Raw genomic sequence first — 53,761 nt, forward strand, 5'->3', positions numbered from 1 at the left:
CCGCATCGCGCGGCAGCAGGCCTTCCACGATATGCGATCCATCGAAGGGCGGAATCGGCAGCAGGTTGAACAGGGCCAGGAAGATATTGATCAGGATGAAATATTGCGCGCCCATCATCGCCAGCGCGTACAGCCCCTCCGGCGGGGCCTGAAGGCCTCTGGACATCAGGCCGAGTGCAATGGCGCCCACACCCGCCAGCACCAGATTGCTGACCGGACCGGCCGCCGCGACCACCATCATGCCATAGCGCGGATTGCGCAGACGCCTTGCGTTTACCGGCACCGGCTTGGCCCAGCCGAAGACGGGCGCCCCCGTCAGCGCCAGCACGCCAGGCAGGATTACCGTGCCCAGCGGATCGACATGGCGCAGCGGGTTGAGGCTCAGCCGCCGCATGTCCCGTGCGGTGGTGTCGCCCAGCGCCAGTGCAGTCCAGCCATGCGAGACTTCGTGAAAGACAATGGCGATGACCATCGCCGGGATCAGCACCAGCGCGGACATGAGCGTTTCGTTCATGCCCGTCAGATAGGTGCGGCCATGCGAAAGGCCAAGCTACCCGTCGGTTCTTTCAGCCCATTCGTCGGACAGGATCGAGAATACCGCCGTGTCGCGCACATGGGCATTCCAGGTGATCCGTTCCGCCCGCAGCACGCCTTCCTTCTGCGCGCCCAGCTTCAGCACGGCCGCCTGCGAGCGGGCATTGCGCACATCCACGCGGAATTCCACGCGCCTGATCCCGCTGGCAAAGGCATGGCGCAGCATCAGGCGCTTGATCCGGCCATTGAGGCCCGTCCCGCGCAATTCGGGCATGATGAAGCTGTTGCCGATCTCCACTGCCCATCCCGGCGCGCCGCGTTCGATCCAGGCGGTCATCCCCGCAACCTTGCCATTGACGACAATCGCATAGACCCGACGCTGCGGCGGGGCAGCCAGCAGGCTGTCGAACTGGGGATCGAACGCCTCCCCCGCGTAATTGGTGGGATAGATCGCCCAGATTTCGGAATCGGCGGCAGTTGCCGCGCGCAAACCTTCACGGTGCCGCTCTTCCAGAGGCTCCAGCCGCAGCTCGGCATCTTCCAGCGTCACATATAGCCCGTCATTCATGGGGCGACCGCCTCCGAAAAATGCCTGCGGCACAGGGCGACATAGCGTTCGTTCCCGCCGATCTCGGTCTGGGCGCCATCGCGCACCGCCACGCCGCTTTCATCCACCCGCAGGTTCATCGTCGCCTTGCGCCCGCAATGGCACACTGCCTTCAACTCGATCAGCGCATCGGCTATGCCCAGCAAGGCCGCCGATCCGGGGAACAATTCCCCCTGAAAATCGGTGCGCAGGCCATAGCAGAGCACGGGAATGCCCGCCTCATCCGCCAGCCTTGCGCATTGCCACACCTGTTCCTTCGTCAGGAACTGCGCCTCGTCGATCAGCACGCAGGCCAGATCGCGGGTGACATTGGCCATGCTCACCTGCGTCCATAGATCCGTATTCCGGTCGAACAGATTGGCGGCTGCCTCCAGCCCGATGCGGCTGGCAATCGGCTTGCCCTGAGAGCGTGTGTCGAGCGCGGCGGTCCACAGCATGGTCGCCATGCCGCGCTCGCGATAATTGAATTCCGCCTGCAGCAGCGTGGAAGACTTCCCCGCATTCATGCTGGCATAGTAGAAATAGAGCTTGGCCATGGCCGGGACATAGCGCCCCGTTGGCCGGTCGTCAGCAGGGCAGCAGCTATCTTGCCCCGATGATGTCGCTCAGCTCAGCGCCCGGGCGCCACTGGCATGAAGACCTGCGCGCCCGGCCCCAGCGGCAGGTCCAGCAGCACCCAGCCGCCCACCAGCACCAGCCCCGCGACCAGCAGCCCGACGGAATAGGGCAACATTGTCGCCGCAAGGCTGCCCAGCCCGAAATCCTGTTGCCAGCGCTGGCAGAAGATCAGGATCAGCGGGAAATAGACCATCAGCGGCGTGATGATGTTGGTGGCGCTATCCCCCACGCGATAAGTTGCGGTGGCCATTTCCGGCGTGATGCCCAGCAGCATCAGCATGGGCACCATGACCGGCGCCAGCAGCGCCCATTTGGCACTGGCCGACCCGATCAGCAGGTTCAGCAGTGCCGAGAACAGCACGATCAGCACCAGCAAGGCCCAGGCCGGAAGGCCGGAGGCGCGCAGCATGTCCGCCCCTTCTACCGCCATGATCAGCCCAAGATTGGACCAGCCGAACATCGCCACGAAATGCGCGGCCACGAAAGCGAGGACGAGATAATAGGCCATGTCGGCCATCGCATCGCTCATCATCTTCACAAGGCTGCGATGGTCGGTGATCGATCCTGCCGCCTTGCCGTAAGCCCAGCCGGAAATCAGGAACAACAGGAAGAACCCTGCCACAAGGCTTTGATAGAACGGCGTCAGCCGCGCTTCCGGTGCAGCGCCCTCGTCGATCAGCGGAGTGCCCGGCCCGAACAGAAAGATCAGCCACAGGGCCACCACGCCCAGCGCACCAAGCGCTGCATGGCGCAGGCCCTTGTGCTCTTGCGCCAGCAGGGGACGGTCTTCCTGTTCATTAGCGGCGGCGGAACCGGCGCGGGAGGAATCCCACGGCCCCAACCGCGGTTCGATGATCCGGTCCGTCACCAGCCAGATCACCGGCAGGAACACAGCCGTCATGGCGATGATGAAATACCAATTGCCCAGGATGTTGGCCGTGTAATCGCCGAATGCGGTTTCCACTGCCGCTTCGGTGATGCCGAACAGCAAGGCATCCAGCTGGCCGGGCAGCAAATTGGCGGAAAAGCCGCCCGCAACCCCGGCAAAGCAGGCCGCAATGCCAACGATCGGATTACGTCCGGCGGCGTGGAATATGATCCCGGCCAGCGGGATCAGCACCACATAGGCCGCATCCGCCGCCAGATTGCCGAGCATCCCCACAAGACTGACAATCGGCGTGAGCAGGAACACAGGCGCATTGCGCACCGCCGCGCGCATGGCGGTTCCGAACAGGCCGGTGCGTTCTGCCACCCCGGCACCCAGCATCACCACCAGCACATAGCCGAGAGGGTGAAAATGGGTGAAGGTGGCGGGCATCTCCACCCACAGCCGCCGGATATTATCGGCCGACAGCAGGCTGCTGGCGGCCACGATGCTCGCCGCGCCGGTGCCCTCGTCAATCTGGGTGGGATGGGGCACGGACCAGCCTGCCCAGCTTGCGATCAGGGAAGTGACGATCAGCCCGGCGATCAGCCACAGGAACAGGAATACCGGATCGGGCAGGCGATTGCCCACACGTTCCACCATCGCGAGAATGCCTTTGGCAGGCGGGCCCGCCGGAATCTCTGCCTCAGTCATCGCCTGCACCTTTCCCCATAACGGTCCAGGATCGGGTTAGTTGGCGGCAGAGTTGCAGGCTGGCGCGCAATGGCCAAGCCCTATTTCACTTATGCGGTATGAATTGGGGCAAGCCTGCCGGCAGAGGCAGACTATTCGTCCTCGCCGAGATCGCGCGACACGCGCGGGTCGGACAGCAGGCGCTCGATCCGGTCGGCCTCGTCGAAGCTCTCATCGGTGCGGAACTGCAGCTTGGCCGCGAATTTGAGGCCGAGCCGCTTGGCCACTTCGCGCTGGAAATAGGCGGTGTTCTGGCGCAGCGCCTTCACCACCACTTCCTCGTCCTCGCCCAGTAGCGGCTTCACATAGACGGTCGCGTTGCGCAGGTCCGGCGTCATCCGCACTTCTGTGACGGAGACGGAATGGGCCGACAGCGTATCGTCATGCACTTCCTGCCGGGCCAGCAGCTCCGACAGGATATGGCGCACGCGTTCACCCACCTTGAGCAGGCGAACGGACTTCTCTTCACCGGTTGCAGCGTTGCGGGCCATCAGCGTTCCATAATCTCGATTATCCGCCGGATCGAGCGGATGTTGCGCGCGGTGTGGCGGCAACCGAGGCGGCGGGCGATGAATTCCCCGCTCAGCTTCGTGACGCCTGCGCCATTGACGTAATCTACATGCAACGCGCGATGGCCCGCAGCAATGCGTTCCGGCCCGCGCGTGGCATAATCGGCGATCAGCTTGGCAAAAGCTTCCGGTTCCGGTTGGCGTTCGAGAAAATGGACGTGGACCTGCTTGTCCTCGCCCGTTTCCGCGAAGGGATTTTCCGCCAGTGTCGCCACCAACTCCTGCCGGTTCATCACCACGGCGAAACTATCGATCTGGAACGCATCGCGCACGACATAGGCCAGCTTTTCCGCCAGCCCTTCCGATGGGCGTTCCTCATGTGAAAACAGCACATTGCCGCTGGCAACAACCGTCTCCACATCCTCGAAATCTTCCCACTCCAGCGCCTTGCGCAGGTCTTCCATCCTCAGCCGGTTACCACCGACATTGATGCTGCCAAGCAAGGCTACGTAGCGGTTCATCAATTTCCAGCCACGACAGGCAGGATCACCGGGACACTCGGCAAAACCCGGAAGCGAGAGCCAGGCATCGGATCGCAAATCTCATGCGTCTTGCCTGGCTCGTAGCTCACTTCCCGGTCGCCGCGCGTCACAGGGTCCGTTCGCGTTCCTCGATTTCGAACACTTCGAGCATGTCGCCCGCCTTGATGTCGTTCGTGTCCTGCAGAACCACGCCGCATTCCAGACCGGCGCGGACTTCGTCCACATCGTCCTTGAAGCGCCGCAGCGAGGCGATGACCGTCTTGGAAACGATAACATCGTTGCGGGTAAGGCGTGCGTGGAAGCCCTTGCGGATGATGCCTTCGAGCACGAGGAGGCCGGCGGCCTTGTCCTTCTTGCCCGCGGGGAACACCTGCTTGACCTCGGCGCGGCCCATGACGTTTTCGATCCGCAGCGGCCCCAGTTCGCCTGCCATCTCCTTCGCGATTTCCTCGGTCAGGTGATAGATGACGTCGTAATACATCATCCGGGTCTTGTTGCGGTCGATCAGTTCGCGCGCCTTGGCGTTCGGACGGACGTTGAAGCCGATGATCGGCGCGCCGGAGGCCGAAGCCAGCGTCACGTCGCTTTCCGTGATCGCGCCCACGCCCGAATGCAGGATGCGGACCTTGATCTCGTCATTCGACAGATTGTGGAGCGCATTGTTGATCGCTTCCACGCTGCCCTGCACGTCGGCCTTCACCACCAGCGGGAATTCGATCACGCTCTCCTTGTCCTTCAGGGCGGAGAACATGGTGTCGAGGCTGGCAGGGGCGATGGCAGTACGCTTTTCGGTCGCCTTTTCCTTGCGGTAGTTGGCGACTTCGCGCGCACGCTGTTCATTTTCGACCACGGTGAGCTTGTCGCCCGCCATCGGAACACCCGCAAGGCCGAGCACTTCCACCGGCAGCGACGGCGGGGCTTCCTTGATCTGGCGGCCCTTGTCGTCGATCATCGCGCGGACACGGCCGCTTTCGGTGCCGACCACGAAGACGTCGCCCGTCTTCAGCGTACCGCGATTGATCAGCACGGTGGCAACCGGGCCGCGGCCCTTGTCCAGCTTGGCTTCGATCACGGTGGCTTCCGCTTCGCGATCCGGATTGGCCTTCAGTTCGAGCAGTTCGGCCTGGAGCATGATCTTCTCGATCAGATCGTCCAGACCCAGCTTGCTCTTGGCCGAGACTTCCACGTCCTGCACGTCGCCGCTCATCTCTTCGACCACGACTTCGTGTTCGAGCAGACGTTCGCGGATGCGCTGCGGGTTGGCTTCCGGCTTGTCGCACTTGTTGATCGCAACGATCATCGGCACGCCGGCGGCCTTGGTGTGATTGATGGCCTCGATCGTCTGCGGCATGATGCCGTCATCCGCGGCAACCACCAGCACCACGATGTCGGTGACATTGGCACCGCGCGCACGCATTTCCGTGAAGGCGGAGTGGCCCGGCGTATCGAGGAAGGTGATCTTGTCACCGCCCTTGGTGGTGATCTGATAGGCGCCGATATGCTGGGTGATGCCGCCCGCTTCGCCGCGCACCACATCGGTGCCGCGCAGCGCGTCGAGCAGGCTGGTCTTGCCGTGATCGACATGGCCCATGATCGTGACGACCGGCGGACGCGGCTGCAGGGTGGCATCGGCATCCACGTCCTCGGACGTGTCGATGTCGACATCGCTTTCCGAAACGCGCTGCAAATTGTGGCCGAATTCGGTCACCAGCAGTTCCGCCGTATCCTGGTCGATCGTCTGGTTGACGGTGACCATCATGCCCATCTTGAACAGGGCCTTCACCAGATCCGCGCCCTTTTCGGCCATGCGGTTGGCAAGTTCCTGCACCGTGATCGCTTCGGGCACCACAACGTCGCGCACCTGCTTGTCGCGCTGCTGCGTCTGGCCGGAGAAGTGAGCGCGGCGTTCCTTTTCGCGGGCACGCTTGAGCGCGGCGAGCGAGCGGGCACGGGCGCCTTCATCTTCGTTGAGCGCGCGGTTGACGGTGAGTTTCCCGCCACGGCGGCGATCCGCCAGGCTGGCGGCATTGCTGTTGTTGCGATCGTTGCGTTCGTTGCCGCGGCCGCCTGCGGGCTTCTTGTCCTCGCGCTTCTTCTCGGGCTTGTCGGCCGCCTTGGGGGCAGCCTCGGCCTTTTCCGGGCGCTTCGGCTCGGGGCGGACGACAGGCGTGAACATGCGCGGCGCAGGGGCAGACGCTGCTGCCGGCTTTTCCTCGGCGGGCGCAGCAGGTACTACAGCAGCCGGTGCGGGCGCGGCAGCGGCGGGCGCTTCCGGCTCTGCAGCGGGCGGAGCGGCGGCTTCAGGAGCAGGCGCAGGCGCAGCTTCCGGTTCGGCAGATGCCTGTGCGGCGGCTTCTTCTTCAGCCTTGCGGTTTTCCTCGGCGCGGCGCTTTTCTTCCTCAATCGCGCGCAGGCGTTCTTCCTGTTCGCGGCGATTGGCTTCTTCCAGCGCGGTAAGGCGTGCTTCTTCAGCCTCGCGCAGCAGGCGTTCCTGCTGTTCAAGCCGGGTTTCGGTCGAGACGGCCGGGCGCGGCGCGGGCGCCGGCGGAGCCTGGACAGCCGGCTGCGGTGCCGGTTCGGGCGCGGCGGCGGGCGCCGGGGCCGCAGCCTCCGGAGCCTGGCCGGGCTTCACGATCTTGCGGCGCTTCACTTCCACGACCACCTTGTTGGTGCGGCCGTGGCTGAAGGTCTGCTTGACCTCGCCCGCTTCGACCGAACGCTTCAGCCCCAGCGGCTTGCGGCCCAGCGTCGGTTTGTTGTCGGTGTCGCTCATACGCCTCAATCTATCCTTCGTATTCTCTATTCGTCGTCCGTACCGTGGTTAATCACCGGCCCTAGCCGGTAACCTCGGCATGATGCGCGGCGCCGTTCGCCGCCCCTTCCGGGGAAATGCCTTCAGCCGCAGGATATGCCCCCGTGAAACGCATCAGACGCCTTAGGGGAATTGCGACCCTTTCGGCCGACCCGTGGTCAGCCAGCGCCAGATGGACGACATTATCGCGGCCCAATGCCACAGACAGAGCCGCGCGGTCCAGTGGCAAGCGCTCTCCCGTCAGCCCCGAACCTTCGGCATCCATGCCGACACGATAGGCCTGGTCGAGCTTTCTGCAGCCATCGTCGCTCGCATCGGCAGCATGGCCGAGCCAGGCGACAGCCCCGCCCCGCGCCTGCTGCGCGATGCGGTCAGAACCCAATATAAGCTTTCCCGACCGCATTTCGAGGCCGAGGCGCTGAAGAAATGCGCGCGTCAGTGCATCCTGCGCCATCGCGCCCAGATCTTCGGGAAGCGAGAGCTTGGCGCCCTTGAAGGCACGCGCCAGCGCGCCGCGCAACCTGCCCGAGGCAATCGCCTCGTCCAGTTCGGCACGGGTCACACCGATCCACGCCCCCCGGCCCGGTGCACGGGCCAGCGCGTCGGGCAGAACCTGCCCGTCGGGAGAAATCGCCAGACGCAGGAATTCGTCACGCGAGCCGTTCTGGCCGGTGAGAACGCACTTGCGTTCGGGAGTCGCCTCCTCCGTCCCGGCCGCGCGGTTGCGCGGCGGGCGGAGTGCGGAACTGTCGGAACCTAGCGGCTCATTGCGGGGTGTCCGCATCGGCGGCCTCCCCATTGTCAGCAACCGGTTCTTCGTCTTCGAACCAGTGTGCGCGGGCAGCCATGATGATCTCGTTGCCCTGCTCTTCGGTCAGGCCATATTCGCCAAGCACGCCCGCCTTGTCCTCGGTGCGGGCATTGCGGCGCGCCGGCGGACCGTCACCACGGCGACGCGGTTCGTTGCGCTTCTTGGCAATGAGTTCATCGGTGGCCAGATCGGCCAGATCGTCCAGCGTCTTGATCCCGGCCTTGCCGAGCGTGACCAGCATCGCTTCGGTAAGGTTCGGAATTTCGGCCAGCGCATCTTCCACGCCCAGGGCGCGGCGTTCCTGACGGGCAGCCTCTTCCTGGCGATCGAGCGCTTCGCGGGCGCGGTTCTGGAGTTCTTCGGCCAGTTCTTCGTCGAAGCCTTCGATCGAAGCCAGCTCGTCCATCCCCACATAGGCGACTTCTTCCAGCTCGGCGAAGCCTTCGGCCACGAGCAGCTGCGACAGCGTCTCGTCCACGTCCAGCTCTTCCTCGAACATCTTGGAACGCTCGGAGAATTCCTTCTGGCGCTTCTCCGAAGCCTCGGCCTCGGTCATGATGTCGATCTGGCTGCCGGTCAGCTGGCTGGCAAGGCGCACGTTCTGGCCGCGGCGGCCGATGGCCAGCGAAAGCTGGTCGTCCGGCACCACAACTTCGATGCGGCTTTCTTCCTCGTCGATCACCACGCGGCTGACGGTGGCGGGCTGGAGGGCATTGACCACGAAAGTCGCGGTGTCCTCGCTCCAGGGGATGATGTCGATCTTTTCGCCCTGCAGTTCCTGCACCACGGCCTGAACGCGGCTGCCCTTCATGCCGACGCAGGCGCCGACCGGGTCAATCGAGCTGTCGCGGCTAATCACGCCGATCTTGGCGCGCGAACCCGGATCGCGGGCAGCGGCCTTGATCTCGATGATGCTATCGTAGATTTCGGGCACTTCCTGCGCGAAGAGCTTCTTCATGAACTCCGGATGCGCGCGGGAAAGGAAGATCTGCGGGCCGCGGCTGTTGCGTTCCACCTTCAGGATCAGCGCCCGCACGCGCTCGCCCACGCGGGCGGCTTCGCGGGGGATCTGCTGATCGCGGCGGATCACGCCTTCGGCGCGGCCGAGATTGACGATCACATGGCCGAATTCGACCGACTTGATCACGCCGGTGATCACTTCGCCCGCACGGTCCTTGAATTCTTCGTACTGGCGTTCACGCTCGGCATCGCGGACCTTCTGGAAGATCACCTGCTTGGCGCTCTGCGCGTCGATACGGCCAAGATCGACCGGCGGCAGCGGATCGACGATGAAGTCACCCAGGCCGGCATTCTTGTCCAGCTTCTGGGCCTGCTTGAGATCGACCTGCTTGAAATAGTCTTCCACTTCCTCGACCACTTCCACGACGCGCCACAGGCGCAGGTCGCCGGTCTTGGGATCGAGCTTCGCACGAATATCGTTCTCGGCGCCGTAACGGGCACGGGCAGCCTTCTGGATCGCTTCTTCCATCGCCTCGATGACGATCGCCTTGTCGATCATCTTCTCGCTGGCAACGGAGTTCGCAATCGCGAGCAGCTCTGCCTTGTTGGCGGAAATCGCACTGGCCATTGGTATCAGCCTTCCTCTTCTTCGAGAAATTCTTCTGCGCCTTCATCCACTTCCTCAGCGCCGGAAGTGTCGAGCGGACGGGTTGCGGCAATCAGCCTGTCGGTAAGCACAAGCTTTGCCGAATGAATGAGTTCCAGCGGGAATTGCACCCGCCCTACCTTGGCATCGTCCACGGTGACGACATCGCCTTCGATCCCGGCAAGATCGCCCTTCACGGTCTTGCGCGGCTTGCCATCGTCGCCGGTAATCGTTTCGGCCAGGGCGACGCGCACTTCGTGGCCGGCCCAGTTCGCGAAATCCTTCGGACGGGTCAGCGGGCGGTCGATGCCGGGCGAGCTGACTTCGAGGCGATAGGCCCCTTCCACCAGCACTTCGCCCGCCTCTTCCAATTCGTCCATCCGGTCGGAAATACGGCGCGAAAGTTCCGCGCATTGTTCGATCACCAGCTGCCCGGTCGCCGGGTCTTCCGCCATGATCTGCAGCGCAGGTTCCCCCTCGCCCGCTTCGGCGCCGATCATCTTCACGCGCACAAGGTCAAACCCCAGGGCATTCGCCTCAGGTTCGATCACTTCAGTAAGGCGCGCAATATCGGCCATGCAGACTCCGGTAGACGGACAGTGGGAAACGCGCTTCGGGCCGGCCCCCTGCGGCGCCAGCATCCAAACCGTGAATCACAATGTCGGGATGGGCTGCAATTAGGCGTGTGGCGAACAAAATGCAAGGGAAAGTGACGAGGCCCCGCATAGCGCCGAGTCGCGCTTGACGCTGGCAGGTTTGACTGCTTGCACAAGCACAGGCTGCCCTTCTGCGAACTGGAGCGACGAATGCAAATTCCCGAGGACATCTTCACCGAACAGGAAGATGTGGACCCCGATACGCTGGCCAATCTCGGCCCGTTGCGGCGCTTCGCGGGGATCTGGGAAGGCAATCGCGGCACGGACATCGCACCCAAGGCGGAAGGCCCGGACGAGAGCGAATATTACGAACGCATCGTGATGCAGCCGATCGATCCCCAGTCGAACGGCCCGCAGCTGCTCTATGGCCTGCGCTATCACCTGCACGTCAACACGCCGGACGAGGACATCACGTTCCACGATCAGGTGGGCTACTGGCTATGGGAACCTGCCACCGGCCTCATCATGCAATCGCTGGCGATCCCGCGCGGGCAAGTGGCGCTGGCATCGGGCCACGCCGGGCCGGACGATACGAAATTGAAGCTGGCCGCATCGCGCGGCACCACCGAATACGGCATTGCCTCCACCTTCTTCCTCGAACAGGCCTTCCGCACCGATTCCTACTCGATCGAAGTGGAATTTCACGAGGACGGCAGCTGGAGCTATGTGCAGGACACTGTGCTGACCGTGCGCGGCCAGACCGAACCCTTCCACCATCGCGACAACAATCGCCTGACCAAGGTGGGCGAAGTGGACATGAACCCCTGGCTCAGGATCGTACGGGAACAGGGCGCGGGCTGAGGCCCGCCTGCCCTTACCCTTTCAATCCTCCGCCTCGTCCAGGCCTGAAAGCTGGCCCGCATAGGCAATATCGCCCTGAACCACGGACCACATGGCCTTGTTGTCCACCGTGACCACCATCAGTTCGACCGGCAAATATCGGCTTGCGAATGCGTGAATCTCGGTCGGATAGGGATCGAGCAGATGCGTCACCACTAGCGCCGTCGGCTCCATCGGTTTCCCGTTTTCATCCTTCGCATTCCTGTATTGCACCTCAAAACAGGAATTGAGGAAACGCCGCGAATGGATGGCTTTGCCCTGCGCATCGACGTCGACCCGGTAATGGCCACCCAAAGGATAGGAATCGTTCGTGACGGGCGGGGTCATCACATAGACCGACACGATATTGTTCTCATCGGGCGGCAGTGTCAGCGTGTTGGGCTGCTGATCCGAACAGAAGCCGTAGGATTTGGCGATCACTTCATCGATTGCCACCGCGCGCGCATCGGCAAGGCGCTTCGCCAGAGGTGACAGCGCGACCCTGTCGGCTTTCGCCAGTATGCCGCCGGAAACGACCTTGCCCTTATCGACATCATATCGGGCAAACTCTGTCAGTTCGCCATCTACCTCGCCGTAGAACACAGCCTCGAGCCGATCGCCCTGGCCCGGAACCACAACATATCCGCGCAATTGCTTCTGCGGCAGCTTGCCCATGTCCGGCAGGAAGCTGTCTGTCGCAAGCCAGGCTGCCTGATCGTAAAGATACATCTGCAGGCCAAGCTTCTCGGCCCGCGCCGTCTCAGCGGCATAGGGCACTTCCGCCTCAGCCGGTGACGGTGCAATGTCTTCCGCTGCTGCCGGCACCTGAAGCGCACAGACAGTAACGGCGCCGAGAATCGCCTTCCAATGCATAGATCCCCCTTTCCTGCAGCGGACTATGCTGCCAGATTCAGTGTGCCGCCAGCACCAACCGAACCATCCTTGTCCCGCAGCGATTGACTTGCCGCCGCACCGGTGACAGCCTTAGCCCATGCACGGACACTTCTTCCGACATCTGGGTGGTCAACTCCTCGCGGGCATGTAGCCCCGGGTCCGGTGCGCACACGCCCCGCGCCCGGGGCGAACTTCCAAGACCGAACGCGGCACCAGGCCGCATCGTTTCCTGTCCGGAGGTGCCAGCACCATGACAAATACCAAGGCCTCGCGCAGGCCGCCCATTCACATGATCGACAATGAGGCCGAAAGCCTCGCCAATCTCGCCATCGGCAATAGCGAGCGTTTCCCGGAAGCCAGCGAGCTGCTGCTGCGCGAGATCGACCGCGCCAGCCTTCACCCAGCCGGGAAGGTTCCGGCAGGCGTGGTGACAATGAACTCAACCGTGGAATTCGCGGACGGCACCCATGAAGGCGGCCATACGATCCAGCTCGTCTATCCCGGCCAGGCGGATATTGCTGCGGGCAAGCTCTCCGTCCTCACCCCGGTGGGCGCCGGTCTGATCGGGCTGGCCGAAGGGCAGTCGATCATCTGGCCCGCCCGCAATGGCAGCGAGCGCGTGCTGACCATCCGCAAGGTAGCCCAGCCAGCCTGATCCCTATTGAACAAGCCCGTGCTTGCGGATGCAGTGGCGAAGCTGATCGTAGGTTAGCCCGAGCGCCTTGGCCGTCTGCCGCTGGTTCCAGCGGTAGCGGCCCAGTGCGTGTTCGAGGATCGCCTTCTCATGCGCGTCCACCGCCGCGCGCAGATCGGTTACCTGATCGTGCTCGGGCGCCTTGAGCATAGCCTCGGGCGCCTTGTGCACAATCTCGGTGCCCTTGTGCACCCGTTCGCCCACCGGTTTCCAAGGGCTGTCGAACGGATCGAACTGCACGTGGCCGATCGGTTCGTCCCAATCGTCCCAGCGATAAACGGCCCGTTCCACCACATTGCGCAATTCGCGGACATTGCCGGGCCAGACATAATCGTCGAGCTGTCGCTGGACATGCGGGGCATAGCCCGGCCAGGCTTCCCACCCCAGTTCAGCAGCCATACGGCGGCCGAAATACTCGGCCAGAACAGCAATATCCCCTTCCCGCACACGCAGCGGCGGAAGGGTGATGACCTCGAAACTCAGCCGGTCGAGCAGGTCGGACCGGAAGCGGCCTTCCTTCGCCATGCGCGGCAGATCCTCGTTCGTGGCCGCCACGATGCGCACATCCACCCGGATCGGGCGGGAGGAACCGATGCGGGTCACCTCGCCATATTCCACCGCGCGCAGCAGGCGCTCCTGCGCGCCCATGGACAATGTCGCCAGTTCGTCGAGAAACAGCGTGCCCCGGTCGGCTTCCTCGAACCTTCCCTCGCGCGCCCTGGTAGCGCCAGTGAAAGCTCCTGCCTCATGGCCGAACAGTTCGGCCTCGATCAGGGTTTCAGGCAGCGCCGCGCAGTTCATCGTAACCAGCGGTTCTTCCCAGCGGTTGGACAGGCGATGGAGGCGTTCGGCGATCAGTTCCTTACCCGTCCCGCGCTCGCCGATGACGAGCACCGGGCGGCGCATGGGCGCGGCGCGGCTGGCGCGCTCCACCGCATCGAGAAAGGCCCCGGATTGCCCGATGAACTGGTTGCCCCGATCCATGCGCCAGCAAATAGCGCATTTTCCCAACAGGTGGCAATATTTCCCAACACCAATTCCTACCCCAAACGCAAATTTGCCCGATTTCCGCCCTCCGCGCGATTTGGCACGCCCCTTGCTAATTCCGTGGCATGATTTCTGGAGGGAACCGATCCATGTTTGACCGCCAATTTTTCAGCAGCAAGCTGGGCAAGGCCGCGATCATCAGTCTGGCCGCCATGCTGGCCTTCAACATACTTGCGCTCAGCCAGCAGCTGCAGGCGGCACCCGTGCCGCTGGCGCTGGCCACGCAGGTCGTGGAGCTGGCGTGAGCAAGGCGGACGACACTCCGCTCGGCCCGATCGGGGCAGAGCGCCGGGCAATCCGGATGGACGGGACACAGCCCAGCCGTTCCGGCAACCGCGCTCCCGCCCTCAGCGGGGAAGAGCCGCGTCGCGTTCGCCTCGCTTCCGAGGTAGAGCGGCTGCGGCACAAAGCTGACCCGACTTCCCGTAATGCAACTTTTGGTGGAGTTCCCTGGATGGGCATTTTCTCTCGTACCCGCGACATCATCGCCGCCAATTTCAGCGATCTGCTGGATCAGGCCGAAGACCCGGCCAAGATGATCCGCATGATCATTCTGGAAATGGAGGAAACGCTGGTGGAAGTTCGCGCCAGTGCGGCGCGCACAATTGCGGACCAGAAGGAAATGCACCGTCACACGATGAAGCTGGAACGGCTTCAGGCGGATTGGGGCGAAAAGGCCCAGCTTGCCCTGTCCAAGGCCCGCGAAGACCTGGCGCGTGCAGCGCTGGTCGAAAAGCGCAAGGCAGGCGACATGGCCGAACAGCTCAGGGCGGAAATCACCGTGCTGGACGATGCCCTGCGCGCCTATGAGGATGACATCCAGAAACTGCAGAACCGCCTGCGCGAAGCCCGCAGCCGCCAGAGCCAGATCGCAGCGCGGCTGGAAAGCGCGGAAAACCGCGTGAAGCTGCGCACCCTGCTCGCCACCGAACGGGTGGACGAGGCAATGGCCCGCTTCGACCAGTTGGAGCGCCGGGTGGATTATGCCGAAGGCCGCGCCGATGCGCTGCGGATTGCCGAAGGCGGCCAGCCGAGCCTGGCCGACGAGATCAACGCCCTCGCCGGATCGGACAAGATCGACGAGGAACTGGAAGAAATGAAGCGTGCGCTCGGCATGGGCGACGAAAGCAAGGGGGGCTAAGCTATGGATGACGCACTTATTCCGATGGTTGCCATCCTGGGCCTGTTCGTCGGCCTTCCCTGGATCATCCTTCACTACATCACCAAGTGGAAGACCGCGGCGACGATCACCACCGACGATGAAGTCCTGCTGGAGGAACTCTACCAGCTCGCCCGTCGCCTGGATGAGCGCATGGACACGGTCGAGCGGCTCGTCGCATCCGACCATTCGGACTTCAAACCCGCACGCATTCACCACGATCTGGAAGTGGACAACCAGCGCCTGCGCGAACTCGATCGCATGCTGGCTGAAAAGGGAGACCGCAAGTGAATAGCCCCCGCACAATGCTTTACCGCGACACGCAGAATGGCAAAGTCTTCGGCGTCTGCGCAGGTATTGCAGACTATACCGGCGTCAACGTCCTGTGGATCAGGCTGGCTACTGTCGCACTGACGGTGATGGGCGTGGGCTTCATCCCGCTGGCCTATTTCGCATTGGCCATGTTCGTCCAGAAGAAGCCGGCAGACCTTTATGTGGACCGGGACGAGCAGAAATACTGGCAGCGTGTGCGCCAGTCGCCCAAGCGCACCGCGCGCGAAATCCGCGCCCGTTTCCGCGACATCGACCGGCGTCTGGCCGAGGTGGAAAGCTATTACGTCTCCAGCAATCCGCGCCTTTCCGCGGAAATCGAAAACCTGCGCTGAGACGCGAAGGACCAAGAGGGGGGAATTATGTTGGACGCAGGCACTCTGGCCCTGATGATTCCGATTCTGGGCATGTCCATTCCAATCATCGCGATCTGGACGAAGCACCAGCAGAAGATCGCGGAAATGCAGGCCAATTCCATGGCAGGCGCCTCGGCGGAACGCGCCGCGCAATATGCCGGCCAGATCAGGGATCTGGAGGAGCGCGTGCGCGTGCTGGAGCGGATCGTGACCGACAATGGCTATGACATTGCCAGCCAGATCGAGGCCCTGCGCGACACGCACAAGGTGGAACTGCCGGCAAGCAACCGCGAAAAGGAGCGCATCTGATGAGCGCGCAAGATTTCCTGCCCTATCTCGGCTGGATCGTCGGCGGCGCCTTCGTGGTCAGCCTGGCGGGCATTTGGGGCTGGATGCACACCACCAAGCTGCGCATCCAGCACGGCTATCCGCTGGAAGGCATGTGGGGCCAGTCGCTGAAGCCGGAACTCAATTCCGAAGCGATGCAGCGCGTGCGCCTGCTAACCCAGGAAAACGCCTCGCTGCGCGCCGAGCTGGCCTCCGTGAAGGATCGCATGGCCGTGGTGGAGCGGATCGTGACCGACAAGGGCTTCGACCTGGCCCGGCAGATCGAAAGCCTGCGCGAGCCTGAACCGGCGCCGTTGCCGGACGCCACCCGCGAAAAATCCGTGAACTGAACGCCGCGAAAAGGGGAGTTCGATACATGCAATACGGTGCCGAATTCGTGCTTGCGATCATCGCCATGGCGATGCTGGCCGGAGTAGTGAAAAGCTGGATCCGCGCCCGGCATGGCGATGCGGGCCAGCGCGGCCCCTTCGGCCACCATGGCCGGAACCGCGGCCGCCGGGACGAGAGCGAGGAAGTGGAAGTGCTGCGCGCCGAAAACGCCCGCCTGATCGACCGGCTCGAAGCGTCGGAAGACCGGCTGGCAGTGCTCGAACGCATCGTGACCGACCGCAGCTACAATCTCGCCAGCGAGATCGAAGCCCTGCGCGACAACGACAGCAAGGCCCTTGGGCAGAGCAGGCCCCTGCGCGACCCGCAGGACCATTGAGGAGGATAAGATGGGATTCGGTACAGTCCTTGTCCTGATAGTGCTGATCTGCGCAATCGCCGGGACGATGTCCTCGCGCTACCGCGCCCAGGCCGGCATCGGGCAGGATTCGTCAGGCAATCAGTTCAGGCTCGGCCAGCAAAACGAAGCGCTGGAACGTGAAGTTGCGGAACTGCGCGAGCGGGTAAAGGTGCTCGAACGGATTGCCACCGACAGCCACACCGGATCGGGCCGCGATGCCCGAGCCATTGCCGCAGAGATCGAAAGCCTGCGCAGCCTTGAGGCTGCGCCGAAAGGAGATGCCTGATGCTGAGCCAGATCCTGAGCGACGATTTGCTGATCGCCTGCATCGCCTTGCTCGGCCTGGCGATCCTTTCCACCACCGCGCTGCGCGGCTGGCAGGGCTGGCTTGCGCTGAAAGGCAGGGAACTGGATGCCCGCCGCCCCCATGTCGAGATCGAAGGCCGGGCTGGCGAAGGCGCCGCCCGCATCGAACTGGCGGACCTGAAGGAACGCATCCGCAAGCTGGAAGCCATCGCATCGGGGGTGGACCTCTAGGACAGGATTGCTAGAGCCGCGCCCATGCGCAGCCTTGACGACATCCGCGAAGAATACGAATTCCTTGAGGGCGACGAACGCTATCGCCTGTTGATCGAACTCGGCCGCGAGCTGGAAGACATGCCCGATGCACTGAAAACCGATGCCACGCTGGTGCGCGGCTGTTCAGCCAAGGTCTGGGTCTATCCCACTCAGGCGGGCGAAGCATTGCACTTCCTGGCAGACAGCAACGCCGCGATCACCAAGGGCATTGTTGCGCTGGTGCTGAGCGCGGTGCAGGACAAGCCCGCATCGGAAGTGGCGGCGATGGACATCACGGCCGCGCTGGAACCGTTCGAGCTGAAAAAACAGCTCAGTTCCAACCGCACGCAGGGCGTGCCCAACATGATCGCACTGGTGAAAGAACACGCCGCCCGAATCGCTGCGGCGGGCTAACGACCTGGGCGGTGTGAGCAAATGCGGACCTGCATGAGCGTCTGATATCTGAGAGTACTGCCTGCGACCTAAATGACAGGAATGTTGTGGAGAACGGTCATTGAACATCAGGTGGAATAAAATATCACACGCCCAGCACGGATGATAATCTTCGCGCATGCATGTCGTAACAGTCACTCCGTTCGACCCGGGCTCAGATTCGGCAACGGTTGTCGTCAGTGACGGACGGCACAACTGCGAAGCCTTCTGTTATCCCTGTTCCTTTGAAGTGGGAGCGGAGATTACCGAGCCACTGCAACTTTTTGATTCGACCGTGTTTATGCTCACTTATCAAACGGTCCCTCAGCTTGAACATATCGGCCCACAGTATCAGCATCGAGGTGTGGCACTCGTAGTCGATAAGGAGCGAGGGCTTCTTGAGATCGGCGGCCTACGCCTTGAAGAGCCAGTCCCGTTGCCGGGAGGGATTGAGACAGGCAGCCTCGTCGAATTTGAATGCGCTCGCATCGATCTTCGGTGAGCGGAGGGTCCGCAATGCTGTCGTTTCCGGAAAGGCGACTTTCGGCAAGGTTGGGATGAATGGCTGACCATCTTAACCCGTCATCCTGAACTTGTTTCAGGATCCATTTCTCCGGATCGCACGGCGGTTCGTGCGGACGGATGGATGCTGAAACAAGTTCAGCATGACGATCGTGCAAACGTTTGCAATGTTGCCGTGTCCAGAATGACAGCTATTGGCGCCTAAGCCCCGGAAACGGCCAACTGAAAAGCGGCCGTTGAAGCTTAAGCTGGACTTTGCCTACGCCGCTTAAGCCCCCGCGCTGTCGCGCACCACGGCGACGCCCGCCTCGCGCTGGCGCTTCAGTTCGGCCTTCAGCTGTGCCGGATCGCGCGCCACCAGGAAGCCGAAGCTGACCCCACCTTCCTTGCCCACGGTCGCGTGGTGGAGGTTGTGGGCCTGCACCAGTCGCTTGAGATAGCCGCTGCGCGGAACATAGCGAAAATAGCGCTGATGAACGAGGCCATCATGTACCAGCGTGTAGATGATCCCGTAGACCAGCACGCCCAGCCCGATCCAGGTGCCAGGCCACCACGCATCTGCGCCCATCACCCAGGGGCTGCCCACGGCGAACATCGAAATGCTCAGCGCGGCGCCGACGATGGCGTAGAGATCGTTCTTCTCCAGCAGGTTTTCGTGCGGCTCGTGGTGGTCACGGTGCCAGCCCCAGCCCCAGCCATGCATGATATATTTATGGCTGCCCCAGGCCACGCCTTCCATGGCAGCGGCGGTAGCGATCACGATAAGCAGGGGAAGAAGCGCATCCATCGCGCTACCTTATAGTTCAATCCTTCGGCTGGAAAAAGAACCGGCGAATTTCTTCACCGATCCGCGCAGGCCGCAGCGTTTCAGCATCGATGCAGCACCAGCAGGACTGCACTTCGGCCAGCACTTCCTCCCCCCGCTCGATGATCGTGTGATAAAAGGCGCGGGCGCCATGCACCTGTTCCAGCACGGTGCGGGCAATCACCTCGTCATCGAGGAAAGCGGGTTTGCGATAGGTAATCTCGTGCTTCAGTGCGACCCAAAGGCGCGAGGCAGCGGTATCCGCCGGAGCCAGCTTCTTCCAGTGCGAGAGCACGGCATCCTGCACCCAGCTGAGATAGCGGGCGTTATTCACGTGGCCCATGAAGTCGATATCGCTGGGCAGGATCGTGATCGGGAACTTGTACGGAGCTGCTGACATAGGTGTAAGTTACATCTCCTTTAGGGACGTTTCAATGACTCCCACCGCCGCAGTGCAACAAAGACATTTTGTTACAATTCGCCGCAATGCTGCGACCGTCCGTATCTCTGGTATTCATCTAATTGGCCATATTTCTGAACACACGGAACAAGCCGTGAAGTTTTGAACTAGCGAAGGATGAAAGCCATGAACCGTCTCGCCAAGCTGATTGCCCCTGCCATCGCAGCCTCGCTGGTGCTGGGCGCCGCCGTCCCCGCCTCTGCTGCAAGCTGGCAGGGCCGCGACAGCTACCGCCAGGAAATCGCCCAGCTCGACCGCCAGATCGACCGGGCGCAGGAACGCCGCCTGATCTCGCAGCGCGAGGCCGACCGCCTCGAACGCAAGGTCGACCAGCTGCAGAATCTGCATGCGCGCTATGCCAAGAACGGTCTGACCCGGACTGAAGAGCGGATCCTCGACCAGCGGATCGACAGCGTGAAGCGCCAGATCGCCGCCGAAGTGGCCGACCGTGACCGCGCCCCTCAGGGCCGCCCCGGTGACCATCGCCGGTGACCATCAAGGCCCGGCTTGAGCCCGGCCAACTTTTCCTCCCTTGTCTTGCGGGGCCGGCGAGCCTAGGTCGCCCGCCATGGCCAGCCGACCCCGCACCCTTTACGAGAAGATCTGGGACGCTCACGAAGTTGAGCGCCGTGAAGACGGCACTAGCATCCTGTTCATCGACCGCCACCTCGTCCACGAGGTGACCAGCCCGCAGGCATTCGAGGCGCTTCGCCTCAGCGGCCGCAAGGTCCGCCGCCCGGAGCTGACACTGGCGGTCCCCGATCACAATCTGCCGACCACCGCCCGCGTTGACGCAGCGGGCAAGCGCATTCCCATCGCGGATGCCGAAAGCGCCCAGCAGCTCGCCGCGCTGGAAAAGAACGCGCCTGAATTCGGCGTGCGCTATATCGGGCCGACGGACATCAATCAGGGCATCGTGCATGTGGTGGGGCCGGAAACGGCCTTCTCCCTACCCGGCGCCACCATCGTCTGCGGCGACAGCCACACCTCCTGCCATGGCGGTATCGGCGCGCTGGCCTTCGGCATCGGCACCAGCGAGGTCGAGCATGTGCTGGCCACGCAGACGCTGCTGCTCAAGCAGTCGAAGACGATGGAAATCCGCGTCGAGGGCGAATTGCTGCCCGGCGTGACCGCCAAGGATCTGATCCTGCACATCATCGGCGTGATCGGCACGGCCGGCGGCACCGGCCATGTGATCGAATATCGCGGCAAGGCTTTCGAGGACATGTCAATCGAAAGCCGCCTGACGGTGTGCAACATGTCGATCGAAGGCGGTGCCCGCGCCGGCCTCGTCGCGCCTGACGAGAAGACCTTCGCCTATCTCAAGGGCCGCCAATATGCACCCAAGGGCGAAGACTGGGATCGTGCCGTGGCGTGGTGGGCCAGCCTGCGCACCGATGAAGGCGCGACCTTCGACAAAAGCGTGGTGATCGACGCAGCCGATGTGCAGCCCACCGTTACATGGGGCACCAGCCCGGAAGACACCGTCGCCATCGGCGGCGTGGTTCCGGCGCCGGAAAGCTTTGCCGATCCTTCCAAGCAGAAGGCCGCACAGGCCAGCCTTGACTATATGGGGCTGGAGCCGGGCCAGAAGATGACGGACATCGAAGTCCAGAACATCTTCATCGGTTCGTGCACCAACAGCCGGATCGAGGATCTGCGCGCCGCCGCCAAGGTTCTGAAGGGCCGCAAGAAGGCCGACAACGTCAAATGGGCTATTGTCGTGCCCGGCTCCGGCCTGGTGAAGCATCAGGCCGAGGAAGAGGGTCTGGACAAGATCTTCATCGAAGCGGGCCTGGAATGGCGCGAACCGGGCTGTTCGGCCTGCCTCGGCATGAACCCGGACAAGGTGCCCGCAGGCGAGCGCTGCGCCAGCACCAGCAACCGCAACTTCGTAGGCCGTCAGGGCCCCGGCGCGCGCACGCACCTCGTCAGCCCGGCAATGGCGGCCGCCGCCGCCGTCACCGGCCGCCTTACCGATGTGAGGGAGCTGGTGGATTGACCGCAAGCGCGGCCTACCCCATCTTTCTGCCATGACCGACAACACACCGAAGAGCGAGAAGTCGAAGAACCGGGCTGCCAAGTCCGATTCCGGCATGGGCGTGGGCACAAAGGCTGCCATTGCGGGCGCGGCAATCGGGATCGGTTCCGCCGCCGTCGCCGCCGCAGTGATGTTCGCCAACCGCCGCAAGCATAAGAACAAGCCCGAACAATTGCCGCCCATTCCCTCGGGCGAGCCTCCGGAGACCGATTGATGGAACCCGTGCGCCAGGTTGAAGGCCGCGCCTATCCTTTCGGGATGAAGAATGTCGATACCGACATCATCATTCCCGCCCACTGGCTGAAGACGATCAGCCGCGAGGGCCTCGGCCGCGGCGCTTTCGAAGCGCTGCGCAAGGACCCCGCCAATGTCTTCGACCGGGAAGACGTCAAAGGCGCACCGATCATTGTGGCGGGCGACAATTTCGGCTGCGGATCGAGCCGCGAACATGCCGCATGGGCCTTGCTGGACATGGGTGTGAAGGCCGTGATCGCCCCTAGCTTTTCCGACATCTTTTCCGGCAACGCCTTCAAGAACGGCATTCTTACCGTCGTCCTTCCGCAAGAAGCGATCGACCGGCTGATGGAAGTGGCCGAGACCGATCCGATCTCGATCGACCTCGAGCATCAGACGGTGACGACCCCGTTCCAGGACCGTTTCAATTTCGAGATCGACCCGTTCCGCAAGCATTGCCTGCTGGAAGGGCTGGACGAAGTGGGCATGACTCTGGCCCGCAGCGACACGATTTCGGCCTATGAGGCGCGTCAGGCAAAAGACATGCCCTGGTTCGCCAAGGGAACCGGCCTTGCGGCGTAAGCACGCCGCGCGTTATCTGATTTCAGCTTTGTTTCGAGGGATTCTCTAGATGACCGATTTCCAGGACCGCGAGCGCGCTGAAGAGCGCAAATATGCAATGGACGAGGAAACCGCTTTCCGCGTGGCCGCGCGCAGCAACAAGCTGCTGGGCCTGTGGGCTGCGGCCAAGATGGGGCTGACCCCGGAAGAGACCGAAGCCTATGCCAAGTCGGTCGTGCAGGCCGATTTCGAAGAAGCCGGCCATGAGGACGTGATCCGCAAGGTTCTGGGCGATCTGGTTGGCGCCGGCATCGACATCGACGAGGCAGGCGTGCGCGCCGCGCTCGATGAGAAGACCGTCGAAGCCCGCCGCCAGCTGATGGGCGAAGTCTGACCTATGGCGATGGCGGCTGACGATATTGCGGCGCTGATCAGGGCCGCCCTGCCCGATGCGTCGGTGGAAATCACCGACCTTGCTGGCGATGGCGATCATTATTCGGCACGTGTGGTTTCGTCCGCCTTCACGGGCAAAAGCCGCGTGCAGCAGCACAAGCTGGTCTACGAGGCATTGGGCGGTCGCATGGGCGGCGCGCTCCATGCCTTGCAACTGACCACCGCCGTTCCCAACTGACGGTCAGAACCAAACGAATTTTCCGGGATTACACCCATGTCCGATACCAATGCCCGCATTTCCGACATCGTGAATTCGAACGACGTCGTCCTGTTCATGAAGGGCACTCCGCTCTTCCCGCAATGTGGCTTTTCCAGCCGCGCGGTGGCGATCCTCGACCATCTCGGCGTGGCCTATGGCAGTGTGGACGTGCTGCAGGACATGGAAATTCGCCAGGGCATCAAGAGCTTTTCCGACTGGCCGACCATCCCCCAGCTCTACGTGAAGGGCGAATTCGTCGGCGGCAGCGACATCATGATGGAAATGTTCGAAGCTGGCGAACTGCAGCAGCTGATGCAGGACGCACAGGTCGCCAAGGCCGAATAATTCGAAGCTCCCCGGGCCTTGTGGTCCGGGGTTTTCTTCATTTCAGGCGCAATTGATGCATAAAGTCGCCGTGGGCTGGGCCTTCAGGCGCATTTCGTTGATCTCTCCGCCACAATTGGCGCAAGTGCCGTAAGTGCCATCTTCGATCCGCTGCAACGCCGCGCGGGTTGCCATGATCTCATTGCGCAGCACGGTATCCACACCCGCCAGTGCCTCGTCATCGGCCAGATCGATTGCCTGCTCTTCCGAATCCGCGTCCAGCGGGTGACGCAGGTCGTCCTCGATCTCTTCGGCACGCGCGGTAAGCTCGACAAGCCGCGCCTTGAGCGCCGTTTCCACTTCACTGTAATCGCTCATCCGTCCTGCTCCGATGTTGCTGCCTTCTCCAAGGCTGTCTGCCCGGCATTTCGGCCTGCGACATTGCGCCCAATCAAAAGCCAGCGTCAAGATTCCGACACGCATTTCGGCCATTCCGCCGAATTGTGTCGGCCTGCCTTACAGGCCCGAATTCCGTTAACCTGGTGCAAACCATCGTGATGGGCAAGAAAGCGAAACAGCTCAAAACTGGCACGGTGGTTGCAATATCAGGGACGTACCTGTTCTCCTGGTACTCCTAGTCTTCGAATAGAGGCGGGACCGTCCCTGTCCCCCAAACCTGGTCTCCCGGTCCCGCCTCTTGCTCGAAGGTTTCCCCGACCTGCTCCAGCCATCTCAGGCCCACTGAAATACGAGGCGCATGGCACTGCGCGGCCAGCGATCCCAATCCTTTCAGATGTAACCTGTGCCTGTTTGGAACGCCGTTTAATCAAACGCATAAATCTTCACGGAATGGGTTAAGGGCCGAGTCCCCCCGTTGAAATTGCACAGAGAATCCCCGTGTCCACCAGATCCAGACTGTTCCTCCTCGCCGGCGCTGCGGCGTTTGCCGTGTCCATTCCCGCCTTCGCATCCACGCCCACCGGCACGGACATCCTGAGCGAATGGAACCTTGTGGTGCTGGGCGATCTCGTCTCTTCCTCCGAAGTGGAAGGGCGCACTTTCGTGGGCGGCGATCTTTCCGGCAATTCCTCGAATTACAATATCTCGACCATTCCTGCCTCGACCAACGGCACGCCCGGCCTGACCGTGGTTGGTGACGTCAATGGCGGAACGAAGAACCTCAACAACGGCTCCGGCGCGATCGTTGGCGGCAACGTCAACAGCGGGTTCAATCTCAATGGCGCGACCCAGACGGTTCAGGTCGGCGGCACGATCAGCAACACGAATGTCAATCAGAACACCGTGACTTCGGGCCTTTCAGCATCCGACCCGGCATTCACCCAGAACCTGCAACAGGACAAGAGCCTGATCGCCACCAGCGTGACCAACCTCTCCTACGATCTGAGCACGCTTTCTCCGAACAGCGATTTCTCGATCCAGGGGAACAAGGGCGTGTTCACTGCCCAGCCCGATGCGGACGGCGTGGCCGTGTTCAATATCAGCTCAGCCGATCTCGACGCCATCGGCGAGATCCAGTTCGACCTTAACGGCGCACAAACCGCCATCGTGAACGTCAGCGGCACGAACATCACGCTGAATGACAACTTTCTCGGCGGAACGAACAATCTGGGCGAAAACGTCATCTGGAACTTCCCGGACGCCGAGAACCTCACCCTGACCACTGCCTTCGGCGGCTCGGTGCTGGCGCCCAAGGCGGATGCCCACACCTATAATTACATTCAGGGCTCGGCCGTCTTCGGCAGCCTCACCCAGGATGGCGAGATGCATGTGGGCACTTATAATGGCGGCTATCAATACGAACCGCCTTCATCGAGCAGTTCCGGCGGATCGTCGTCGGGCGGATCTTCCTCCGGCGGCACCGAAGTGCCGGAACCGGGAATGCTGGCCCTCTTCGCGGCAGGCCTCGCCGCACTGTTCTTTTGGCGCAGGCGGCGGGTGAAGGCAGCCTGAGGCTGCATCGGCAGGACAGGACCGGCCGCCACCTGATTCAACGCAACAAAAAGGGGCACCTCCACGGCGGAGGTGCCCCCTTTTTGGCGCGCCCGGCAGGACTCGAACCTGCAACTCCAAGCTTAGAAGGCTCGTGCTCTATCCAGTTGAACTACGGGCGCGTGGTGGTGCCCATAGAACATGGCGCCCCCCGGTGGGAACGCCTTTTTGGGTATCTATGCCCGGCGGTGTTTTCAGGTTAGCAATGCTGCATGAGCGAACACACCAGACGCATCGAAGGCCAAGCGGGCGGGCGCAGGCATTTCCGCTATCTCGACTATCTGATGGCCGCCTTCGTCGCCATCCTGCTGCTGTCGAACCTGATCGGCGCGTCCAAGCCCAGCTATGTCACTTTGCCGGGCGGCATGGAATGGTCGTTTGGCGCAGGAGTGCTGTTCTTCCCCGTGAGTTACATCATTGGCGACGTGCTGACCGAAGTTTACGGCTATGCCAATGCCAGGCGCGTAATCTGGACCGGCTTTGCCGCGCTCATTTTCATGGCCTTCATGGCGGCAGTGGTGGTCGCCCTGCCCCCGGCCGATGGCTGGCCGGGCCAGGAAGCCTATGAATTCGTGTTCGGCAACAGCTGGCGGATCGTTGCCGCCTCAATGTTCGCATTTTGGGCGGGCGAATTCGCCAACAGCTTCGTGCTGGCCAAGCTCAAACTGATCACCGGCGGCCGGTTCCTGTGGGTGCGCACCATTGGCTCCACTGTGGTCGGACAAGGGCTGGACAGCCTGATCTTCTATCCGCTGGCCTTTTACGGTCTGGCCGGCTGGCCGCCCGAACAGCTGATACAGGTCGTGCTGTCTCAATGGCTGATCAAGACCGCGTGGGAGGCTGCCCTTACGCCCGTGACCTATGCGGTGGTGGGCTTCCTCAAGCGGCGCGAAGGTGTGGATGTTTATGACAGCGACACCGACTTTTCGCCCTTCGCGAAGAATTCCTGATGCTGTGGGGGGCACGCATGCCCCCCGTCAGTCTGCAATGATCCCGATTGCGAGATAAATCAGCACCGGCGCGCCAAAGCCCAGCAGGGTTGCGGCGGCGAAGCCGATACGCACCAGCGTGGCGTCGATCCCCGCATAATTGCCGATCCCGCCGCAGACGCCCATCAGCTTGGCATTCGCCCGATCAAGATGGAACGCCTTCACGGACGATCCACCGCTCTTGCTGTCGAGCATGCTCACGCCACGATCCCCGGAATGAACGCACCCTGCGGTACGAAGCTGGCAGCGATCAGGAAGACCGAAAGCGCGAAGGCCGATACGCCCGCGGCGATCCGGCTGGAAGTAGAAGTCATGTTCTGCATTTCAAAATTCCCTCAATCAATCCGGCGGCCCATCCCGCCGATGCGCCAGTGATTGCAGGAGGCGTGCCAATTTGAGGAAATGGTGGATTTCCAAGGCTTTCGCGCGATCCGGCAGGCTTGGCCGCGCTCGCAACCCCAACCCAAACACCATGAGTTGGGAAATTTCACCAACTTTCAGGATCGAGAAATCCGACAGGCTCATTTTCCATTGGCCTGCCTGCCATTGCCGGTCTATCGCCGCTGCCGATGGCGCTCGACCGCATCACACTTGCCGCCTTTCGCAACCACCGGGCCAGCACAATCGACGGCACCGGGCACTTCAACCTGCTCGTGGGCGAGAACGGCGCAGGCAAGACGAATGTGCTGGAGGCGATCTCCCTTTTCGCGCCCGGCCGTGGCCTGCGGCGGGCGGCCCTTTCGGACATGGCAGCAAGCGGCGGACCGGGCGGCTTTACCGTCAGCGCGCGGCTGACTCAGCCCGGCGATGCGGAGGCAGTGACGTTGGGCACCGGCACCGAGGCTGGTCAGCCGGGCCGCCGCCTTGTCCAGATCAACAGCGCCCCGGCCAGCGCGGTGAGCCTTGGCGAATGGCTGGCGATGACCTGGCTCACCCCTGCAATGGACCGGCTGTTCGCCGACAGCGCTGGCGCAAGGCGGCGCTATATGGACCGGCTCGCACTCGCGCTCAATCCCGGCCATGCGCGCCTTGCCGCACGGCACGAGGCCGCCCTGCGAGAGCGTAACCGGCTGCTGTCCGGCCCACACGATCCCGATCCGCGCTGGCTGGACGCTGTGGAGGCACAGCTTGCTGATGCCGGGGCCGCGCTCGCTCGTGGGCGGGCCACCCTGGTCGCAAGGCTTGGCGCCGAGCTCGCTCTGCTGCCCGAAGAGCCGTTCGCCCGCCCGGTACTGGCCTATGTTCCCGGCGGCCCGCTGGATGCAGCCGCGCTGGCCGAAGCGCTTGCCGCGGGCCGCCGCCGGGACCGCGCCGCCCAGCGCACCCTCACCGGCCCGCAACGCGACGAGCTGGAAGTTACCATGGCTGGCAAGGGCCAACCCGCCGCGCTGTGCTCCACCGGGGAACAAAAGGCGATGCTGATTGCCATCACGCTTGCCCATGCCGGACTTGCCGCCGGGGAGCGGCCAAGCCTGCTGTTGCTGGACGAAGTGGCCGCCCATCTTGACCCCGTGCGCCGCGCCGCCCTGTTCGAGCGGCTGCGCGCCGGCAAGGCGCAGGTCTGGCTGACCGGTACCGAACTGACGCCCTTTGCCGAAATCCGCGTGGAGGCCGCGCGCTGGCGCGTCGCAGCCGGCGGTGTAGAGCGGATCTAGGCAGCCAAGGGCACGACGCGGCGATAAAGGTGCCAGGTCGCATGGCCCAGCACCGGCAACACGATCAACATCCCCAAGAACATCGGCAGCATCGAAACGAACAGCGCAACCGACATCAGCACGGCCCATACCACCAGCACGAAGCCATTGGCACGCATAGCGGCTAGGCTGACGATGATCGCGGTGAGGAAGTCCACTTCCCGGTCAACCAGCATCGGCAGGCTCATCACCGTGATCGAATAGAAGGCAAGCGCCATCAGCGCCCCAACCGCACCGCCCACCACCAGCATCATCATGCCTGCGCCGGTGCGGAATATCTCCAGCGATTCAGAACCGAGGCCCGATTCCGCAAGGAAGATCGCGAAGATGCCATGGGCAAGGATGATCCAGAAGGTGAAGCCGACAAAGACGAAGCCACCCATCATCAACACCTGCTCGTCACCCCGACCACGCAGGGCACCCAGCACCGCACCCCAGCTCATCGGCAGGCCCGCCTCCCGCCTGCGGCTCACTTCATAAAGGCCCACGGCGATGAAAGGCGCCAGCAGCGGGAAGCCCGCGGACGCCGGAACCAGCCAGCCGATCTGCCCCCATGAAAACAGCGCGAAATAAAGAAACAGCCCCGCCGCAACATAGATCGCCGAAAAAAACAGCCCGAAGGCCGGGCAGGCGGCGAAGTCCCGCCACCCCGCAGCCAGAGCCGCCGCAAGATCCCCCATCCGAAGATCGCCCGCGACTTTCACCGGCACGATCTGAACCTGTTCGCCCATCCTCTTTACGCCCCCTGTCGACGGAAGTCTGGCGCGATGGTGCCTTACCCGCGATGGCAGGGCAAGCTCGGCCGCGATCCGCCGGTCGTGACGGTTGCGACAGACAGAATGCGCTGCCATAGGCGCCCGCCCTGCCCCCAGAGTGAGTCCTCCCGCCATGCCGAACTCCGCTCCAGCCAAGCGCACAACGGCCAGTGCAGTCGGGATCGACTTCGGTACCACCAATTCCGTCATCGCCTGCGCCGGGCAGGACGGGCAGGCCAGCCTCGTGGAGTTTGCCGCGCCCAACGGGCCCGGGTCGGTATTCCGATCCGCCCTGTGCTTCTGGGAGGAAGAGGGCATTCGCGGCGCTCTGGGCCATGAGGCGGGGCCGTGGGCCATCGCAGAATTCCTCGATTTTCCGCAGGGCAGCCGGTTTATCCAGTCCTTCAAATCCATGGCGGCCAACCCCTTGTTCGAACACGCCAGTCTGTTCGAAAAACGCCTGCGTTTCGAGGAGCTGGGACAGATCTTCCTCACCCACCTGTTGGCCCATGGGGGCATTGCTTTGGCGGACCTGCCCGATTGCATCGTGATCGGGCGCCCCGTGCGCTATGTCGGCAACCGCCCGGACACGGCCCTTGCGCGCACCCGGTACGATGCGATGTTCGCCATGCTGGGCCGCTCGGTCCACTATGTCTACGAACCGCTGGGGGCCGCCTATGGCTTTGCATCCGGCCTGTCTGATCCGGCAACCCTGCTGGTGGCGGATTTCGGCGGCGGCACCAGCGACTTTTCGATCGTTCGGGTCGAAGCCCCCGGCTCGCCCCGGCGTTGCACGCCGCTTGGCTCGGCAGGTATCGGCATAGCGGGCGACAGGTTCGATTACCGGATCATGGATCGCCTGGTTCTGCCTCGGCTGGGCAAAGGCGGCACTTACCGTTCCTTCGACAAGGCAGTGGAGATTCCCGCCGGATATTTCACCGATTTCGGCGACTGGTCACGCCTCGCCCTGATGCGCAACCGCAAGACCATGGCCGAACTCGCCCGATTGAAGCTCAATGCCACCGATCCTGCCGCAATCGGGCGCATGATCGCCGTGATCGAGAACGAACTGGGATATGCCCTTTACGACACCGTGGGACACCTCAAGCGCGCGCTTTCCAGCCAGACCCACGGGCATTTCCACTTCGAAGGCCCCGGCCTGACCATCGACGCAGAAGTGAGCCGCGCGGATTTCGAAAGCTGGATCGAACCAGACTTGCACCGGATCGGCGAGACGGTGGACCAAGCGCTTGCCAACGCCGGGCTGGCTGCGGAACAGATCGACCATGTTTTCCTGACGGGCGGCTCCTCCCTCATCCCCGCCGTGCGCCGCCTGTTCGAAACGCGCTTTCTCATCCCCGCCGTGCGCCGCCTGTTCGAAACGCGCTTTGGCGAAGAACGGATCGCCACCGGCAACGAACTGACCTCCATCGCACACGGCCTTGCCCTGATGGCACAGGATCCGGACCTGTCTGACTGGGTGGCGCCGGACGGCGAGTGATCGCCGCGAAGCAGGCACTGCCGCAGCCCGCATTCAGCCAAAACTATGGCGCCATTCCGCGAGACTATGACGCACTCCGGGAAACTACTTGGCAAGCCAATCTCAAGCATTTCCGCTATCCACCGTTAACCCGGATCACCTAATCTGCCGCCCTTCACATGAAGACGGGGGCTCTATGAAATATATCGGGATCGCAACCGCCGGCCTGGCGGGAATACTGGCTTCAACCAATGCCATGGCGGCAGACACGCCCGGGGTTCTGGTTCCTGCGCCAACGCAGGACTCATCCAGGGAAGACGCGCCGACCCCGCCTGAACCTGCAGCAGCACCAAGCCAGCCTGCGGAAATGTTCGTTCCAGCGCCGGTCGCCTCCACCCGCAAGCAGATCGTGCTGCCGGTGAACACGCTGGTTCTGGTTACGCCAGCCGAAGAAATCACTTCCAAGAAGATGAAGGAAGGCACCACACGCGAATTTCTGGTTGTTGAAGACGTCGTTCAGGACGGCGTCGTCATCATCCCCCGCGGCTCGCCGGTCACTGCCACAGTCACCTGGCGCACGGGCAAGGGCATTGTCGGCAAATCCGCGAAGTTCGAACTGACGTTTGAGCGGGTTCGCGTGAACGGGCGGGACTTCGCCCTGCGCGGCTCCCATCGTCAGGAAGGCCGTGGCAATACGGCCGGTGCATTGCTGGGATCAATGATCATCACTGGCCGGTCTGCGGTCATGCCTGTCGGGCAGGTGGTGAACGTCTTCACCAAGGAACCGATTGCCAAGGTCACACAATAGTCCGGCGCGCGCCGGTTCTGGCTGCAGGAGAATTCCCCTGCTGGTTCGAACCGGCGCATCGCTTTCGGTCGGCAACCCGGCAGATCGCGGCTTGGGCTGGCCGACATGTGCTGCTAGAGCGCGCCCATGCTGACAATTAATGGCGTTACCGTGCGGCTTGGCGGCCGGACCATCCTTGACCGCGCGAGCGCTGCGATTCCGCCCGGTGGACGGGTCGGGCTGATCGGCCGCAACGGGGCCGGCAAATCGACGCTTATGAAAGCGATGATCGGCGCGCTCGACCCTGACGAGGGCGAGATCGAGATGCCCCGCCGCACGCGGCTGGGCTACATCGCGCAGGAAGCGCCGAGCGGCACGATCACGCCGGAACAGGCCGTGCTTGCCGCCGATGTCGAGCGGGCGCAGTTGCTGGAAGAATCCGAGACCTGCACCGATCCGCACCGCCTGGGCGACATTCATGACCGCCTGCTGGCGATCGACGCCTATAGCGCGCCCTCGCGCGCGGCCCGCATCCTCATCGGCCTCGGCTTTGACGAGGAAATGCAGTCCCGCCCGCTGGACAGCTTTTCTGGCGGCTGGAAAATGCGCGTCGCGCTGGCTGCGCTGCTGTTTTCCCAGCCTGACGTGCTGCTGCTGGACGAACCTTCGAACCACCTCGATCTGGAAGCCACGCTGTGGCTGGAGAACTTCCTCAAGTCCTATCCGGCCACGCTGGTGGTGATCAGCCACGAGCGTGACCTGCTCAACAATGTGGTGGACCATATCCTGCACCTGCAAGGCGGCAAGCTGACGCTCTATCCCGGCGGCTATGACAGTTTCGAGCGCCAGCGGGCGGAGCGGGCCGCGCAGCTCGCCGCCGCCAAGGCATCGCAGGACGCCCAACGCGCACGCCTGCAGGATTACGTCGCCCGTAACAGCGCGCGTGCTTCCACGGCCAAGCAGGCGCAGTCCCGCGCCAAGATGCTGGCGAAGATGCAGCCTATCGCCGCACTGATCGACGATCCTTCGCTGAGCTTCGATTTCCCCGATCCGGGCGAATTGCGACCGCCCCTGATCTCGCTGGATCTCGCCTCGGTGGGTTATACCGAGGAAAAGCCGGTGCTGCGCCGCCTGAACCTGCGGATCGACCCGGATGAGCGGATCGCCCTGCTAGGCCGCAACGGCAACGGCAAGACAACCCTCGCCCGCCTGCTGGCGGCCCAATTGACGCCGATGGAAGGGGCCATGCACGCATCCGGCCGGATGAAGGTCGGCTATTTCACACAGTATCAGGTGGAAGAACTGGCCACCGACGCGACGCCGCTGGAACATATGACCCGCGCGATGGAGGGCCACTCCCCCGCCGCCGTGCGTGCACAGCTGGGGCGGTTCGGCTTTTCCGGCAATCGCGCGACCACACTGGTGGGCCAGCTTTCGGGCGGCGAGCGCGCAAGGCTGGCGCTGGCGCTGATCACCCGCGATGCACCGCATATGCTCATCCTGGACGAGCCAACCAACCACCTTGACGTGGATGCGCGCGAGGCACTGGTGCAGGCGCTGAACGACTATTCCGGCGCGGTGATCCTGATCAGCCACGATCGCCACATGGTCGAGCTGACGGCCGACCGCCTGGTGCTAGTCGATGACGGGACGGCGAAGGATTATTCCGGCAGCATGGAGGATTATATCGACTTCGTGCTGGGCCGGAACCAGCCGAAGAAGGATGGCGGCGCCAAGGGTGCAAAGGCTCCGGCCAAGCCATCCGGCAAATCGCAGGCGCAGGCCCGCTACATCAAATCGGAAATCACCCGCGTCGAAAAATCCATCGCCAAATTGCAGGCGCATTGCACCGAGATCGACCGGGCGATGTACGAACCCGCCAATTCCTCCGCCCAGCTTGCGGGCAAGACCATGACCGAACTTCTGACGCAGCGGGCGCAGGTTTCCGACGAACTGGAGCGACTGGAAATTGAATGGCTCGCACTGGGCGAGCAGCTGGAAGGCGCCGGCTAGAAACGAAAATGGGCCTCGCCGCAAAAGGGGGGGAACGGCGAGGCCCTTCTCAATCAGCCTGAGGGAGTCAGAGCTGACCGGGGAAAGATCAGAACGCGAATTTGGCCCTCAACCGAACCGGGACCGACAGGCGCGAACCGGAATCGTTGATCGAAGACAGGCCAAGCCCACCCAGCGCGCTGTCATCGCCAGATGCGCCGTCGGCGTAATGCAAGCCTACCTCAGGCTGCAGGAAGAAACCTTCGTTTACCTTGATCGACAAGCCAAGATCGGCGCCCGCCGAAAACACCCATGACGAATCCGAGAAGGGCGTGTCGGTCAGCGTGATGCCGGCGTCGGGAACCGTGAAGGTAGACGAAATCTCCGAAAGGCGGGCCACGCCCAACCGGCCGGCAATATACGGCGAAATTCCGCTGTCCGGCATCAGGTACTGGCGGAAGCCAAGTTCCACCGAGAGCGCCTTATAATCGGAAAAATCGCCAAACACTGGCAAGCTGGCATTTACCGGAGCGCCAGCCGCTGCCTGACCGACATTGATCTTGTTGCCCTGCGCTTCGAGATAACGGACCGAACCGAACAATTCGGAGCTGTCGCTCAGGCCATAAGCAAGCTCGGCGCCGATCCCCCAGGCATCGTCATAAACGTCCCGCTGGCTGCGCTCGCCGATCTGCAATTCCGCCGGAATGCCGGACAATGCGGGGTTGAGGATACCAAGATCGGCAATATCGACATTTTCGCCGCCATGCATCGTGCCATCGATGGCAAAATCCATGCCCCCATCAACCCCGAGCGAGAACTGACCAGCCTTGGTATGAGCCAAGGCCGGCGAAGCAGCGACGGTCGCAAATATAGCGATACCAGCAGCAAGCGAATGTTTGAGCAAAGCCATCATCTTTCCTCTCATCTGACTTTTTGATCTAGCCACGAGAGGAAGATAATCCGGACGGCCTTTCATTCGACCTGTCCTTTCGGTCATCCAGTTGCCCTTTAGGACATGATATTTATCGCCGATCCCTCACTTTGGTGGCGCAGCGAGACTGTCGCCTCTGGCCTCAGGCAACGCCTTCGCCACATCGGCCGAAGTGGCAGCGACCAGTTCCTCGATCCCGCGCGCGGTGGGATGGATCTTGTCGTCCTGCAACAGGTCCGGCTTGTCATAGACCGCCTCAAGGAAGAACGGCACCAGCGCGGCGCCATATTCCTTCGCGAGCGCGGGATAGATGGCATCGAAATCGCGCTGGAAATCCGCGCCGAGATTGGGCGGAGCGCGCATTCCCATCAGCAGGGCCGGGATTTTGCGGGCATTCAGTTCCTTCAGGATGCTTGCGATATTTGCGCGTGTTTCCCTTGGACTGAGGCCGCGCAGCAGATCGTTGCCGCCCAGTTCCACGATCACGAGCTGGGGCGGGACGGGCTGGTTGTCGAGGGTGAAGAGGAAGCGCTGGGCCGCCGCCGCGCTGGTATCGCCGGAGACGCCCGCATTGGCCACCTTCGCATTGATCCCCTGCGCGCGCAGGGCCAGCTCCAGCTTGGCCGGATAGGCTTCCGCCTGCTCGACATTATAGCCGGCAAACAGGCTGTCTCCAAAGGCGAGGATCGGGCGTTCCGGCCCCATGACCGGCACGTTTTCGGGCGCGGCGACCGTTTCGCTCGGCGCCGGATCGGGCGCGCTGCCGCCGCATGCTGAAAGGCCGAGGGACAGGCCAACGGCCAGGGCAATCGACAAACACCATTGGCGCATCGGCCAAACTCCCATGGGTACACTTGCTCTGGCAGCGATCCCTATGCCATCGCTGGGCCGTGACAAGCCCCGATCAAAGCCAGCCCGCAATTGCCGCCCGCAATCTTACCCTCACCCTTGGCGAGGGGGAGGCGGCCGTGCAGATCCTGAAGGGTATCGACCTTACCGTGAATGCGGGGGAGACCGTGGCCCTGCTCGGCCCTTCCGGTTCGGGCAAAAGCTCGCTGATGTCGGTCCTTTCCGGGCTGGAGCGCGCAGGCGGCGGCAGCCTTTCGGTTGCCGGGCAGGATTTCGCCGCGATGGACGAGGATGCGCTGGCCGCCGCGCGCCGGGGCCGCATCGGCATCGTCCTGCAGGCCTTCCACCTGTTGCCCACCATGAGTGCGCAGGAAAACGTCGCCACGCCGATGGAACTGGCCGGAGAGGCAGACGCATGGCCGCGCGCCGCCGCGGAGCTTGAGGCAGTGGGCCTCGGCCACCGCCTGACGCATTACCCCGCCCAGCTTTCCGGCGGCGAGCAGCAGCGCGTGGCCATTGCCCGCGCCACTGCCCCGCGCCCCACCCTGATCTTTGCGGACGAGCCGACCGGCAATCTGGACGGCGCAACCGGCCGGGACATTGTGGAACTGTTGTTCGCCCGCCGCGCCGAAACCGGCGCCACGCTGGTGATCATCACTCATGATCCCGCGCTGGCCGAACGCTGCGACCGGGTGGTCACTCTGGGTGACGGCCGGATCGTGAGCGACACGGCCGCATAATGACCCGCGCCGCATCCACTTCCCTGCCCTGGGCCACTGCCTGGGCCATTGCCCGGCGCGATCTTCACCGCCGGTTTCGCGGGCTGCGCCTGCTGCTGGTCTGCCTGTTTCTGGGCGTAGGCGCGCTGGCTGCCATCGGATCCCTGACCGGCGCAATCGAGGGCGAGCTGAAAAGCCGGGGCAAGGAAATCCTTGGCGGCGATCTGGAAGTCAGCCTGTGGCAGCGCGCACCCACCGTCAGGGAACTGATGGTGCTGAACGGCTATGGCCGCGTATCCGGCGGGCTAAGAATGCAGGCCACCGCCAGCGCGGGAGACATGGCCGCACCCATCGAACTGAAGGCCGTGGACAGCGAATGGCCGATGTTCGGCAGCTTCACGCTGAAGGATGGCACGAAGGCCGGTGCGCCGCCCGAAGGGCAGGCATGGCTGGCACAAGGCGCGGCCGAGCGGCTGGGGGTTGGCCCCGGCGACAGTTTCCGGCTGGGCACGCAGGTGCTGAAAGTGGGCGGCATCATCGGGGAAGAGCCGGACCGGCTGAGCGAAGGCTTCGCCCTTGGCCCAACGGTGATCGTGCCATTCGATCTGCCGGAAGAGGCCGGCCTCGTCGCGCCGGGCGCGATGTATCAGGGCAAGTACCGCATCGCCTTTGGGGGCAGATACGATGCCGAAGGCGTATCCAGGAAGATCGGGGAACTGTTCCCTTCCGCCGGTTTCGAATTCCGCAATTCCGACAATGCCTCCCCGGGGGCAGACCGCTTCGTTTCGCGCATGGGCCAGTTTCTGGTGCTGGTGGGGCTGGCCGCCTTGGTGATCGCAGGGATCGGGATCGGCGGCGGAGTATCCTCTTACCTTCAGGCCCGGCGGACCGGCATCGCCACGCTGAAAATCCTTGGCGCGACCAGCGGAGACATTGCGCGTATCTATGCCCTGCAACTGGGCGCAGCCGCGCTGGCGGGCGCGCTGGCTGGCCTGATCGCGGGCATTGCCATCACTCCATTGCTCAGCTGGGCACTGGGTTCGCTGCTGCCGGTGCAGACCGGGCTGGTGATCGACCTTGCCGCACTGGCGCGCGCCGCGGGCTTCGGCCTGCTGGTGGCGCTGATCTTCGCCGCCCCACCACTGGAAAAGGCTCGGCGCTTCCCAGCCATGGCCCTGATGCGCGAGCGCGTGATGCCGCTGGCTCGCGAATGGCGTGGGTTGCTGCTACCGGTGGGCGGCGGGCTGGTGGCGATTGCCGCACTGGCCCTGATCGGCACGCCGCAACCGGGCCTAAGCGCCATATTCATGGGCGGGGCTGCCGGGCTGCTGGCCATACTGGCCCTGCTAGGCTGGGCCATCCGCCGCGCGGCTGAACGCGCGCCGCGCCCGCGCAACCCGCTGCTGCGCAATGCGCTGGCCAATCTCCACCGGCCCGGTGCGCAAACGGGCGCGCTGGTGACGGCGCTGGGCTTCGGCCTGTCTGCCTTCGTGCTGCTGGCCGGCGTGCAGACCAGCCTGGATGCCAATATCCAGCGCAGCGTGCCGCAGATGGCGCCCGATTATTTCGTGCTCGACATTCCGCGCGCCCGGATCGGCGAGTTCGAGGACCTGGTCCGCAAGGACAGCCCCAAGGCGGAAATCCGCAGCGTGCCTACCCTGCGCGGCAAGATCCTGGCCTATGGCCCGAAGGGCAAGACGATCCGCGTGGCCGATCTGGACGAAATCCCCGAAGGCGCATGGCCCCTGCGCGGCGAACGCGGCCTGACCTATTCGGACGGCGTGCCCGAAGGCAATACGGTGACCGCAGGCAAATGGTGGCCGAAGGATTATTCAGGCGAGCCGCTGGTTTCCATCGACGAGGAACTGGCGCAGGTGCTTGGCCTGAAGATCGGCGATTACATCACGGTCGGCCTGTTGGGAGTGGAACGCAGCGCCCGCATTGCGAGCTTCCGGCGGATCGACTGGGATTCGATGGGCTTCAATTATGTGCTGGTGTTCAGCCCCAATGCCATTGCCGATGCGCCGCATAATCTGGCCGCCACAATCGACCTGCCCGACGGTGCCGCGACCGGCCCGCTGCTGCGACAGATGGTCCGCACCTTCCCCTCAAGCTCGGTGATCGAAGTGGGGCAGGTGCTGGGCGAAGCGCGAGCGATATTGAGCCAGGTGGGCGCAGCCATCCTTGCCGCCGCTTCCGTGGCCGTGCTGGCAGGGCTGGCCGTCCTGTTGGGCGCCATCGCCGCCGCCCGCGCCAGCCGCCTTTACGACAATGTGATCCTGCGCGTGCTGGGCGCCAGCCGCAAACAGCTGCTGCTGCTGCAACTTGCCGAATATGGCCTGCTGGCTCTGGTACTGGCAGGTGTGGCGCTGGTGCTGGGCAGTGGGCTTGCCTGGCTGGTGATCGTCCAGCTGTTCGAATTCGACTGGCTGCCGGACTGGCCGCGCATTCTGGCCGTGCTGGGCGCGGGCCTTGCGCTGGTATTGGGATTTGCACTGGGCGGGTCGCTTCCGCTGCTGCGGGCACGCCCCGCCCAGGCACTCAGAGAGCTTTAGGCGAAAACGCCCACATCGGTGCGGCCCTTGGGGTCCGGCCCGAAGCGATTGGGGCCTGCAGTGCCGTCAAGGCACAGGATCACCAGAAAGGCGATCGTGACGAGGAAGCCCACGAAAGGGATCAACGAAAGCAAGATGAAGCCCAGATACCACCAGCCGGACATGTTGCGATCATGCAGGCGGCGAACGGTCACGGCGATGGACGGAATCAGCGCGAACAGCGCATAGATGCCGTAAATTCCGACCATGGCGATCAGGACCGGGCTGGACAGCATCGATGCCGCCATCACGCTTTCATCATATTCGACACCCTGCCCCGCCATTTGGGCACTGGTGAAAATGGCGCTGAACATCTGCACATAGAACGGGCCCGCCAGCACGCAGGCCAGAATGACGTTCAGCAATGTGAACATCCAGAATTCCTTCCGGCGCGAACGGCCGGAAAAGTCGAAATACCGCTTAAACGGCAAGAACATCCAATTCATCGTCAATTCCCCCAATTCCCGCCCGTCCGGCGGGGGTGTGGTAACGGCCCGGCTGTTGCACGTTTGCCGTGATGGAAGCGGATGCGACTGGCTCCGCCGGTTATTCCGCTTCACAGGAAGTCGGAAATGTCGGTTTCTGGCCTCAGTGGGTCCGGGCCATAGGCATTCTCGCCCGGCGTGCCCTTCTGCGCCAATAAGTATGCCAGGGCCGGCCCCCCGATATATGGGATGAGCCCGAGCAACACATACCAGCCTGATTTCTCCAGATCGTGAAGGCGGCGTACCTGCAGTGCCAGGACGGGGCAGGATATTCCCAGCGCATAGGCCAGCAACAGCTTCGAGCCGAAATCCATGCCCCCGCTTTTGCCCGGCGCGGAATTTTCCTCGATTTCAATCCCCAACATTGTCACCAACACGGCAACGAACAGGTTGAACAGCAGGAACAGCCAGTATTCCAGCCGGCGCGAACGGCCGGAAAAGTCGAAATAGCGCCGGAACGGCAAGAACATCCAATACACGCCGATCCCCCCGAATCGTTTCGCGGGAGACCACCACAGGCTGGGCTTGCGGGCAAGAAAAAGGGGGCACTCGGCCCCCTTTCCCAATCGGTTCAGGTAGTTGTGCTTACCACTTGAAACGCACCGAACCGCCCCAGGTACGCGGCTGGTTGGTATAGCCCGAGATCGAGAGCGGCTGAGCCACTGAGTCGAACACCTGCTGCAGATAGCGATCGTCGAGCAGGTTGCGGCCCCACAGCGAGAATTCCAGGCCGGAATCCATCGCATAGGTGATCGAAGCCGAAACATCGTCCACCGTGCGAGTGAACTGGGCCGCCGCCGCAATCGCCGCAGCCTGTCCGCCGGCGATATAGCCCGGCAGGCCTTCCACGATCTGCACTTCGGATTCATGGTGATACGAAGCGTTCAGGAACAGCGCATCGCCATTGCCCATGTCGATTTCATACTGCCCGCCAAGCACCACGGTCCATTCGGGGATACCGGCCGGCTTTGTGCCGGTAAGGTCGCCTACTGCGGAAAACTTGAAGTCGTCATATTTCGGATCGAGATAGGTGACGCCCAGATTGAAGGTCAGCCCGTCAGTCGGTTCCACCATGCCTTCGAATTCGACGCCGAAGGTGGATTGCTTGCCCGCATTGGCCAGCGCGAAGCCGGTGCCGGTGAAGATGTTCGACTGGAAACCCTGGATCTCCTGCTTGAACACGGCGACGTTGGCCGAGCCGACGCCCCAGTTCCCCTTCAGGCCGAACTCGTAGACGGTCGACTTTTCGGGATCGGCATAACGGGTGCCGTAGGTCTGGTTGACCTTGAGCAGGCCGGCCGAACCCAGCGCCGCCGCATCCGAGGCAAGCGGCCGGCTGTCGCGCGACAGGTTGACCGATGCCGCCTTGAAGCCGGTGGCATAGCTTGCATAGATGTTCACTTCCGGGCTCACATCATAGGCAAGCCGGATGGTGTAAGTGAAATCGTCATCCGAAACGTGGCCATCTTCCACCGAATTCGGCACGTTGAGGAAGGGCGGCAGGTACTGCAGCGGCTTGAGCGCCAGCAGCGAGTTCACTGCCGGATCGGTATCGTTGGCATCGGCATAGGCATGGGCGCCATCCGAAGCCAGGCCGAACGCCAGCGGATTGCCCTGTGCGAACAGGCCGATTTCCTCCTGCGTGGCCGGGCGGTTGAGATTGAGGAACATCGGGCCGCCAATGGTGGTGGCCAGTGCCTGCGCATAGATCGCCGTATTGCCGTCAGCCACCAGATCGACGGTGGAGAAGGCATCCGAACCGACGATGTTGGCCGTGTAGTCCTTCACGTCCTTCGTATAATTGCCGCCCACGGTCAGCGTCAGGCCCGGCACGACTTCGTAATCGATCTGGCCGAAGATCGAGATCGCCTCGCTGTCCAGCGTGAAGGTCTCGTCATTGCCGGTCTGATAGGCGAAGAACTTGTTGGTATATTTGGACGGATCGCCTTCCAGCGTGCCCAGTGTCCCCTCAAGCGTGGCGATGTTCTGGCTGCCGCCGGAAAGGCTGCTGATCAGCGCATTGGCATAGGCGCGGGCCTGGCTGCCCCACTTCAGCTCGCCGGTCTGGTCCACCTTCTCCTTGATGTAGAAGGCGCCCAGCAGGATGCTGGCCTTGTCGGCGATTTCCGCCGTCATGCGCAGTTCCTGCGTGAAAGTGTCGAGGTTGATGTCCGCCGCCAGCGGATAGATCAGATCCGCGCTGGAGAAGTCCGCATCCTGCGCGGTCACAGCCTGATTGTTACGGAACGCCGTGATGGAGGTCAGCGTCATCGGGCCGACATTGTAATCGAGCTGGGCCGAAACGCCCCAGTTCTTGATGTCGTTGGTGGAGTTGTAATTGTTGTAAACGACATTGGCGAAAGGATGGTTCGCATCGGGCAGATCGCCCAGCGCGTCGATCACGTCGGTCGCCCCCGGCGAGGGCGCGCGCTTGAGGTTGATCACGCCGCAGCAATTCTCGTCGATACTGTCGTAATCGGCGATGATCCGCGCCTTGAAGTCGGTCGAAGGCTCGATTAGCAACTGGCCGCGAACGAACCAGCGGTTACGTTCATTGGTCCGGTCCCCGGTGCCGAGATCCTTGTTGTAGCCGTCACGGCCGGACCAGCCGCCCGCGATGCTGGCCGCCACGTTCTCCGACAGCGGGCCGGTGACGTAACCCTTGAGCACCACGGCGTTGTAATTGCCGTAACCCGCCTCGACCGAGCCGCCGAGATCGAACTGCGGCTCTTCCGTCACGATCGAGATGACGCCCGCAGAAGCGTTCTTGCCGAACAGGGTCGATTGCGGCCCGCGCAGCACTTCGATGCGGGAGACGTTGGGCAGGTCGTTTACCTGCGAGGCGGTGCGACTGCGATAGACGCCGTCAATGAACACGCCCACCGAAGGTTCGATACCGGCATTGTTCGCCCCGTTGCCGAAACCGCGAATGATGAAGTTGGTGTTGGCGGAGCTTTGCAGCTGGGTCACGCGCAGCGACGGCACGAGGGTCTGCAGATCCTTCAGATCGCGGATCTGCGCGCGTTCCAGCGCCTCGCCGGTAGCTACCGTAACGGCGACGGGAACGTCCTGCAGCGTCTGTTCGCGCTTGGTCGCGGTGACCAGAATTTCATTGCCGGAACCGGGTTCGTCTTCCGCAGGCTGGGCGAGTTCTTCCTCAGCCTGAGCGAAAGCTACGGAGGGGACCGCCAGAGCAAGGCCGGCAGCACCAAGCAGAAGGGTCGCGCGTATGGCTGTGGCACGACCAGAAACGGTGATTGTCATGTGAGGCTCCATCTCTCCATCCCCAGACCCTGCCGCAGCGCCTTCTTTAACGAGGATTGCCGACAAAGCCCGGACTCCTTTAGCGATCATAAGGTTACTGGCAGGTTCACACAATCTCCAATAGGTAGACCGGTTTCACACGTAACCGCGCGTTGCACGGCGGTAACACCGCGTCAGCCTGCCGCTACGGCATGGTGCCTTCCGATGCGGGATCGACAGACTTTGGTGTAGCATGACGCGCGCCCGACAGCGGCGTGCCTCGATATGACACAATCGCCCTTTTCCACCGTTTATACTTGCCGCAATGCAGCATTGTGTATAGGGGCGCGGCGCCCGGGCGAATTGTGTCCGAAGCCTTCAGACAACCTGCAAACCCAGAAGAGCCTGACCGATGCCCGGCCAAGACGCCCTGCGTAATATCGCAATCATTGCCCACGTTGACCATGGCAAGACCACCCTGGTTGACCAGCTATTCCGCCAATCCGGCACCTTCCGCGACAATCAGCGCGTGGAAGAACGCGCGATGGATTCCAACGATCTGGAAAAGGAACGCGGGATCACCATCCTTGCGAAGCCGACCTCGATCGAGTGGAACGATCACCGCATCAACATTGTCGACACGCCCGGCCACGCCGACTTCGGCGCCGAAGTGGAACGCATCCTCTCGATGGTCGACGGTGTGATTCTCCTGGTCGACAGCTCGGAAGGCGCGATGCCGCAGACGAAGTTCGTCACCGGCAAGGCGCTCGGCCTCGGCCTCAAGCCGATCGTCGTCGTCAACAAGATCGACCGTCCCGACGGCCGCCATGCCGAAGTGCTGGATGAAGTGTTCGACCTCTTCGTCAGCCTCGACGCCAGCGACGAGCAGCTCGACTTCCCTGTCCTCTATGCTTCGGGCCGCAACGGTTACGCCAGCTACGATCCGGACGCGCGCGACGGCACGCTGACCCCGCTGTTCGAGAAGATCGTGGAGCACGTCCCCGCGCCGAACCTCGACGTCGACGCGCCGTTCTCGTTCCTCGCAACCCTGCTCGACCGTGACAACTTCATGGGCCGCGTGCTGACCGGTCGCGTCCAGTCGGGCACGCTGAAGGTCAACGACCCGATCCGCGCCATCGACATGGACGGCAAGGTGATCGAAGTGGGCCGTGCCACCAAGGTGCTCACCTTCCGTGGCCTCGACCGCGTGCCGGTGGATGAAGCCCGCGCCGGTGACATCATCGCGCTGGCAGGTCTGGAAAAGGCCACCGTTGCCAACACCATCGCCGACCCGCAGGTTTCGGAGCCGATCAAGGCCCAGCCGATCGATCCGCCGACCCTGGCGATGCGCTTCTCGGTCAATGACAGCCCGCTGGCTGGCCGCGAAGGCGACAAGGTCACCAGCCGCATGATCCGCGACCGCCTGATGCGCGAAGCGGAAACCAATGTCGCCATCCGCGTCACCGAAAGCGCCGACAAGGACAGCTTCGAAGTGGCGGGCCGCGGCGAACTGCAGCTGGGCGTGGTGATCGAAACCATGCGCCGCGAAGGCTTCGAACTGGGCATTTCGCGCCCGCGCGTGATCTTCGGCGAGGACGAGGCGGGCAACCGCACCGAGCCTTACGAAACCGTTGTGATCGACGTGGACGATGAATTCTCCGGCACGGTCGTGGAAAAGATGCAGCGCCGCAAGGCAGAGCTTACCGACATGCGCCCCTCGGGGCTCGGCAAGACCCGCATCACTTTCTCCGCCCCGTCGCGCGGCCTGATCGGTTACCACGGCGAGTTCCTTTCGGACACGCGCGGCACCGGCATCATGAACCGCCTGTTTGAGAAATATGCCCCCTACAAGGGCAAGATCGAAGGCCGCCAGAACGGCGTATTGATCTCCAACTGCACCGGCGAGGCCGTGGGCTATGCGCTCAACAGCCTCGAAGAACGCGGCATCCTTTTCGTGAGCCCGCAGGAAAAGATCTACGAAGGCATGCTGATCGGCGAAAATGCCAAGCCGGATGACCTTGAAGTCAATCCGATGAAGTCGAAGCAGCTGACCAACTTCCGTTCGACCGGCAAGGACGATGCGATCCGCCTCACCCCGCCGCGGGTAATGACGCTGGAACAGGCCATCGCCTATATCGACGACGACGAAATGGTGGAAGTGACGCCCAAGTCCATCCGCCTGCGCAAGGCGATCCTCGATCCGAACGAACGCAAGAAGGCAAAGCGCAAGGAAGCGGCATAAAATCCGCTTGCCCTGCCGCCCGGCACGGGCATCATCCGCTTATGCCGCGCCTTCTTTCCCAGCTTCCGGCCGCACGGCTTCTCGCCGCTGCGGCCGTTTGCTTTTCGCTGCTGCCCCTCCCTGCCCTTGCCAATGATTCCGAAGCGGAATGGGCCGTAGGCGGGCTGGTGCTGAAGGCCAGCGATACCATCAGCATGGACCGGGAAGATCTGTTCATTTCCGCCGATGAAGTGCGGGTGGACTATAGCTACACCAACCATTCCGACGATCCGCAGACCATCCTGATCAGTTTCCCCCTGCCCGCATTGCCCGAACAGGGGCAGGACTGGGTGGAATATGGCAGCTGGCCCGACTGGAACAGGCTGGGCTTCTCAACCACGATTGATGGCAAGCCTGCCGAGTGGCAGACTGTGGTGCGCGCGGTAGCGAACGGCAAGGACGTGACTGCACTGGTGGAAGGCGCAGGCTTCCCGCTGGAATGGTATCAGGATTACGATTTCGTCGAACGGATCGCCGCCCTGCCCGAAACCGAGGCGGAACGGCTGGCGGCGCTGGGCCTGCTGGTGAAGGAAGAAGGCTGGGGCGGCAATGATTACGGCCCCGCCTGGCAGGTGCAGTGGCACATCACCCGCGAGCAGACTTTCCCCGCCCATGCCACGGTCAGTGTCTCCCACCGATACACCCCGATCGTCGGCGGATCGGTGGGCGGGTTGCTCCACCAGATCGACGATCCGCAATGGGCGGACCAGAAGGCCTATTACCGGCAGCATTACTGCACCGATGCGGCCTTTCTGGCAGGCGTAAAAAAGCGCCAGCGCACCGAAGAGGCGAAGGCAGGCGATGAATATCACGGCTATGGCGAAACCTGGATCGGTTATGTCCTGTCCAGCGGCGCCAACTGGCGCGGACCCATCGGGGATTTCCGGCTGGTGGTGGACAAGGGCAGGCCCGACAATCTGGTGAGCTTCTGCATGGACGGGGTGCAAAAGATCTCGCCCACTCGCTTCGAGGTGCGCAAGACGGGATACGAGCCGGATCACGATCTCGAAATATTGATCGTCCAGTGGTACGATCCCGAAGAGTGAACAAGACTGGCGGCGCCGTTGCGAGACGGCGGAGCCACCCCTAAAGCCCGGCCAGAATGGACACTTCCCAGCTTCGCATCGCCCTGTTCAGCGGCAACTACAATATGGTGCGCGATGGCGCGAACCAGGCACTGAACCGTCTGGTGGGCTATCTGTTGCGTCAGGGCGCGGCCGTGCGCGTCTATTCCCCGGTGGTGGACAAGCCGGACTTCCCGCCCACAGGCGATCTGGTGGGCGTGGCATCCTTCGCCATTCCCGGCCGCAGCGAATATCGCGTGGCCACCGGCCTTTCGCGCCAGAACCGGGAAGACCTTGCGGCCTTCGCCCCCAATGTCGTGCATATTTCCGCGCCGGATTTTGCCTGCCGTCAGGCGGCCAAATGGGCGCGGGACAGGGACATCCCCGTGCTCGCATCGGTCCACACCCGGTTCGAAACCTATCCGCGTTATTACAAGCTCGGCTTTCTCGAACCCACGGTGGAGAACTGGCTGCGCAAGCTCTATCGGCGCTGCGATGCGCTGGTCGCCCCCTCGCAGAGCATGGTGGACGTGCTGCACGAGCAGCGGATGAACGGCGATATCGGCATCTGGTCACGCGGGGTGGATCGCACGATCTTCAACCCCGGCGTGCGCGACCTTGAATGGCGCCAGTCCTTCGGCATCGCGGATGACGAAGTGGCCGTAGGCTTCCTTGGCCGTCTGGTGATGGAAAAGGGGCTGGATGTCTTTGCCGACACCGTAACCGAACTTGCCCGGCGCGGCGTGAAGCACAAGGTGCTGGTGGTGGGCGAAGGCCCGGCGCGCGGCTGGTTTGCCGAACGCGTGCCCGATGCCTGCTTCGCGGGCTTTCAGGCGGGCGCGGATCTGGGCCGGGCGGTTGCCAGCATGGACATGCTGTTCAACCCTTCAATCACCGAGACCTTCGGCAATGTCACGCTGGAAGCCATGGCCTGCCGCCTGCCGGTAGTGGCCGCGCGCGCAACGGGCAGCGATGTGCTGGTGGCCGATGGCACAACCGGTCGCCTGATTAAGCCGGGCGATATTCCCGCCTATGCCGATGCGGTGCAGGCCTATGTCGAAGACGCAGGCCTGCGCGCGCAGCACGGTGCAGCGGGCGAGGCACGCAGCCTCGATTTCGACTGGGACCGGATCAATCAGGCCGTGGCCGATACCTATATCCGCCTGATCGGGCAGCGCGCGGCGGGAAAGTAAGCGCCCCCCGCGCTACCTCTGCCAAGCCACGTCCGTTCGTCCTGAGCCTGTCGAAGGACACGCGCTGACCTTTGCCCAGCACGCAGTTATGCCAAGCTTCCCGCTCAAGCGGGAGTTTCGGTGCGCCCGGAATTACCATCACCCGTGTCCTTCGACAGGCTCAGGATGAACGGAGGTTGTTAGCAGGCCGCCGGAGACTTCATCCATCCCGCCAGTCGAACGGCAAGGGCGCCTCGCGATGGGCGAAGCGGTCCAGATGGCTGGAAACGACGCCTTTCATCACGTCCCGCTGCTGGTCCACGCTGGCGTCGATCCGCACTTCCAGACTGTCCGCATGGGCGTCCATCGTCACCAGCGCATCGCCGGGGAACGTGCCCGCGCGGCCTTCAGCCGGGAAGCGAATCGTGCCGTGTTCGGGCGTGAATTCCACTTCCAGACTGTGGGACCAGTGCTTGCACAATTGCTGCAGATAGCGGCTGCCGCTGGCGGTCGGGACGATGGCCGTGGTGGTGGCGGTTGAACTCATGAGTATCTCCATGGCTTGCACCGGCACCAGATTGTGGCGCCGGCGCAGCATTTCCAGTCGGTTCAAGCGCGTTCGATCCGCTTGGCCGCTTCGTCGATGATGTCGACGATGGCCTGCATCGTCTCCTTGTCGGGCTTGCCCGCAAAGACCCGGTGCTTGAGCACGCCACCGAAATTCATCAGCGCACGCATCAGTTCCGGCGAATGCTGGCGTTCACCTGCATCGCCCAGTTCGGCAAGGCGCTTCAGCAGAGCTTCGACTTCCTCGGCCCGTTCGGCCAGTTCGGCCCGGCCTGTATCGGTTGCCTCGAAGGCCTTGCGATTGCCGTCGCCATCGGCGCTTTCGGCAATCATGCCTTCGTCTGAAAGAAGCGAGAGCGTGGGATAGAGCGTGCCCGGGCTGGGCGAGTAATTCCCGCCGGTCAGCTCTTCCAGCGCCTTCATCAGTTCATAGCCGTGGCGCGGTTGGTCCGCGACAAGGCTAAGCAGGACGAGGCGAAGCTCTCCGCCCGCGAACATCCGTCCGCGTCGGCCCTTGCGCCCGCCGCCGCCAAAGCCGCCGCCGAAATCGTCCCAGCCGAAGCCACCGCCCCAGCCGCCACCGAATCCGCCGCGCCCCATGGCCGCGAGCTTTTCCATCTTGCCCCACAGGGGGCCACCCGGGCCGCCGCGCATACCACGATGGCGGCCATGGCGTTCGGAACGATCGCCGCAGCGATCCGAATGATTATGCATGTATGATTCCTTATTCTGCATATCTCGATAGCTTTAAGATATATCGTAGATCGAACTTGGCAAGAGCCGATGCAAAATTCCTTCGCCCCGCCTATGGTGCGCGAAATGTCTGACCTGTTTGCCGAAGACCTGCCGCCCGCCGGTGCGCCCGATGCGCCGCGCGAAGACGCGCCCCTTGCCGACCGGCTGCGCCCCTCCACCCTTTCCGAAGTGATCGGGCAGGAACATCTCACCGGGCCGGAAGGCGCCATCGGCCGCATGGTATCGGCCGGGCGACTATCCAGCATGATCCTGTGGGGCCCGCCGGGCACGGGCAAGACCAGCATCGCCCGCCTGCTGGCCGATGCGGTGGGCATGCGCTTTGCCGCCGTGAGCGCGGTGTTTTCCGGCGTCGCAGACCTGAAGAAGGCCTTTGCCGAGGCGGAAGTGGCCGCCAAGGCCGGGCAGCGCACCCTGCTGTTCGTGGACGAAATCCACCGCTTCAACCGCGCCCAGCAGGATGGCTTCCTGCCCTTCGTGGAACGCGGCACGGTGACGCTGGTGGGCGCGACGACCGAGAACCCCAGCTTCGCCCTCAACGCCGCATTGCTCAGCCGGGCCCAAGTGCTGATCCTCCACCGGCTGGATGCGGCAGCGCTCTCCGTCCTGCTAGCCCGTGCGGAGGAACTGGAAGGCCCCCTGCCCCTGACGCCGGACGCGCGCGAGGCGCTGGTGGCCAGCGCCGATGGCGACGGGCGCTTCCTGCTCAATCAGGCCGAAACGCTTTATGCCGCGAAGATTCCCGAACCGCTCGATCCGGCAGCTCTAGGCAAGTTCCTCCAGCGCCGCGTCGCCGTTTACGACAAGGATCGCGACGGGCATTACAACCTGATTTCCGCGCTCCACAAATCGCTGCGCGGCTCCGATCCGCAGGCCGCGCTCTATTACATGGCGCGCATGCTCACTGCGGGGGAAGAACCGCTTTACGTGCTGCGCCGCCTCGTCCGTTTCGCCAGCGAGGATATTGGCCTGGCCGATCCGCAGGCGCTGACCCAATGCCTTGCCGCCAAGGATGCCTATGAGTTTCTGGGCAGCCCGGAAGGCGAAGTGGCCATCGTACAGGCCTGCCTCTATCTGGCCACAGCGCCCAAATCGAATGCGGCCTACAAGGCGCAGAAAGCGGCGTGGAAAAGCGCGAAGGAAACCGGATCGCTTGCCCCGCCCGCCAATATCCTCAACGCGCCGACCAAGCTGATGAAGGATATCGGCTATGGCACCGGCTACACTTACGACCATGACACGGCAGAGGGCTTTTCCGGTGACAATTACTGGCCCGAAGGGATGGAGCCGCAGACCTATTACGAACCGGTCGAGCGCGGGTTCGAACGGCAGGTGATCGAACGGATCGCCTATTGGAACAAGCTGCGCGCCCAGCGCGGCAAGTGAGGGTGCCGGGATGAACCGCAAGGCCATGCAACGCAGTGCCGGAATGTTCGCCGCGATTGCCCTGCTGGCCGGTTGCGGCGATGCGGGGGAGGCCGCGCCCGCCGCATCTTCAACTGCTGCATCCGCATCCGCAAACACTCCCGCCGCCGAACCCGATCTTGCCGCCTGCAAGCCCTCCGAAACGGCCGATGAAGACTATCGCGAGCGCAAGGCCCCCATCCCTGTCCCACCGGCCTTCGACGGGCTGGTGCGGTCCGACATGGACCACTTCGCCGTCTCCACCGCCAATGGCCACACGATCTGCGTCGACACAGGCTGGATGGAAGGCATCGAGGACGCCAAAGCCTCGCACGACCAGCGCTTCCTCTCCTTCGCCTGGGGCGGATATGAAGCGTTCGGCTTTATCGTGGTGGACCGCAGCGGATTGGGGCAGGTTATCGAAACCGGCACTGCCCCGCTCTCCCCGCCCGGCGGCATGCGCTTCGCCTCGGTCGATCTGAGCGAATCCGCATTCGGCGGGTTCAACGCCTTCGGTGTCTGGCAGATCGAACCTGTCGGCCTGCGCCCGCTGGCCAAGGTGGAAGAAGGCATGCCTTCGGGCGACTGGCGGCTGGAAGGCTGGGCGGGCGATGGCTGCGTGAACCTCTCCGTCATTCCCAACGACCGTTACCCTTCCGATGCCGGGCTTGTGGACATCACCACGCGCGACCCGTGGCACGCGACCGAAGCGGAAAAATGGGCGCTGAAACCGGGCGCCTGCCCCAAACCATGACCCGTTTCACTCATTTCGCCGCCATCGACTGGTCCGGCGCAGCCGGCGAACGGCACCGGGGCATTGCCGTGGCGATCTGCACCACCGGCAGGGATGCACCGCAGCTGGTCCGCCCCGGCCATCGCTGGTCCCGCGCCGAAGTGCTGGACTGGCTTGCTACGCAAATGCCCGAAGGCACGCTGGCCGGACTGGATCTGGGCATGTCCTTGCCCTTCGCGGATCGCGGCGCCTTCTTTCCCGGCTGGAACGAAAGCCCCGACGATGCCCGCGCGCTGTGGGCGCTGATCGACCGCATCTGCGCCGGTGACGCGCACCTTTGCGCCAGCAGCTTCGTCGGCCATGAATGGGCACACCGCTTCTTCCGCCACCGGGGCGAGGAAGGCGACCTGTTCGGCGGCGGCAGAGGCCGCTTCCGCATCACCGAACACGCCCAGCGCGAGGCGGGCTGCAATCCCTATTCCAACTTCAATCTGGTCGGCGCGGCGCAGGTCGGCAAATCGAGCCTGACCGGAATGCGCGTGCTGCACCGGCTTTCCGGCCTTGTGCCTGTCTGGCCGGTCGATGCCCTGCCGGGCCGGGGCGGATCGGCCGTGGTGGAAATCTACACCTCGCTCGCCGCCATTCATGCCGGCCGCCGCGCAGGCCAGACGAAGCTGCGCAGCTACGAAGAACTGAACGAGGCCCTTGCCGCGCTGGGCAGCGGCCCGGTGCCCGCCATCGGCCCGGTCGACGATCACATCAGCGACGCCCTGATCACCGCCGCCTGGCTGCGCGAAGTGGCTCACCTGCCCGAATATTGGCATCCCTCCGCCATGACAGATGAAATCGCCCAAACCGAAGGCTGGACCTTCGGCGCGCTTTAGAGCAGAGGGGCTTCGCGCAGCCCGCCATCGGCGGCGCCAAGGGCCGGCTTAGCTCAGTTGGTAGAGCACCTGATTTGTAATCAGGGGGCCACGGGTTCGAATCCTGTAGCCGGCACCATCCCTTTTCCCTCCTGCCAAGGCTCCCTATCTAGCGGGCGAGAGGTGACGCCATGTCCGATACCCAATCCGAAGCGATGATCATTGCCTGCCCACACTGCGCCGCGCTGAACCGCGTTCCGCGTGAAAAACTGGGTGCGGGCGGCAAATGCGGCAAATGCCGCGCGGCCCTGTTCACGGGCACGCCGGTGACGCTGACCGCCGCCAATTTCAATGCCCATGCCGCCAAGAGCGACCTGCCGCTGCTGGTCGATTTCTGGGCGAGCTGGTGCGGCCCCTGCCGCCAGATGGCCCCGGCCTTCGGCGCGGCGGCAGGCCAGCTGGAACCGGCTATCCGACTGGGCAAGCTGGATACGGAGGCGGAGCAGGCACTGGCGGCCCGCTATGGCATCCAGTCCATCCCGACGATGATCCTGATCCACAAGGGCCGGGAAATCGCGCGGCAATCGGGGGCCATGCCCGCCAGCGCCATCGTCAACTGGGCGCGGCAGGCAGCGGCTTCGGCCTAGCCCCGCCCGCGATAGGGGGCCACGCCCTGATCGGGCACCCACAGGCCGGCGGGCGCAGCGCCCGTCTGCCAGAAGACGTCGATCGGAATGCCGCCGCGCGGATACCAATATCCGCCGATACGCAGCCAGACGGGCTTCATTTCTTCCACCAGCCGCTGGCCGATGCCCACGGTCACATCCTCGTGGAAACCGGCATGGTTGCGGAACGATCCGAGAAAGAGCTTGAGGCTTTTCGATTCGACGATGGTTTCGCCCGGCGCATAGTCGATCACCAGATGGGCAAAATCGGGCTGGCCGGTCACGGGGCACAAAGAAGTGAACTCAGGCGCGGCGAAACGGATCATATAGAGCGATCCGACGCGCGGGTTGGGCACGTAATCCAGCACCGCTTCTTCGGGGGAAGCCGGCAGCGCGCTCGATTGGCCGAGGTGAAGGGGCTTCAGGTTTTCGGGTGTGTCGGTCATGCCGCGCGTGATGCCGCGAACTCGCCTGCCGCACAAGTCACCGGTTTGACGGAGACGATTCAGCCGCTATTCAGCGCGCCCTGCGCTTCCAGACTTCCAGCCCGCGAGTGAAGACGGGCATACCGACAGGGGTCATGACCAAAACTCCCAACGACAAGAACAGGCGGATGAGGATTCAGGCCCTGCTTGCAGGCGCCGGGCTGATCGCGCTGGGCCAGGCCCCGGCTGCGGCATCGGTCGGCGATTTCCAGCTTCCGCCGGGCAATACGCAGGCCCCGGCAGGCCCGGTTGCGCCGGGGGAAGCGCCTCCGCGCTCCACCGCGACGCCCGCCCGCCCCGCTCCGCCCCCTGCGCCAACGCCCACACCTGCGCCCACTCCCACGCCGCGCCCCGCGGCCAGCACCCCGGCGCCGACGCCCGCGCCCACTGCCGCGCGGCCCACACCGACACCCGGCGCATCGCCTTCCCCGCGCGTCAGCGCCACGCCAAGCCCGACGCCGACCGCAAGCGATACGCCCGAACCAGTTTCCACGGACGAAGCGGAGGCTATCCCTACCCCGACGGCCGCGCCTGCCGCCCCGGCGACCGCCCCCACACCGGCCGAATCTTCGCAGCCGCCCGCCACCGAGGCGACCGACAGCGAATCCCTGCCATGGGGCTGGATCGGCGCGATCGCCGGACTGATTGCCGCCTTTGCCGCCGCGCTTGGTGCCGGAATCTGGTTCTGGCGGCGCGAAGGCGCCCAGCGCGCCGTGCGTGCACCGGAAATCCAGCGGCCCGATCTGGCGGCGGCAGCTGCCGCAAGGCCTGCGCCAACGCCCGCCACGGACCCGGACATGCTGATCGATGAAGCACCGGAGGAAGTGGCCCCGCTCAGCCTTGCCCTCGAAGCGCGCGAACTGGCCATCACCCTGACCGCCGCCACGCTTTCCTACCGCGTGACCCTCACCAATATGAGCGGCCGGGTAATGGAAGGCATCAGCGTGACGGGCGACATGATCTCCGCCCATGCATCCCTGCCGGAGGAAGAACAGCTTGCCTCCAGCGAGAGCGAACTGGTGCCGCAGCACCGGATCGAGCGGTTGCGCCCGGGCGAAAGCGCGCAGATGAGCGGCGAATTCCGCCTCAATTTCTCGCTCATCCGGCCGATCCGCAAGGGCACGGCCCTGATGTTCGTGCCGCTGGCCCGGCTGAAGGTGGAAGCCGCCTCTGGCGCGGCAGGCGCGATTTTGCGCACCGTACTGGTAGGGCAGCGTTCACCTCGCCCCGGCGCGGGATTGCAGCCTTTCCGGCTGGATCAGGGTCCGCGCATTTACCGAGAAGTCACACAAAGAATCTTTTGAACGATCCCCCCTCGACGGGCGAAAGGCAGGGGTTTAACCCTAGTCGTTCACGCGATGAGGAGCGCGCGAATGGAATCGCTGGTTTCGACCGACTGGCTCGCAGAGGAAATTGGATCCTGCGACCTGAGGATCGTCGACGCATCAAGTCACTTGCCCATCGCCGGGCGGGATGCCCGGGCCGAATACGAGGCCGGGCATATACCCGGTGCTGTGTTCATGGACCTGACCAATCTGGTCGACCCGGAAAGCCCGGTGCCTGCCGCGCTGCCCACGGCGGAGATGTTCGCCAGCCGCATGCAGAAGCTGGGGCTGGGCGATGGCAGCCGCATCGTGCTGTATGACGATAGCGACGTGAAGACATCGGGCCGGGCATGGTTCATGTTCAAGCTGTTCGGCGCGCAGAATGTCGCGATCCTGGACGGCGGCCTCGCCAAGTGGAAGGCGGAAGGGCGCCCGCTGGAAGGCGGCGTGCAGACATTGAAGACCCGGCATTTCACTGCCTGGCAGGAAGCCGGCAAGGTGCGCAGCAAGGCCGATATGCTCGCCAACCTCAGCAGCCATGCCGAACAGGTGGTCGATGCGCGCGATTCGGGCCGGTTTTCCGGCGAAATCCCCGATTTCCGCCCCGGCGTGCCCAGCGGGCACATTCCCGGATCGGTAAACCTG

General features: G+C 63.5%; 63 protein-coding genes and 2 tRNA genes (2 of these 65 cut by a window edge). 37 read left to right on the forward strand and 28 right to left on the reverse strand.

The window, feature by feature from the left end; genetic code table 11:
• The 10 genes from SZ64_RS17700 to rimP form a co-directional block, all read right to left on the reverse strand.
• Window positions 1–514: the 5' portion of a site-2 protease family protein gene (locus tag SZ64_RS17700; protein WP_054532006.1), read on the reverse strand. The gene continues 182 nt to the left of window position 1, outside the view; the window shows 514 of its 696 coding nt (coding positions 1–514); its start codon is at window positions 512–514; its stop codon lies off the left edge, out of view.
• Window positions 515–550: 36 nt separating this feature from the next.
• Window positions 551–1,102 carry a GNAT family protein gene (locus SZ64_RS17705; protein WP_054532005.1) on the reverse strand — a complete coding sequence of 184 codons (552 nt, stop codon included), beginning with the start codon at window positions 1,100–1,102 and terminating at the stop codon, window positions 551–553.
• Window positions 1,099–1,677 carry a thymidine kinase gene (locus SZ64_RS17710; protein ID WP_054532004.1) on the reverse strand — a complete coding sequence of 193 codons (579 nt, stop codon included), beginning with the start codon at window positions 1,675–1,677 and terminating at the stop codon, window positions 1,099–1,101. The genes SZ64_RS17705 and SZ64_RS17710 overlap by 4 nt, the downstream gene beginning before the upstream one ends.
• Window positions 1,678–1,751: 74 nt before the next feature.
• Complete coding sequence (locus SZ64_RS17715) at window positions 1,752–3,338, reverse strand: AbgT family transporter (RefSeq protein WP_054532003.1); 1,587 nt, start codon at window positions 3,336–3,338, stop codon at window positions 1,752–1,754.
• Window positions 3,339–3,469: 131 nt separating this feature from the next.
• Window positions 3,470–3,868 carry a 30S ribosome-binding factor RbfA gene (gene rbfA / locus SZ64_RS17720; protein WP_054532002.1) on the reverse strand — a complete coding sequence of 133 codons (399 nt, stop codon included), beginning with the start codon at window positions 3,866–3,868 and terminating at the stop codon, window positions 3,470–3,472.
• Complete coding sequence (locus tag SZ64_RS17725) at window positions 3,868–4,407, reverse strand: DUF1697 domain-containing protein (RefSeq protein WP_054532001.1); 540 nt, start codon at window positions 4,405–4,407, stop codon at window positions 3,868–3,870. The genes rbfA and SZ64_RS17725 overlap by 1 nt, the downstream gene beginning before the upstream one ends.
• 127 nt (window positions 4,408–4,534) lie before the next feature.
• Window positions 4,535–7,201 carry a translation initiation factor IF-2 gene (gene infB, locus SZ64_RS17730; RefSeq protein WP_054532000.1) on the reverse strand — a complete coding sequence of 889 codons (2,667 nt, stop codon included), beginning with the start codon at window positions 7,199–7,201 and terminating at the stop codon, window positions 4,535–4,537.
• Between the two features lie 61 nt (window positions 7,202–7,262).
• Window positions 7,263–8,024: a DUF448 domain-containing protein gene (locus tag SZ64_RS17735; RefSeq protein WP_054531999.1), complete on the reverse strand. Its 762-nt coding sequence runs from the start codon at window positions 8,022–8,024 to the stop codon at window positions 7,263–7,265.
• Window positions 8,005–9,639, reverse strand: a complete 1,635-nt coding sequence (gene nusA, locus SZ64_RS17740) for a transcription termination factor NusA (protein ID WP_054531998.1) — start codon at window positions 9,637–9,639, stop codon at window positions 8,005–8,007. The genes SZ64_RS17735 and nusA overlap by 20 nt, the downstream gene beginning before the upstream one ends.
• Window positions 9,640–9,644: 5 nt before the next feature.
• Complete coding sequence (gene rimP, locus SZ64_RS17745; RefSeq protein WP_054531997.1) at window positions 9,645–10,235, reverse strand: ribosome maturation protein RimP; 591 nt, start codon at window positions 10,233–10,235, stop codon at window positions 9,645–9,647.
• A gap of 228 nt (window positions 10,236–10,463) precedes the next feature.
• Between rimP and SZ64_RS17750 the strand changes: the two genes are divergently transcribed.
• A complete protein-coding gene (locus SZ64_RS17750) occupies window positions 10,464–11,114 on the forward strand; it encodes a heme-binding beta-barrel domain-containing protein (RefSeq protein WP_054531996.1) in 651 nt (216 codons plus the stop codon).
• A gap of 21 nt (window positions 11,115–11,135) precedes the next feature.
• On the opposite strand, the gene SZ64_RS17755 is transcribed toward SZ64_RS17750, so the two are convergent.
• A complete protein-coding gene (locus tag SZ64_RS17755; RefSeq protein ID WP_054531995.1) occupies window positions 11,136–12,005 on the reverse strand; it encodes a hypothetical protein in 870 nt (289 codons plus the stop codon).
• Between the two features lie 271 nt (window positions 12,006–12,276).
• Between SZ64_RS17755 and rnk the strand changes: the two genes are divergently transcribed.
• Complete coding sequence (gene rnk, locus SZ64_RS17760; protein ID WP_054531994.1) at window positions 12,277–12,681, forward strand: nucleoside diphosphate kinase regulator; 405 nt, start codon at window positions 12,277–12,279, stop codon at window positions 12,679–12,681.
• A 3-nt stretch (window positions 12,682–12,684) separates the two neighbouring features.
• On the opposite strand, the gene pspF is transcribed toward rnk, so the two are convergent.
• Window positions 12,685–13,704 (reverse strand): phage shock protein operon transcriptional activator, encoded by a 1,020-nt coding sequence (pspF, locus tag SZ64_RS17765; protein ID WP_054531993.1) that lies wholly within the window; start codon window positions 13,702–13,704, stop codon window positions 12,685–12,687.
• 152 nt (window positions 13,705–13,856) lie between these two features.
• Here pspF and SZ64_RS18850 point away from each other — a divergent pair, with 152 nt between their 5' ends.
• The 10 genes from SZ64_RS18850 to SZ64_RS17810 all read left to right on the forward strand — a co-directional run bounded on the left by SZ64_RS18850 (window position 13,857) and on the right by SZ64_RS17810 (window position 17,659).
• Entirely contained in the window at window positions 13,857–14,012 is a 156-nt protein-coding gene (locus SZ64_RS18850; RefSeq protein ID WP_193391539.1) for a hypothetical protein, read from the forward strand.
• Between the two features lie 209 nt (window positions 14,013–14,221).
• On the forward strand, window positions 14,222–14,908 hold the full coding sequence (gene pspA / locus SZ64_RS17770) for a phage shock protein PspA (protein ID WP_054531992.1): 687 nt from the start codon (window positions 14,222–14,224) through the stop codon (window positions 14,906–14,908).
• A 3-nt stretch (window positions 14,909–14,911) separates the two neighbouring features.
• A complete protein-coding gene (pspB, locus tag SZ64_RS17775) occupies window positions 14,912–15,217 on the forward strand; it encodes an envelope stress response membrane protein PspB (RefSeq protein WP_054531991.1) in 306 nt (101 codons plus the stop codon).
• Entirely contained in the window at window positions 15,214–15,591 is a 378-nt protein-coding gene (gene pspC, locus SZ64_RS17780) for an envelope stress response membrane protein PspC (protein ID WP_054531990.1), read from the forward strand. The genes pspB and pspC overlap by 4 nt, the downstream gene beginning before the upstream one ends.
• 27 nt (window positions 15,592–15,618) lie before the next feature.
• Window positions 15,619–15,921 carry a hypothetical protein gene (locus SZ64_RS17785; RefSeq protein WP_054531989.1) on the forward strand — a complete coding sequence of 101 codons (303 nt, stop codon included), beginning with the start codon at window positions 15,619–15,621 and terminating at the stop codon, window positions 15,919–15,921.
• Window positions 15,921–16,289, forward strand: coding sequence for a hypothetical protein (locus SZ64_RS17790; RefSeq protein ID WP_054531988.1), 369 nt, complete (start codon window positions 15,921–15,923; stop codon window positions 16,287–16,289). The genes SZ64_RS17785 and SZ64_RS17790 overlap by 1 nt, the downstream gene beginning before the upstream one ends.
• A gap of 26 nt (window positions 16,290–16,315) precedes the next feature.
• Window positions 16,316–16,666, forward strand: a complete 351-nt coding sequence (locus SZ64_RS17795; RefSeq protein ID WP_054531987.1) for a hypothetical protein — start codon at window positions 16,316–16,318, stop codon at window positions 16,664–16,666.
• A 10-nt stretch (window positions 16,667–16,676) separates the two neighbouring features.
• The gene (locus SZ64_RS17800) at window positions 16,677–16,973 is read left to right on the forward strand and encodes a hypothetical protein (RefSeq protein ID WP_054531986.1); all 297 of its coding nucleotides are present in this window, start codon (window positions 16,677–16,679) and stop codon (window positions 16,971–16,973) included.
• On the forward strand, window positions 16,973–17,224 hold the full coding sequence (locus tag SZ64_RS17805) for a hypothetical protein (protein ID WP_054531985.1): 252 nt from the start codon (window positions 16,973–16,975) through the stop codon (window positions 17,222–17,224). Before SZ64_RS17800 ends, SZ64_RS17805 begins: the two co-directional genes overlap by 1 nt.
• Before the next feature lie 24 nt (window positions 17,225–17,248).
• Complete coding sequence (locus tag SZ64_RS17810) at window positions 17,249–17,659, forward strand: SufE family protein (protein WP_054531984.1); 411 nt, start codon at window positions 17,249–17,251, stop codon at window positions 17,657–17,659.
• 808 nt (window positions 17,660–18,467) lie between these two features.
• Here SZ64_RS17810 and SZ64_RS17815 read toward each other — a convergent pair.
• Both SZ64_RS17815 and SZ64_RS17820 read right to left on the reverse strand, forming a co-directional pair.
• Window positions 18,468–18,986, reverse strand: coding sequence for a sterol desaturase family protein (locus tag SZ64_RS17815; RefSeq protein WP_054531983.1), 519 nt, complete (start codon window positions 18,984–18,986; stop codon window positions 18,468–18,470).
• A 16-nt stretch (window positions 18,987–19,002) separates the two neighbouring features.
• The gene (locus tag SZ64_RS17820) at window positions 19,003–19,404 is read right to left on the reverse strand and encodes a thioesterase family protein (RefSeq protein WP_054531982.1); all 402 of its coding nucleotides are present in this window, start codon (window positions 19,402–19,404) and stop codon (window positions 19,003–19,005) included.
• A 186-nt stretch (window positions 19,405–19,590) separates the two neighbouring features.
• On the opposite strand from SZ64_RS17820, the gene SZ64_RS17825 reads away from it, so the two are divergent.
• The 7 genes from SZ64_RS17825 to grxD all read left to right on the forward strand — a co-directional run bounded on the left by SZ64_RS17825 (window position 19,591) and on the right by grxD (window position 23,297).
• The gene (locus SZ64_RS17825; RefSeq protein ID WP_054531981.1) at window positions 19,591–19,956 is read left to right on the forward strand and encodes a hypothetical protein; all 366 of its coding nucleotides are present in this window, start codon (window positions 19,591–19,593) and stop codon (window positions 19,954–19,956) included.
• A 76-nt stretch (window positions 19,957–20,032) separates the two neighbouring features.
• Window positions 20,033–21,466 (forward strand): 3-isopropylmalate dehydratase large subunit, encoded by a 1,434-nt coding sequence (gene leuC / locus SZ64_RS17830; protein ID WP_054531980.1) that lies wholly within the window; start codon window positions 20,033–20,035, stop codon window positions 21,464–21,466.
• Between the two features lie 31 nt (window positions 21,467–21,497).
• Window positions 21,498–21,719 carry an isopropylmalate isomerase gene (locus SZ64_RS17835; protein ID WP_347230273.1) on the forward strand — a complete coding sequence of 74 codons (222 nt, stop codon included), beginning with the start codon at window positions 21,498–21,500 and terminating at the stop codon, window positions 21,717–21,719.
• Complete coding sequence (leuD, locus tag SZ64_RS17840) at window positions 21,719–22,321, forward strand: 3-isopropylmalate dehydratase small subunit (protein ID WP_054531979.1); 603 nt, start codon at window positions 21,719–21,721, stop codon at window positions 22,319–22,321. The genes SZ64_RS17835 and leuD overlap by 1 nt, the downstream gene beginning before the upstream one ends.
• Window positions 22,322–22,370: 49 nt before the next feature.
• Window positions 22,371–22,694, forward strand: coding sequence for a DUF1476 domain-containing protein (locus tag SZ64_RS17845; RefSeq protein WP_054531978.1), 324 nt, complete (start codon window positions 22,371–22,373; stop codon window positions 22,692–22,694).
• 3 nt (window positions 22,695–22,697) lie between these two features.
• Window positions 22,698–22,931: a BolA family transcriptional regulator gene (locus SZ64_RS17850; protein WP_054531977.1), complete on the forward strand. Its 234-nt coding sequence runs from the start codon at window positions 22,698–22,700 to the stop codon at window positions 22,929–22,931.
• Window positions 22,932–22,967: 36 nt separating this feature from the next.
• Window positions 22,968–23,297, forward strand: a complete 330-nt coding sequence (gene grxD, locus SZ64_RS17855; RefSeq protein WP_054531976.1) for a Grx4 family monothiol glutaredoxin — start codon at window positions 22,968–22,970, stop codon at window positions 23,295–23,297.
• 42 nt (window positions 23,298–23,339) lie between these two features.
• Here the strand turns inward: grxD and SZ64_RS17860 are convergent, their stop codons facing one another.
• Window positions 23,340–23,654, reverse strand: coding sequence for a TraR/DksA C4-type zinc finger protein (locus tag SZ64_RS17860; protein WP_054531975.1), 315 nt, complete (start codon window positions 23,652–23,654; stop codon window positions 23,340–23,342).
• A 519-nt stretch (window positions 23,655–24,173) separates the two neighbouring features.
• Here SZ64_RS17860 and SZ64_RS17865 point away from each other — a divergent pair.
• Complete coding sequence (locus SZ64_RS17865) at window positions 24,174–25,247, forward strand: choice-of-anchor A family protein (RefSeq protein WP_241773079.1); 1,074 nt, start codon at window positions 24,174–24,176, stop codon at window positions 25,245–25,247.
• A gap of 84 nt (window positions 25,248–25,331) precedes the next feature.
• Here SZ64_RS17865 and SZ64_RS17870 read toward each other — a convergent pair.
• A tRNA-Arg gene (locus SZ64_RS17870) sits at window positions 25,332–25,408 on the reverse strand.
• A 90-nt stretch (window positions 25,409–25,498) separates the two neighbouring features.
• On the opposite strand from SZ64_RS17870, the gene SZ64_RS17875 reads away from it, so the two are divergent.
• Window positions 25,499–26,236: a queuosine precursor transporter gene (locus SZ64_RS17875; protein WP_054531974.1), complete on the forward strand. Its 738-nt coding sequence runs from the start codon at window positions 25,499–25,501 to the stop codon at window positions 26,234–26,236.
• Between the two features lie 27 nt (window positions 26,237–26,263).
• On the opposite strand, the gene SZ64_RS17880 is transcribed toward SZ64_RS17875, so the two are convergent.
• Genes SZ64_RS17880 through SZ64_RS17885 form a run of 3 tightly spaced genes read right to left on the reverse strand, consistent with a single transcriptional unit; the run spans window position 26,264 to window position 26,800 of the window.
• The gene (locus SZ64_RS17880; RefSeq protein WP_054531973.1) at window positions 26,264–26,470 is read right to left on the reverse strand and encodes a PspC domain-containing protein; all 207 of its coding nucleotides are present in this window, start codon (window positions 26,468–26,470) and stop codon (window positions 26,264–26,266) included.
• Between the two features lie 2 nt (window positions 26,471–26,472).
• Window positions 26,473–26,598 carry a hypothetical protein gene (locus SZ64_RS19060; protein ID WP_277813745.1) on the reverse strand — a complete coding sequence of 42 codons (126 nt, stop codon included), beginning with the start codon at window positions 26,596–26,598 and terminating at the stop codon, window positions 26,473–26,475.
• 16 nt (window positions 26,599–26,614) lie between these two features.
• Window positions 26,615–26,800: a hypothetical protein gene (locus tag SZ64_RS17885; protein WP_054531972.1), complete on the reverse strand. Its 186-nt coding sequence runs from the start codon at window positions 26,798–26,800 to the stop codon at window positions 26,615–26,617.
• Window positions 26,801–26,844: 44 nt separating this feature from the next.
• Here SZ64_RS17885 and recF point away from each other — a divergent pair, with 44 nt between their 5' ends.
• Complete coding sequence (gene recF / locus SZ64_RS17890; RefSeq protein WP_054531971.1) at window positions 26,845–27,930, forward strand: DNA replication/repair protein RecF; 1,086 nt, start codon at window positions 26,845–26,847, stop codon at window positions 27,928–27,930.
• Here recF and SZ64_RS17895 read toward each other — a convergent pair.
• Window positions 27,927–28,700: a DUF2189 domain-containing protein gene (locus tag SZ64_RS17895; protein ID WP_054531970.1), complete on the reverse strand. Its 774-nt coding sequence runs from the start codon at window positions 28,698–28,700 to the stop codon at window positions 27,927–27,929. The genes recF and SZ64_RS17895 overlap by 4 nt on opposite strands.
• A gap of 157 nt (window positions 28,701–28,857) precedes the next feature.
• On the opposite strand from SZ64_RS17895, the gene SZ64_RS17900 reads away from it, so the two are divergent.
• The 3 genes from SZ64_RS17900 (at window position 28,858) to SZ64_RS17910 (ending at window position 33,004) form a co-directional block, all read left to right on the forward strand.
• The gene (locus SZ64_RS17900; RefSeq protein WP_054531969.1) at window positions 28,858–30,225 is read left to right on the forward strand and encodes an Hsp70 family protein; all 1,368 of its coding nucleotides are present in this window, start codon (window positions 28,858–28,860) and stop codon (window positions 30,223–30,225) included.
• Between the two features lie 175 nt (window positions 30,226–30,400).
• Window positions 30,401–31,012 carry a hypothetical protein gene (locus tag SZ64_RS17905; protein ID WP_054531968.1) on the forward strand — a complete coding sequence of 204 codons (612 nt, stop codon included), beginning with the start codon at window positions 30,401–30,403 and terminating at the stop codon, window positions 31,010–31,012.
• A 126-nt stretch (window positions 31,013–31,138) separates the two neighbouring features.
• Window positions 31,139–33,004: an ABC-F family ATP-binding cassette domain-containing protein gene (locus SZ64_RS17910; RefSeq protein WP_054531967.1), complete on the forward strand. Its 1,866-nt coding sequence runs from the start codon at window positions 31,139–31,141 to the stop codon at window positions 33,002–33,004.
• An 88-nt stretch (window positions 33,005–33,092) separates the two neighbouring features.
• Here the strand turns inward: SZ64_RS17910 and SZ64_RS17915 are convergent, their stop codons facing one another.
• The gene (locus tag SZ64_RS17915; protein ID WP_156313678.1) at window positions 33,093–33,824 is read right to left on the reverse strand and encodes a hypothetical protein; all 732 of its coding nucleotides are present in this window, start codon (window positions 33,822–33,824) and stop codon (window positions 33,093–33,095) included.
• Between the two features lie 195 nt (window positions 33,825–34,019).
• Window positions 34,020–34,745 carry an arylesterase gene (locus tag SZ64_RS17920; RefSeq protein WP_054531965.1) on the reverse strand — a complete coding sequence of 242 codons (726 nt, stop codon included), beginning with the start codon at window positions 34,743–34,745 and terminating at the stop codon, window positions 34,020–34,022.
• Between the two features lie 59 nt (window positions 34,746–34,804).
• Between SZ64_RS17920 and SZ64_RS17925 the strand changes: the two genes are divergently transcribed.
• On the forward strand, window positions 34,805–35,503 hold the full coding sequence (locus tag SZ64_RS17925; RefSeq protein ID WP_054531964.1) for an ATP-binding cassette domain-containing protein: 699 nt from the start codon (window positions 34,805–34,807) through the stop codon (window positions 35,501–35,503).
• Window positions 35,503–38,037: an FtsX-like permease family protein gene (locus tag SZ64_RS17930; protein WP_054531963.1), complete on the forward strand. Its 2,535-nt coding sequence runs from the start codon at window positions 35,503–35,505 to the stop codon at window positions 38,035–38,037. The genes SZ64_RS17925 and SZ64_RS17930 overlap by 1 nt, the downstream gene beginning before the upstream one ends.
• Here SZ64_RS17930 and SZ64_RS17935 read toward each other — a convergent pair.
• The 3 genes from SZ64_RS17935 to SZ64_RS17945 form a co-directional block, all read right to left on the reverse strand.
• The gene (locus tag SZ64_RS17935; RefSeq protein ID WP_054531962.1) at window positions 38,034–38,522 is read right to left on the reverse strand and encodes a DUF805 domain-containing protein; all 489 of its coding nucleotides are present in this window, start codon (window positions 38,520–38,522) and stop codon (window positions 38,034–38,036) included. The genes SZ64_RS17930 and SZ64_RS17935 overlap by 4 nt on opposite strands.
• Window positions 38,523–38,632: 110 nt before the next feature.
• Entirely contained in the window at window positions 38,633–39,031 is a 399-nt protein-coding gene (locus SZ64_RS17940) for a DUF805 domain-containing protein (protein ID WP_199797093.1), read from the reverse strand.
• A gap of 115 nt (window positions 39,032–39,146) precedes the next feature.
• Window positions 39,147–41,825, reverse strand: a complete 2,679-nt coding sequence (locus SZ64_RS17945) for a TonB-dependent receptor (protein ID WP_054531961.1) — start codon at window positions 41,823–41,825, stop codon at window positions 39,147–39,149.
• A gap of 391 nt (window positions 41,826–42,216) precedes the next feature.
• Here SZ64_RS17945 and typA point away from each other — a divergent pair, with 391 nt between their 5' ends.
• Genes typA through SZ64_RS17960 form a run of 3 tightly spaced genes read left to right on the forward strand, consistent with a single transcriptional unit; the run spans window position 42,217 to window position 46,342 of the window.
• Window positions 42,217–44,046: a translational GTPase TypA gene (typA, locus tag SZ64_RS17950; RefSeq protein WP_054531960.1), complete on the forward strand. Its 1,830-nt coding sequence runs from the start codon at window positions 42,217–42,219 to the stop codon at window positions 44,044–44,046.
• A gap of 41 nt (window positions 44,047–44,087) precedes the next feature.
• Window positions 44,088–45,131 (forward strand): DUF4424 family protein, encoded by a 1,044-nt coding sequence (locus tag SZ64_RS17955; protein WP_054531959.1) that lies wholly within the window; start codon window positions 44,088–44,090, stop codon window positions 45,129–45,131.
• A gap of 56 nt (window positions 45,132–45,187) precedes the next feature.
• On the forward strand, window positions 45,188–46,342 hold the full coding sequence (locus SZ64_RS17960) for a glycosyltransferase family 1 protein (protein ID WP_054531958.1): 1,155 nt from the start codon (window positions 45,188–45,190) through the stop codon (window positions 46,340–46,342).
• A gap of 199 nt (window positions 46,343–46,541) precedes the next feature.
• Here SZ64_RS17960 and SZ64_RS17965 read toward each other — a convergent pair whose 3' ends face one another.
• Both SZ64_RS17965 and SZ64_RS17970 read right to left on the reverse strand, forming a co-directional pair.
• Window positions 46,542–46,868, reverse strand: a complete 327-nt coding sequence (locus SZ64_RS17965; RefSeq protein ID WP_054532356.1) for a DUF2218 domain-containing protein — start codon at window positions 46,866–46,868, stop codon at window positions 46,542–46,544.
• Window positions 46,869–46,930: 62 nt separating this feature from the next.
• Window positions 46,931–47,602, reverse strand: a complete 672-nt coding sequence (locus SZ64_RS17970; protein ID WP_241773078.1) for a PadR family transcriptional regulator — start codon at window positions 47,600–47,602, stop codon at window positions 46,931–46,933.
• A 105-nt stretch (window positions 47,603–47,707) separates the two neighbouring features.
• On the opposite strand from SZ64_RS17970, the gene SZ64_RS17975 reads away from it, so the two are divergent.
• The 5 genes from SZ64_RS17975 (at window position 47,708) to trxC (ending at window position 51,288) form a co-directional block, all read left to right on the forward strand.
• Window positions 47,708–49,027: a replication-associated recombination protein A gene (locus SZ64_RS17975; protein WP_054532354.1), complete on the forward strand. Its 1,320-nt coding sequence runs from the start codon at window positions 47,708–47,710 to the stop codon at window positions 49,025–49,027.
• 10 nt (window positions 49,028–49,037) lie between these two features.
• Window positions 49,038–49,799, forward strand: a complete 762-nt coding sequence (locus SZ64_RS17980) for a hypothetical protein (RefSeq protein ID WP_054531957.1) — start codon at window positions 49,038–49,040, stop codon at window positions 49,797–49,799.
• Complete coding sequence (locus SZ64_RS17985; RefSeq protein ID WP_054531956.1) at window positions 49,796–50,662, forward strand: hypothetical protein; 867 nt, start codon at window positions 49,796–49,798, stop codon at window positions 50,660–50,662. The genes SZ64_RS17980 and SZ64_RS17985 overlap by 4 nt, the downstream gene beginning before the upstream one ends.
• A 42-nt stretch (window positions 50,663–50,704) precedes the next feature.
• Window positions 50,705–50,780 (forward strand) — tRNA-Thr (locus tag SZ64_RS17990).
• Window positions 50,781–50,832: 52 nt separating this feature from the next.
• The gene (trxC, locus tag SZ64_RS17995; RefSeq protein ID WP_054531955.1) at window positions 50,833–51,288 is read left to right on the forward strand and encodes a thioredoxin TrxC; all 456 of its coding nucleotides are present in this window, start codon (window positions 50,833–50,835) and stop codon (window positions 51,286–51,288) included.
• Here the strand turns inward: trxC and queF are convergent.
• Window positions 51,285–51,752, reverse strand: coding sequence for a preQ(1) synthase (gene queF / locus SZ64_RS18000; RefSeq protein ID WP_054531954.1), 468 nt, complete (start codon window positions 51,750–51,752; stop codon window positions 51,285–51,287). The genes trxC and queF overlap by 4 nt on opposite strands.
• A 134-nt stretch (window positions 51,753–51,886) precedes the next feature.
• Here queF and SZ64_RS18670 point away from each other — a divergent pair, with 134 nt between their 5' ends.
• Both SZ64_RS18670 and sseA read left to right on the forward strand, forming a co-directional pair.
• On the forward strand, window positions 51,887–53,095 hold the full coding sequence (locus SZ64_RS18670) for a hypothetical protein (RefSeq protein ID WP_054531953.1): 1,209 nt from the start codon (window positions 51,887–51,889) through the stop codon (window positions 53,093–53,095).
• A 69-nt stretch (window positions 53,096–53,164) separates the two neighbouring features.
• Window positions 53,165–53,761, forward strand: the 5' portion of a protein-coding gene (gene sseA, locus SZ64_RS18010; RefSeq protein ID WP_054531952.1) for a 3-mercaptopyruvate sulfurtransferase. It continues 261 nt past the right edge of the window; 597 of the gene's 858 nt are visible here — the first part of the coding sequence; the start codon lies at window positions 53,165–53,167; its stop codon lies off the right edge, out of view.

Origin of the sequence: Erythrobacter sp. SG61-1L, from assembly GCF_001305965.1 — a bacterium.
Taxonomy (GTDB): Bacteria; Pseudomonadota; Alphaproteobacteria; order Sphingomonadales; family Sphingomonadaceae; genus Andeanibacterium.

Coding starts and splice junctions, on each gene's coding strand:
- SZ64_RS18670 (WP_054531953.1), top strand. CDS start 51,887: ATGACCAAAACTCCCAACGACAAGAACAGGCGGATGAGGATTCAGGCC.
- SZ64_RS17885 (WP_054531972.1), bottom strand. CDS start 26,800: ATGAGCCTGTCGGATTTCTCGATCCTGAAAGTTGGTGAAATTTCCCAA.
- SZ64_RS17905 (WP_054531968.1), top strand. CDS start 30,401: ATGAAATATATCGGGATCGCAACCGCCGGCCTGGCGGGAATACTGGCT.
- grxD (WP_054531976.1), top strand. CDS start 22,968: ATGTCCGATACCAATGCCCGCATTTCCGACATCGTGAATTCGAACGAC.
- SZ64_RS17920 (WP_054531965.1), bottom strand. CDS start 34,745: ATGCGCCAATGGTGTTTGTCGATTGCCCTGGCCGTTGGCCTGTCCCTC.
- rnk (WP_054531994.1), top strand. CDS start 12,277: ATGACAAATACCAAGGCCTCGCGCAGGCCGCCCATTCACATGATCGAC.
- SZ64_RS17940 (WP_199797093.1), bottom strand. CDS start 39,031: ATGTTCTTGCCGTTCCGGCGCTATTTCGACTTTTCCGGCCGTTCGCGC.
- SZ64_RS19060 (WP_277813745.1), bottom strand. CDS start 26,598: ATGCAGAACATGACTTCTACTTCCAGCCGGATCGCCGCGGGCGTATCG.
- SZ64_RS17815 (WP_054531983.1), bottom strand. CDS start 18,986: ATGGATGCGCTTCTTCCCCTGCTTATCGTGATCGCTACCGCCGCTGCC.
- SZ64_RS17825 (WP_054531981.1), top strand. CDS start 19,591: ATGAACCGTCTCGCCAAGCTGATTGCCCCTGCCATCGCAGCCTCGCTG.
- SZ64_RS17980 (WP_054531957.1), top strand. CDS start 49,038: ATGAACCGCAAGGCCATGCAACGCAGTGCCGGAATGTTCGCCGCGATT.
- SZ64_RS17790 (WP_054531988.1), top strand. CDS start 15,921: ATGAGCGCGCAAGATTTCCTGCCCTATCTCGGCTGGATCGTCGGCGGC.
- pspB (WP_054531991.1), top strand. CDS start 14,912: ATGGATGACGCACTTATTCCGATGGTTGCCATCCTGGGCCTGTTCGTC.
- SZ64_RS17910 (WP_054531967.1), top strand. CDS start 31,139: ATGCTGACAATTAATGGCGTTACCGTGCGGCTTGGCGGCCGGACCATC.
- SZ64_RS17935 (WP_054531962.1), bottom strand. CDS start 38,522: ATGAATTGGATGTTCTTGCCGTTTAAGCGGTATTTCGACTTTTCCGGC.
- SZ64_RS17930 (WP_054531963.1), top strand. CDS start 35,503: ATGACCCGCGCCGCATCCACTTCCCTGCCCTGGGCCACTGCCTGGGCC.
- typA (WP_054531960.1), top strand. CDS start 42,217: ATGCCCGGCCAAGACGCCCTGCGTAATATCGCAATCATTGCCCACGTT.
- SZ64_RS17710 (WP_054532004.1), bottom strand. CDS start 1,677: ATGGCCAAGCTCTATTTCTACTATGCCAGCATGAATGCGGGGAAGTCT.
- SZ64_RS17820 (WP_054531982.1), bottom strand. CDS start 19,404: ATGTCAGCAGCTCCGTACAAGTTCCCGATCACGATCCTGCCCAGCGAT.
- nusA (WP_054531998.1), bottom strand. CDS start 9,639: ATGGCCAGTGCGATTTCCGCCAACAAGGCAGAGCTGCTCGCGATTGCG.
- SZ64_RS17960 (WP_054531958.1), top strand. CDS start 45,188: ATGGACACTTCCCAGCTTCGCATCGCCCTGTTCAGCGGCAACTACAAT.
- pspF (WP_054531993.1), bottom strand. CDS start 13,704: ATGGATCGGGGCAACCAGTTCATCGGGCAATCCGGGGCCTTTCTCGAT.
- leuC (WP_054531980.1), top strand. CDS start 20,033: ATGGCCAGCCGACCCCGCACCCTTTACGAGAAGATCTGGGACGCTCAC.
- SZ64_RS17880 (WP_054531973.1), bottom strand. CDS start 26,470: ATGCTCGACAGCAAGAGCGGTGGATCGTCCGTGAAGGCGTTCCATCTT.
- SZ64_RS17715 (WP_054532003.1), bottom strand. CDS start 3,338: ATGACTGAGGCAGAGATTCCGGCGGGCCCGCCTGCCAAAGGCATTCTC.
- SZ64_RS17970 (WP_241773078.1), bottom strand. CDS start 47,602: ATGCATAATCATTCGGATCGCTGCGGCGATCGTTCCGAACGCCATGGC.
- SZ64_RS17895 (WP_054531970.1), bottom strand. CDS start 28,700: ATGGGCGAACAGGTTCAGATCGTGCCGGTGAAAGTCGCGGGCGATCTT.
- SZ64_RS17900 (WP_054531969.1), top strand. CDS start 28,858: ATGCCGAACTCCGCTCCAGCCAAGCGCACAACGGCCAGTGCAGTCGGG.
- SZ64_RS17805 (WP_054531985.1), top strand. CDS start 16,973: ATGCTGAGCCAGATCCTGAGCGACGATTTGCTGATCGCCTGCATCGCC.
- SZ64_RS17845 (WP_054531978.1), top strand. CDS start 22,371: ATGACCGATTTCCAGGACCGCGAGCGCGCTGAAGAGCGCAAATATGCA.
- SZ64_RS17810 (WP_054531984.1), top strand. CDS start 17,249: ATGCGCAGCCTTGACGACATCCGCGAAGAATACGAATTCCTTGAGGGC.
- SZ64_RS17985 (WP_054531956.1), top strand. CDS start 49,796: ATGACCCGTTTCACTCATTTCGCCGCCATCGACTGGTCCGGCGCAGCC.
- SZ64_RS17785 (WP_054531989.1), top strand. CDS start 15,619: ATGTTGGACGCAGGCACTCTGGCCCTGATGATTCCGATTCTGGGCATG.
- SZ64_RS17800 (WP_054531986.1), top strand. CDS start 16,677: ATGGGATTCGGTACAGTCCTTGTCCTGATAGTGCTGATCTGCGCAATC.
- SZ64_RS17955 (WP_054531959.1), top strand. CDS start 44,088: ATGCCGCGCCTTCTTTCCCAGCTTCCGGCCGCACGGCTTCTCGCCGCT.
- SZ64_RS17835 (WP_347230273.1), top strand. CDS start 21,498: ATGACCGACAACACACCGAAGAGCGAGAAGTCGAAGAACCGGGCTGCC.
- infB (WP_054532000.1), bottom strand. CDS start 7,201: ATGAGCGACACCGACAACAAACCGACGCTGGGCCGCAAGCCGCTGGGG.
- SZ64_RS17875 (WP_054531974.1), top strand. CDS start 25,499: ATGAGCGAACACACCAGACGCATCGAAGGCCAAGCGGGCGGGCGCAGG.
- trxC (WP_054531955.1), top strand. CDS start 50,833: ATGTCCGATACCCAATCCGAAGCGATGATCATTGCCTGCCCACACTGC.
- recF (WP_054531971.1), top strand. CDS start 26,845: ATGGCGCTCGACCGCATCACACTTGCCGCCTTTCGCAACCACCGGGCC.
- SZ64_RS18850 (WP_193391539.1), top strand. CDS start 13,857: ATGTTTGACCGCCAATTTTTCAGCAGCAAGCTGGGCAAGGCCGCGATC.
- rimP (WP_054531997.1), bottom strand. CDS start 10,235: ATGGCCGATATTGCGCGCCTTACTGAAGTGATCGAACCTGAGGCGAAT.
- SZ64_RS17945 (WP_054531961.1), bottom strand. CDS start 41,825: ATGACAATCACCGTTTCTGGTCGTGCCACAGCCATACGCGCGACCCTT.
- SZ64_RS17755 (WP_054531995.1), bottom strand. CDS start 12,005: ATGCATTGGAAGGCGATTCTCGGCGCCGTTACTGTCTGTGCGCTTCAG.
- SZ64_RS17705 (WP_054532005.1), bottom strand. CDS start 1,102: ATGAATGACGGGCTATATGTGACGCTGGAAGATGCCGAGCTGCGGCTG.
- pspA (WP_054531992.1), top strand. CDS start 14,222: ATGGGCATTTTCTCTCGTACCCGCGACATCATCGCCGCCAATTTCAGC.
- queF (WP_054531954.1), bottom strand. CDS start 51,752: ATGACCGACACACCCGAAAACCTGAAGCCCCTTCACCTCGGCCAATCG.
- SZ64_RS17795 (WP_054531987.1), top strand. CDS start 16,316: ATGCAATACGGTGCCGAATTCGTGCTTGCGATCATCGCCATGGCGATG.
- SZ64_RS17975 (WP_054532354.1), top strand. CDS start 47,708: ATGTCTGACCTGTTTGCCGAAGACCTGCCGCCCGCCGGTGCGCCCGAT.
- SZ64_RS17735 (WP_054531999.1), bottom strand. CDS start 8,024: ATGCGGACACCCCGCAATGAGCCGCTAGGTTCCGACAGTTCCGCACTC.
- SZ64_RS17850 (WP_054531977.1), top strand. CDS start 22,698: ATGGCGATGGCGGCTGACGATATTGCGGCGCTGATCAGGGCCGCCCTG.
- SZ64_RS17725 (WP_054532001.1), bottom strand. CDS start 4,407: ATGAACCGCTACGTAGCCTTGCTTGGCAGCATCAATGTCGGTGGTAAC.
- SZ64_RS17965 (WP_054532356.1), bottom strand. CDS start 46,868: ATGAGTTCAACCGCCACCACCACGGCCATCGTCCCGACCGCCAGCGGC.
- leuD (WP_054531979.1), top strand. CDS start 21,719: ATGGAACCCGTGCGCCAGGTTGAAGGCCGCGCCTATCCTTTCGGGATG.
- SZ64_RS17750 (WP_054531996.1), top strand. CDS start 10,464: ATGCAAATTCCCGAGGACATCTTCACCGAACAGGAAGATGTGGACCCC.
- SZ64_RS17860 (WP_054531975.1), bottom strand. CDS start 23,654: ATGAGCGATTACAGTGAAGTGGAAACGGCGCTCAAGGCGCGGCTTGTC.
- rbfA (WP_054532002.1), bottom strand. CDS start 3,868: ATGGCCCGCAACGCTGCAACCGGTGAAGAGAAGTCCGTTCGCCTGCTC.